The sequence below is a fragment of the Cryobacterium tagatosivorans genome, from assembly GCF_004402215.1.
Lineage (GTDB): Bacteria > Actinomycetota > Actinomycetes > Actinomycetales > Microbacteriaceae > Cryobacterium > Cryobacterium tagatosivorans.
Genome location: NZ_SOEZ01000079.1, coordinates 1 through 57,226 on the forward strand (window position 1 = coordinate 1; position 57,226 = coordinate 57,226).

Annotated in this window: 51 protein-coding genes and 1 riboswitch (1 of these 52 cut by a window edge); of the genes, 38 read left to right on the forward strand and 13 right to left on the reverse strand. The window is 70.2% G+C overall.

Annotation, left to right across the window (positions count from 1 at the left end; translation table 11 throughout):
* Positions 1-259 precede the first annotated feature (259 nt).
* Positions 260-979: an SGNH/GDSL hydrolase family protein gene (locus E3O23_RS16760; protein ID WP_241983527.1), complete on the forward strand. Its 720-nt coding sequence runs from the start codon at positions 260-262 to the stop codon at positions 977-979.
* 11 nt (positions 980-990) lie between these two features.
* Here E3O23_RS16760 and E3O23_RS16765 read toward each other — a convergent pair whose 3' ends face one another.
* Positions 991-1,800, reverse strand: a complete 810-nt coding sequence (locus E3O23_RS16765) for a metal-dependent hydrolase (protein ID WP_134493033.1) — start codon at positions 1,798-1,800, stop codon at positions 991-993.
* A 162-nt stretch (positions 1,801-1,962) separates the two neighbouring features.
* On the opposite strand from E3O23_RS16765, the gene E3O23_RS16770 reads away from it, so the two are divergent.
* The 6 genes from E3O23_RS16770 to E3O23_RS16795 all read left to right on the forward strand — a co-directional run bounded on the left by E3O23_RS16770 (position 1,963) and on the right by E3O23_RS16795 (position 8,460).
* Positions 1,963-3,099: an alcohol dehydrogenase catalytic domain-containing protein gene (locus E3O23_RS16770; protein ID WP_241983528.1), complete on the forward strand. Its 1,137-nt coding sequence runs from the start codon at positions 1,963-1,965 to the stop codon at positions 3,097-3,099.
* 120 nt (positions 3,100-3,219) lie between these two features.
* Positions 3,220-3,576: a YraN family protein gene (locus E3O23_RS16775; RefSeq protein WP_134493035.1), complete on the forward strand. Its 357-nt coding sequence runs from the start codon at positions 3,220-3,222 to the stop codon at positions 3,574-3,576.
* Positions 3,577-3,616: 40 nt separating this feature from the next.
* Positions 3,617-5,152, forward strand: coding sequence for a YifB family Mg chelatase-like AAA ATPase (locus E3O23_RS16780; protein ID WP_134493037.1), 1,536 nt, complete (start codon positions 3,617-3,619; stop codon positions 5,150-5,152).
* Complete coding sequence (dprA, locus tag E3O23_RS16785) at positions 5,149-6,510, forward strand: DNA-processing protein DprA (RefSeq protein WP_134493039.1); 1,362 nt, start codon at positions 5,149-5,151, stop codon at positions 6,508-6,510. The genes E3O23_RS16780 and dprA overlap by 4 nt, the downstream gene beginning before the upstream one ends.
* Before the next feature lie 36 nt (positions 6,511-6,546).
* Entirely contained in the window at positions 6,547-7,470 is a 924-nt protein-coding gene (locus E3O23_RS16790) for a metallophosphoesterase (protein ID WP_134493041.1), read from the forward strand.
* Positions 7,471-7,512: 42 nt separating this feature from the next.
* On the forward strand, positions 7,513-8,460 hold the full coding sequence (locus tag E3O23_RS16795) for a tyrosine recombinase XerC (protein ID WP_134493297.1): 948 nt from the start codon (positions 7,513-7,515) through the stop codon (positions 8,458-8,460).
* A gap of 93 nt (positions 8,461-8,553) precedes the next feature.
* Here the strand turns inward: E3O23_RS16795 and E3O23_RS16800 are convergent, their stop codons facing one another.
* Positions 8,554-9,096, reverse strand: a complete 543-nt coding sequence (locus E3O23_RS16800) for a M23 family metallopeptidase (protein WP_241983529.1) — start codon at positions 9,094-9,096, stop codon at positions 8,554-8,556.
* 321 nt (positions 9,097-9,417) lie between these two features.
* On the opposite strand from E3O23_RS16800, the gene rpsB reads away from it, so the two are divergent.
* From rpsB to E3O23_RS16845, 9 genes are all read left to right on the forward strand, one after another.
* Complete coding sequence (gene rpsB, locus E3O23_RS16805) at positions 9,418-10,353, forward strand: 30S ribosomal protein S2 (protein WP_134493043.1); 936 nt, start codon at positions 9,418-9,420, stop codon at positions 10,351-10,353.
* 11 nt (positions 10,354-10,364) lie between these two features.
* Positions 10,365-11,192 (forward strand): translation elongation factor Ts, encoded by an 828-nt coding sequence (gene tsf, locus E3O23_RS16810; protein WP_134493045.1) that lies wholly within the window; start codon positions 10,365-10,367, stop codon positions 11,190-11,192.
* A 132-nt stretch (positions 11,193-11,324) separates the two neighbouring features.
* Entirely contained in the window at positions 11,325-12,041 is a 717-nt protein-coding gene (gene pyrH / locus E3O23_RS16815; protein ID WP_134493047.1) for a UMP kinase, read from the forward strand.
* 32 nt (positions 12,042-12,073) lie between these two features.
* Positions 12,074-12,628: a ribosome recycling factor gene (frr, locus tag E3O23_RS16820; protein WP_134493049.1), complete on the forward strand. Its 555-nt coding sequence runs from the start codon at positions 12,074-12,076 to the stop codon at positions 12,626-12,628.
* Positions 12,629-12,641: 13 nt separating this feature from the next.
* Positions 12,642-13,622: a phosphatidate cytidylyltransferase gene (locus E3O23_RS16825; RefSeq protein WP_134493051.1), complete on the forward strand. Its 981-nt coding sequence runs from the start codon at positions 12,642-12,644 to the stop codon at positions 13,620-13,622.
* Positions 13,623-13,666: 44 nt separating this feature from the next.
* Positions 13,667-14,212, forward strand: coding sequence for a DivIVA domain-containing protein (locus E3O23_RS16830; RefSeq protein ID WP_134493053.1), 546 nt, complete (start codon positions 13,667-13,669; stop codon positions 14,210-14,212).
* Between the two features lie 112 nt (positions 14,213-14,324).
* Positions 14,325-14,927 carry an aggregation-promoting factor C-terminal-like domain-containing protein gene (locus E3O23_RS16835; protein WP_134493055.1) on the forward strand — a complete coding sequence of 201 codons (603 nt, stop codon included), beginning with the start codon at positions 14,325-14,327 and terminating at the stop codon, positions 14,925-14,927.
* A 43-nt stretch (positions 14,928-14,970) separates the two neighbouring features.
* The gene (locus E3O23_RS16840; protein WP_174776664.1) at positions 14,971-15,270 is read left to right on the forward strand and encodes a hypothetical protein; all 300 of its coding nucleotides are present in this window, start codon (positions 14,971-14,973) and stop codon (positions 15,268-15,270) included.
* A 22-nt stretch (positions 15,271-15,292) separates the two neighbouring features.
* A complete protein-coding gene (locus tag E3O23_RS16845) occupies positions 15,293-16,057 on the forward strand; it encodes an alpha/beta hydrolase (RefSeq protein ID WP_134493057.1) in 765 nt (254 codons plus the stop codon).
* Position 16,058: 1 nt separating this feature from the next.
* Here the strand turns inward: E3O23_RS16845 and E3O23_RS16850 are convergent, their stop codons facing one another.
* Both E3O23_RS16850 and E3O23_RS16855 read right to left on the reverse strand, forming a co-directional pair.
* On the reverse strand, positions 16,059-17,108 hold the full coding sequence (locus E3O23_RS16850) for an AI-2E family transporter (RefSeq protein ID WP_134493059.1): 1,050 nt from the start codon (positions 17,106-17,108) through the stop codon (positions 16,059-16,061).
* Between the two features lie 24 nt (positions 17,109-17,132).
* Positions 17,133-18,746 carry a DivIVA domain-containing protein gene (locus E3O23_RS16855; protein ID WP_134493061.1) on the reverse strand — a complete coding sequence of 538 codons (1,614 nt, stop codon included), beginning with the start codon at positions 18,744-18,746 and terminating at the stop codon, positions 17,133-17,135.
* A gap of 316 nt (positions 18,747-19,062) precedes the next feature.
* Here E3O23_RS16855 and E3O23_RS16860 point away from each other — a divergent pair, with 316 nt between their 5' ends.
* Positions 19,063-20,925 (forward strand): DUF8094 domain-containing protein, encoded by a 1,863-nt coding sequence (locus E3O23_RS16860; RefSeq protein ID WP_134493063.1) that lies wholly within the window; start codon positions 19,063-19,065, stop codon positions 20,923-20,925.
* Positions 20,922-21,887, forward strand: coding sequence for a tetratricopeptide repeat protein (locus tag E3O23_RS16865; RefSeq protein WP_134493065.1), 966 nt, complete (start codon positions 20,922-20,924; stop codon positions 21,885-21,887). Before E3O23_RS16860 ends, E3O23_RS16865 begins: the two co-directional genes overlap by 4 nt.
* Before the next feature lie 102 nt (positions 21,888-21,989).
* Here E3O23_RS16865 and glgB read toward each other — a convergent pair whose 3' ends face one another.
* Positions 21,990-24,233 (reverse strand): 1,4-alpha-glucan branching protein GlgB, encoded by a 2,244-nt coding sequence (gene glgB / locus E3O23_RS16870; RefSeq protein ID WP_134493067.1) that lies wholly within the window; start codon positions 24,231-24,233, stop codon positions 21,990-21,992.
* A 46-nt stretch (positions 24,234-24,279) separates the two neighbouring features.
* Entirely contained in the window at positions 24,280-26,385 is a 2,106-nt protein-coding gene (locus tag E3O23_RS16875) for a maltotransferase domain-containing protein (RefSeq protein ID WP_134493070.1), read from the reverse strand.
* Positions 26,386-26,416: 31 nt separating this feature from the next.
* Here E3O23_RS16875 and glgP point away from each other — a divergent pair, with 31 nt between their 5' ends.
* On the forward strand, positions 26,417-29,005 hold the full coding sequence (gene glgP, locus E3O23_RS16880) for an alpha-glucan family phosphorylase (RefSeq protein ID WP_134493072.1): 2,589 nt from the start codon (positions 26,417-26,419) through the stop codon (positions 29,003-29,005).
* 139 nt (positions 29,006-29,144) lie between these two features.
* Here glgP and ybaK read toward each other — a convergent pair whose 3' ends face one another.
* A complete protein-coding gene (gene ybaK, locus E3O23_RS16885; RefSeq protein ID WP_134493074.1) occupies positions 29,145-29,639 on the reverse strand; it encodes a Cys-tRNA(Pro) deacylase in 495 nt (164 codons plus the stop codon).
* Complete coding sequence (glgX, locus tag E3O23_RS16890; protein ID WP_134493076.1) at positions 29,636-31,693, reverse strand: glycogen debranching protein GlgX; 2,058 nt, start codon at positions 31,691-31,693, stop codon at positions 29,636-29,638. The genes ybaK and glgX overlap by 4 nt, the downstream gene beginning before the upstream one ends.
* Positions 31,694-31,833: 140 nt before the next feature.
* Between glgX and E3O23_RS16895 the strand changes: the two genes are divergently transcribed.
* The 8 genes from E3O23_RS16895 (at position 31,834) to E3O23_RS16930 (ending at position 42,519) form a co-directional block, all read left to right on the forward strand.
* A complete protein-coding gene (locus E3O23_RS16895; protein ID WP_134493078.1) occupies positions 31,834-33,051 on the forward strand; it encodes a cysteine desulfurase family protein in 1,218 nt (405 codons plus the stop codon).
* 116 nt (positions 33,052-33,167) lie between these two features.
* Positions 33,168-34,310: a tRNA 2-thiouridine(34) synthase MnmA gene (gene mnmA / locus E3O23_RS18320; RefSeq protein ID WP_134493080.1), complete on the forward strand. Its 1,143-nt coding sequence runs from the start codon at positions 33,168-33,170 to the stop codon at positions 34,308-34,310.
* Positions 34,303-36,546 (forward strand): NAD-dependent DNA ligase LigA, encoded by a 2,244-nt coding sequence (ligA, locus tag E3O23_RS16905; protein ID WP_134493082.1) that lies wholly within the window; start codon positions 34,303-34,305, stop codon positions 36,544-36,546. Before mnmA ends, ligA begins: the two co-directional genes overlap by 8 nt.
* Before the next feature lie 201 nt (positions 36,547-36,747).
* A complete protein-coding gene (locus E3O23_RS16910) occupies positions 36,748-38,043 on the forward strand; it encodes an alpha/beta hydrolase (RefSeq protein ID WP_166790567.1) in 1,296 nt (431 codons plus the stop codon).
* A 37-nt stretch (positions 38,044-38,080) separates the two neighbouring features.
* Positions 38,081-38,377, forward strand: a complete 297-nt coding sequence (gene gatC / locus E3O23_RS16915; protein ID WP_134493086.1) for an Asp-tRNA(Asn)/Glu-tRNA(Gln) amidotransferase subunit GatC — start codon at positions 38,081-38,083, stop codon at positions 38,375-38,377.
* Positions 38,378-38,379: 2 nt separating this feature from the next.
* Complete coding sequence (gene gatA, locus E3O23_RS16920) at positions 38,380-39,927, forward strand: Asp-tRNA(Asn)/Glu-tRNA(Gln) amidotransferase subunit GatA (protein ID WP_134493088.1); 1,548 nt, start codon at positions 38,380-38,382, stop codon at positions 39,925-39,927.
* Positions 39,927-41,432, forward strand: a complete 1,506-nt coding sequence (gene gatB / locus E3O23_RS16925; protein WP_134493090.1) for an Asp-tRNA(Asn)/Glu-tRNA(Gln) amidotransferase subunit GatB — start codon at positions 39,927-39,929, stop codon at positions 41,430-41,432. The genes gatA and gatB overlap by 1 nt, the downstream gene beginning before the upstream one ends.
* A 4-nt stretch (positions 41,433-41,436) precedes the next feature.
* The gene (locus E3O23_RS16930) at positions 41,437-42,519 is read left to right on the forward strand and encodes a VIT1/CCC1 transporter family protein (RefSeq protein ID WP_134493092.1); all 1,083 of its coding nucleotides are present in this window, start codon (positions 41,437-41,439) and stop codon (positions 42,517-42,519) included.
* Between the two features lie 13 nt (positions 42,520-42,532).
* Here the strand turns inward: E3O23_RS16930 and E3O23_RS16935 are convergent, their stop codons facing one another.
* Both E3O23_RS16935 and E3O23_RS16940 read right to left on the reverse strand, forming a co-directional pair.
* The gene (locus tag E3O23_RS16935; protein ID WP_134493094.1) at positions 42,533-43,324 is read right to left on the reverse strand and encodes a PDC sensor domain-containing protein; all 792 of its coding nucleotides are present in this window, start codon (positions 43,322-43,324) and stop codon (positions 42,533-42,535) included.
* A gap of 4 nt (positions 43,325-43,328) precedes the next feature.
* Complete coding sequence (locus E3O23_RS16940) at positions 43,329-44,081, reverse strand: FadR/GntR family transcriptional regulator (RefSeq protein ID WP_134493096.1); 753 nt, start codon at positions 44,079-44,081, stop codon at positions 43,329-43,331.
* Between the two features lie 101 nt (positions 44,082-44,182).
* Here E3O23_RS16940 and E3O23_RS16945 point away from each other — a divergent pair, with 101 nt between their 5' ends.
* Genes E3O23_RS16945 through E3O23_RS16970 form a run of 6 tightly spaced genes read left to right on the forward strand, consistent with a single transcriptional unit; the run spans position 44,183 to position 49,847 of the window.
* The gene (locus E3O23_RS16945) at positions 44,183-45,229 is read left to right on the forward strand and encodes an ABC transporter ATP-binding protein (protein ID WP_134493098.1); all 1,047 of its coding nucleotides are present in this window, start codon (positions 44,183-44,185) and stop codon (positions 45,227-45,229) included.
* Between the two features lie 16 nt (positions 45,230-45,245).
* Positions 45,246-46,451 (forward strand): ABC transporter substrate-binding protein, encoded by a 1,206-nt coding sequence (locus tag E3O23_RS16950; RefSeq protein ID WP_134493100.1) that lies wholly within the window; start codon positions 45,246-45,248, stop codon positions 46,449-46,451.
* Positions 46,452-46,493: 42 nt separating this feature from the next.
* Positions 46,494-47,420, forward strand: a complete 927-nt coding sequence (locus E3O23_RS16955; RefSeq protein WP_134493102.1) for an ABC transporter permease — start codon at positions 46,494-46,496, stop codon at positions 47,418-47,420.
* A gap of 8 nt (positions 47,421-47,428) precedes the next feature.
* A complete protein-coding gene (locus E3O23_RS16960) occupies positions 47,429-48,229 on the forward strand; it encodes an ABC transporter permease (RefSeq protein ID WP_134493104.1) in 801 nt (266 codons plus the stop codon).
* A 57-nt stretch (positions 48,230-48,286) separates the two neighbouring features.
* Positions 48,287-49,507, forward strand: a complete 1,221-nt coding sequence (locus tag E3O23_RS16965) for a DNA polymerase IV (RefSeq protein ID WP_134493106.1) — start codon at positions 48,287-48,289, stop codon at positions 49,505-49,507.
* Positions 49,508-49,517: 10 nt separating this feature from the next.
* On the forward strand, positions 49,518-49,847 hold the full coding sequence (locus E3O23_RS16970) for a hypothetical protein (RefSeq protein WP_134493108.1): 330 nt from the start codon (positions 49,518-49,520) through the stop codon (positions 49,845-49,847).
* Positions 49,848-49,882: 35 nt separating this feature from the next.
* On the opposite strand, the gene nhaA is transcribed toward E3O23_RS16970, so the two are convergent.
* Positions 49,883-51,256: a Na+/H+ antiporter NhaA gene (nhaA, locus tag E3O23_RS16975; RefSeq protein WP_134493110.1), complete on the reverse strand. Its 1,374-nt coding sequence runs from the start codon at positions 51,254-51,256 to the stop codon at positions 49,883-49,885.
* A gap of 315 nt (positions 51,257-51,571) precedes the next feature.
* Positions 51,572-51,681: riboswitch (TPP riboswitch) on the forward strand.
* Positions 51,682-51,717: 36 nt separating this feature from the next.
* On the opposite strand from nhaA, the gene E3O23_RS16980 reads away from it, so the two are divergent.
* Genes E3O23_RS16980 through E3O23_RS17000 form a run of 5 tightly spaced genes read left to right on the forward strand, consistent with a single transcriptional unit; the run spans position 51,718 to position 55,512 of the window.
* Positions 51,718-52,356 carry an ECF transporter S component gene (locus E3O23_RS16980; RefSeq protein ID WP_198415207.1) on the forward strand — a complete coding sequence of 213 codons (639 nt, stop codon included), beginning with the start codon at positions 51,718-51,720 and terminating at the stop codon, positions 52,354-52,356.
* A gap of 9 nt (positions 52,357-52,365) precedes the next feature.
* The gene (locus E3O23_RS16985; protein ID WP_134493112.1) at positions 52,366-53,868 is read left to right on the forward strand and encodes an ABC transporter ATP-binding protein; all 1,503 of its coding nucleotides are present in this window, start codon (positions 52,366-52,368) and stop codon (positions 53,866-53,868) included.
* Positions 53,865-54,650, forward strand: a complete 786-nt coding sequence (locus E3O23_RS16990; RefSeq protein WP_134493114.1) for an energy-coupling factor transporter transmembrane component T family protein — start codon at positions 53,865-53,867, stop codon at positions 54,648-54,650. Before E3O23_RS16985 ends, E3O23_RS16990 begins: the two co-directional genes overlap by 4 nt.
* Positions 54,637-55,242 carry a nucleoside/nucleotide kinase family protein gene (locus tag E3O23_RS16995; protein ID WP_241983530.1) on the forward strand — a complete coding sequence of 202 codons (606 nt, stop codon included), beginning with the start codon at positions 54,637-54,639 and terminating at the stop codon, positions 55,240-55,242. The genes E3O23_RS16990 and E3O23_RS16995 overlap by 14 nt, the downstream gene beginning before the upstream one ends.
* 9 nt (positions 55,243-55,251) lie before the next feature.
* Positions 55,252-55,512: a hypothetical protein gene (locus tag E3O23_RS17000; protein WP_134493116.1), complete on the forward strand. Its 261-nt coding sequence runs from the start codon at positions 55,252-55,254 to the stop codon at positions 55,510-55,512.
* Between the two features lie 115 nt (positions 55,513-55,627).
* Here E3O23_RS17000 and E3O23_RS17005 read toward each other — a convergent pair whose 3' ends face one another.
* Positions 55,628-56,923, reverse strand: coding sequence for a D-alanyl-D-alanine carboxypeptidase family protein (locus tag E3O23_RS17005; RefSeq protein WP_134493118.1), 1,296 nt, complete (start codon positions 56,921-56,923; stop codon positions 55,628-55,630).
* 24 nt (positions 56,924-56,947) lie between these two features.
* Positions 56,948-57,226: the 3' portion of a metallopeptidase family protein gene (locus tag E3O23_RS17010; RefSeq protein ID WP_134493120.1), read on the reverse strand. The gene runs 72 nt beyond the window's last position; 279 of the gene's 351 nt are visible here — the last part of the coding sequence; its start codon lies beyond the right edge, outside the window; it ends in the stop codon at positions 56,948-56,950.

Genomic DNA, 57,226 nt, shown 5'->3' on the forward strand with positions numbered 1-57,226 from the left:
CTGGGCAGTCACCCACGCCAGGGACGGCACCCTCACCTGGACCTCGCCCGCCGGCCAGAAATACACGACCGAACCGGCCACCCGGATCGACCCGCCACCCCCGTTCTGACGCCCGGCCCTGCCTTCCGCCGGAGGCCAAGCGAAACCGGCGCTCGCTCCGAACGACTCGCATGACGGGACTTCCATGACCAGGACTTCCATGACCAGGACTTCCATGACCAGGACACCCATGACCAGGACTCCCATGACCAGGACTCCCATGACCCCACGTCGAAGACTGACCACCTGGCTGCTCGCCGGACTGACCGCGCTGGCGGCCCTCACCATGGTGACCGGCTGCGCCGCCAACGACGGTGCCGCCACCGACGGTGGGGCTCCGGAACAATCTCCCGGGCAATCCGGCCACGGGTCCGCCGACGGCCCGACGGTGGCCTTCTACGGGGACTCGTACACGCTCGGCACCGGTGCTTCCGACCCCGCCAGGCGCTGGTCGACCATTGTGTCGGCCCAGCGAGGCTGGAACGAGGTCAACCCCAGCGTCAACGGCCTCGGGTTCGTCAACAATCGGGACGCCCTGCCCGGCCCCGACCTCGTCGACCAGGTGATCAGCGCCGAACCGGACATCGTGATGGTCACCATGGGCCTCAACGACAATTTCTCCATGCCCGACCGCGCAGACGACATCCGTTCCGCCATCACGGACGACCTGACGCGGCTGGCTTCGTCCCTCCCCGACGCCCGGGTGATCGTCGTGGAGCCGTTCTGGTACACCGACGAGCGACCCGCCTCGGTGGAGCGCATCATCGGTTGGGTGCGCGACGCCGCGGCGAAGGTCGGCGCCGATTACATCCCGGGCGCCTCGCATTGGATCGAGGGACACCCCGAGTGGATGGCCTACGACGGGCTGCACCCGAACGATGAGGGCTACGCCGCCATGGCCGAACGGATGGACGCCGAGCTGACGAAGCGGGGGCTCTGAGGCGCCGGTTCCTACAGGAAGTCCGCGAACTCCGTGTCGATGAACGCGCCCAGGTCCACACCGGCCATTGCGAGCACCGCGAACAGGATGCCGTAGATCACGTACACCGTGACCGGGACGAGCAGGAACCACTCGCGCAGCGACCCGGCGTTGCCGAGCACGGGCAGCGCCAGGTAGCCGCCCCTGGACCACAGGCTGTTCAGCAGGGGGACCTTCCGCCACCACCCGGGCGATTTCGGAACCCAGGGCCACAGCAGCGGCAGCCCTCCGGTGGTCAGGAAGTCACTGACGAGGTGCATGCCGTAGCCCAGTGTGAAACAGACGACGAACCAGGTTTGCTGCTCGGGGGCGTAGAGAGCGATGAAGGCCGCCACGCCCAGCCCGATAAGCCACGCCACCGGCCACGGCCCGTCGGAGAGTCCGAGGGCCTTCACGGCGAACGCCACTGAGGCGGCGGTCAGCACGGCCGGGCCGAAGCTGACGGGTTCGTGCCACCAGGCCGGTTGCCACAGGATTAGGCCGAAGCCCGTGGCCAGGACCCAGGCAGAGAGCAGGGCCAGCAGGCTGTGCAGGCCGTGCCGATGCCCGCCGGAGGCCCGGGAAATGCCGGAGGTGACGAGCTTGCCGAGAATCGGGACGGACTGGGCGATCGTCGCGGAGCCGTGGTCGGCATCCGCCAGCAGCGCCGCGCCGGCGCAGAGCAGGGCGCCGGCAATGGTGCCGACCGGGGTGACCGGGAAGAGGCCGAGGCCGTGCCCGGCGGTGGCCGTGACGGCGATCCAGGCGGCGGCGCCGCTCATGGCGTGGTGTCCACCCATCATGAGCGCGGTTCCTGTCTTGTTGCACGCCGAATTCGCGAGGGATTCCGGCCGGGGGAGTGTCGCCGGGGGCTCGCGTGTGCGGATGCCGACGGTTCCAACTGTAGGCGCCGCCGGTGACCTGGCCGAGGTTTGTCAGGCGCGCCGCCAAGTAGGTTGAGAACCATGACCCCAGCAGCAACGATGCTCAGCTCCGTTCTCCGCCACGCGGGATCCGCCCGTCCCTACGCGACCAGTCTCCCGCTGGCGCTGGAGGAGGTTGCCGTTCCCGAGCCGAGGGCGGGCGAAGTCCTGGTGAAGATCGAGCGCGCCAGCCTCTGCCACTCCGACCTCTCCGTGATCGACGGTTCCCGCGTGCGTCCGCTGCCGATGGCCCTGGGCCACGAGGCCGCCGGGACGATTGCCGCCGTCGGCAACGGTGTCGCCGACGTGCGCGTCGGGGACCGCGTCGTGCTCATCTTCGTGCCCGGCTGCGGAGACTGCCGCGCCTGCGACCACGGCCGGCCGGCGCTCTGCCACCGGGGCGCCGTTTCCAACGCCTCCGGGGATCTGCTGCACGGCGACGCCGTGCTGCGCACGGCCGCGGGGGACCGGCTGAACCACCACCTGGGCGTCTCCGCGTTCTCGGAATACGCGGTCGTGGCGCGCGAATCCGTGGTCGTGATCGACGACGACGTCCCCTTCGACGTCGCCGCGATGTTCGGCTGCGCGGCCCTGACCGGGATCGGCGCCGTGCTCAACACGGCCCGGCTGGGCGAAGGCGAATCGGTGATCGTGTTCGGGCTCGGGGCCGTGGGACTGATGGCCGTCATGGCCGCGGCCCAGGTGGCCGGCGCCACCGTGATCGCGATCGACCCGCTTCCGGAGAAGCGGGCGCTCGCCCTGCGCTGCGGCGCCCACGTTGCCGGTACGCCCGACCAGGCGGCTGCGCTGGTGGCCGAGCACGCGGGCGACGGCATCGACGTGGCGATCGAAGCCGTCGGCAGCTCTCGGGTCATGGAGGCCTGCCTCGGGCTGCTGACCAGGGGCGGTGCGCTCGTGTCCGTCGGGCTGCCGCACCCGGACCAGACGATCACCGTGCAGGCGCTGCAGTTCGCGGGCGTGGGCAAACGGCTCCTCGGCTCCTACATGGGCGATTCCGTCCCGGCCAGGGACATCCCGCTGTACCTGCGGATGTGGCAGGACGGCACGCTGCCCGTCGAACTCCTGCACACGGACACCCGTCCGCTGGTCGAGATCAACGAGGGACTCGACGCCCTGGCCGAGGGCCGGGTCGTTCGCCGGCTCTTCTCGATGGGGTAAGGCTCCGGCTGGACGGTTGCGGCTCCTCCACAGCGCCCGGGCATTGCCCGGCGCGCACCGAAGCCGCCGGTCGCGGCGGCGGGGCGGTCCGCCCAGCGACGCTGGTCACCGGAGGTGCTCGTGGCTCGCAAAGACGAATTGGGCAAACGCGGGGAGGACTGCGCCGCGGCGTTCCTGACGAACGCGGGCTACCGCGTGATCGCCCGCAACTGGCGGTGCCCGCAGGGTGAAATCGACCTGGTCGTCGAGGCCGGCGGCGAGGTGGTCTTCGTCGAGGTGAAGACGCGGTCGGGCGTCGGCTTCGGGCATCCGTTCGAGGCGATCACGGTGGCCAAGCTCGCCCGGTTGCGCCGACTGGCAGCGGCCTGGTGCGAGCAGGCGGACGCGTGGCCGGGCCGCATCCGGATCGACGCGATCTCGGTGATCGCCGAGCCCGGCAAGACGCCGGTGGTCGAACATCTCGCCGGGGTGTTCTGATGGGGCGAGTCCAGCCGGGGCGCCTGGCGAGGCGGGCCTGATGGGTCTCGCCAGAACCCACGCGATGGCCCTTCTCGGTCTCACCGGTGCCCTGGTCGAGGTGGAGGCGGACATCTCCGGCCAACTCCCCGGGATGTTCCTGATCGGGCTGCCGGATGCCGCGCTCTCGGAGGCGACGCATCGCGTGCGGACCGCGGCCGCCAACTCCGGCTGCCCCCTCACCCGCAACCGCCTGACGATCAACCTCTCCCCGGCCGCGCTGCCTAAGCACGGCTCGGGTTTCGACCTGGCCATCGCGGTCGCCTGCCTCGCCGCCGACGGACTGATCTCGGCCGACTCCGTGGCCGGAGTCGTGCACATCGGCGAGCTGGCCCTCGACGGCAGGCTGCGCCCGACGCCCGGGATACTGCCGGCCGTCGTTGCCGCCTCGAGGCTGGGCCACCACACCGTCATGGTCCCCGCGGGCAGCGCCGAGGAGGCCTCGCTCGTCCCGGGCATGCGGGTGATCGGCGTCGCGTCGCTGCGGGACGCGGCGATCTGGCACGGCTCCCGGCTGGAGCCGATCCTCGTGGACGTGATCGCGCCGCCGGCGGAGACGACCGAGCACGTCGACGAGCCCGACCTCGTCGACGTGCTCGGCAACGACGATGCGGTGCTCGCCCTGCAGATCGCCGCGGCCGGCGGGCACCACGTCTTCATGCTCGGGCCGCCGGGCTCCGGAAAGACCATGCTCGCGGCCCGGCTGCCCGGGCTGCTGCCGGACCTGGATGCCGCGGCCTCCCTCGAGGTCAGCTCGATGCGCTCGCTCAGCGGCCACGCGCTCGGGCGCGCACTGATCACGCGTCCACCGCTGGAGGCCCCGCACCACACCGCCACCGCGGCGGCCATGGTTGGCGGCGGCAGCGGACAGATCCGGCCGGGCGCGGCGGCGCGGGCATCGCACGGCGTGCTCTTCCTCGACGAGGCGCCCGAGTTCGCGTCCTCGGTGCTCGACGCGCTCCGCCAGCCGCTCGAATCGGGGGTCATCATCATCCATCGCGCGAACGCGACCGCCCGCTTCCCTGCCCGGTTCCAACTCGTCATGGCGGCCAACCCGTGCCCCTGCGGCCAGTACGGCGCCGCCGACCTGGACTGCACCTGCCCGCCGAGCGCCAGGCGGCGTTACCTCGCCCGCATCTCCGGACCGCTGCTCGACCGGATCGATATCCAGTTGCGAGTGACCCGCGTCACCGCGGCCCAGTTGCGCCTCGCGGCCGACGCGCCGCGATGCTCCAGCGAGACGGCGCGCGGGCGTGTGATCGCCGCGCGGGCGGCGGCGGCGGATCGCCTGTCCGGCACGCCGTGGTCGCTCAACTCGGAGGTCCCCGGACCCTGGCTGCGTGGCCCGCAGTCGCGGCTCGGCGGATCGATCACGGCCACCCTCGACCGGGCGCTCGAGCGCGGCGGGATCACCATGCGCGGCTACGACCGCGTCTTGCGCGTCGCCTGGACCATCGCGGACCTCGACGGCGTGCCGCGTCCGGGCGCCGACCATGTCGGGCAGGCGCTCTACCTGAGGAAAGGAATGACCACATGACACTTTTCGGGCTGGAGGAATCGGTGATCCTGGGTCTGGCGCGCAGCGTGCACCCTGCCGGCGACGAGTCGGCCGAGGACGAGGCGGCGGAGGCTGCGGAGGCCGAGCCGGGCGCAGCCGCCGGGGCGGGTCCGGAGTCCGCGGAGTCCGCGGCCGGCGCGGGCGGTGCGGACGCCGCTGCCGACCTGTTCGCCCGCGCCGCCTGGACCGGCATAGCGGAGCCCGGCGACGGGGTCGTGGGCCTGCTGGTGGCAAGCCTGGGCGCGAGTGCGGCGCTTACGGCGGTCCTCGAGACCTGGACGCCGGAACGGCTGGCGGCCACGATGAGGGAGGGCGGCGTCGTTGCCGAGGAGCTCGAGGGCGAGCTCGAGCAGGGCCTGCAGCGGTGGCGCCCGCGGCTGTCGTCGGCCGACGTCATCCGTTCCCTGCAGCAGGCGGCGCGGGTGTCGGCGAGGCTCCTCGTGCCCTCCGACCCGCTCTGGCCCGCCTCGCTCGACGATCTCGGCCAGCACGCCCCGCTCGCGCTCTGGTGGCGCGGCGTCCCGGCGGCCTTCCACGCGCTCCCTCGCGCGATCGCCCTGGTCGGTGCCAGGGCCGCGACCGGTTACGGCGAGCACGTGGCGATGGATGCCTCCGCCGGGCTCGTCGACCGCGGTTTCGCCATCGTGTCCGGCGCCGCCTACGGGATCGACGGCATGGCCCATCGCGCGGCCCTGGCCAGCGACGGCATCACCCTCGCGTTCCTGGCCGGGGGAGTCGACCGCCACTACCCGAGCGGCCACGACGCCCTGATCAGCCGAATCGCCGAGGTCGGGGCCGTGGTGTCCGAGTTGCCCTGCGGCGCCGCACCCACGAAATGGCGCTTCCTCCAGCGCAACAGGCTCATTGCGGCCGCCGGCGCGGCCACGGTCGTGGTCGAGGCCGGCTGGCGTTCCGGCTCGCTGAACACGGCGGGCCACGCCGCGGCCCTCGGCCGGCCCCTGGGCGCGGTCCCGGGCCCGGTCACGTCTCCCACCTCGGCCGGATGCCATCGGCTCATCCGCGAATTCGACGCCGTGTGCGTGACCACCGCGGCCGAGATGGACGAACTGGCCGGCGAAGGGCCCTGGGCCCTGGATCGCACCCTGGCCGAGGGCGCCGCTGGGGACGATCCCCGCACGAGCGAGGAGATCCGCGTCCTCGACGCGCTGAGCCCACGGTCCCCGCGGCCCGTGCCCGAGATCGCCCGCCGGGCCGGGATGTCCACGTCGGCCGTGCTCGGCGCCCTCGGCGCACTCGACCTGGATGGAGTGGTGAGCGAGCGCGAGACGGGCTGGGTGTACGCGAGCCGCCCGGGCAGCGCCGGTGGTTCGTCGTAGTGTGGTCGCATCACGCCGCACCATCAAGGGGATTCCATGCCAGACGAAGACTGGGGCCAGTACCCGCCGGCCTCGCACCTGCTGGTGCACCTCAGCGACACCCACTTCCTCGGCGCGGAGCGACCACTCTACGGAGCCGTCGACACCGACACGACCGTGCACCGCGCCCTGGAGCAGCTGGAACGATCCGGGCTGCGCCCCGACGCCATCGTGCTCACCGGCGACATCGCCGACCGAGGGGAGGCCGACGCCTACCGACGCGTGCGGGACCTCGTCGAGGCCGCCGCCGATCGCCTCGGCACACGGGCCATCTGGGTCATGGGCAACCACGACGAGCGGGCGGCCTTCCGCACCGAACTCCTGCGCGAACAGGGCTCCGAACAGGGCTCCGAACAGGGAGCCACCCGGCCGGTGGACGCGGTGTTCGACATCCGGGGCCTCCGGATCATCGTGCTCGACACGAGCGTGCCCGGCTACCACCACGGCGAGGTCACCGACGAGCAGCTCGCCTGGCTGGCCGGCGTCCTCGCCGAGCCGGCCCCGCACGGCAGCCTCCTCGCCCTGCACCACCCTCCGCTGCCCACCCCGACGGCGCTGATGAGCATCCTCGAGCTGCGGGAGCAGCCGCGCCTGGCCCAGGTGATCGCGGGCGGCGACATCCGGTCCATCCTCGGCGGCCACATGCACTCAGCCACGACCGGGATGTTCGCGGGCATCCCCGTCTCCGTGGCCGCCGCCACGTGCTACACGCTCGACCCGAGCGCGCCACGGCGCGAGCTGTCCGGGGTCGACGGGGGCCAGTCATTCAACCTGGTGCGGGTGTACGGCGACCAGGTCGTGCATTCCCACGTGCCGGTCGGCGGGTACGACGTGGTCACGCGCTTCGACGCCGCATTCCTCGATCGCTTCGCGCACCTCACGCCCGAGGAACGCACCGAGGCGTTCTCCCGGCATGCCTGAGAGTTGCCGGTGACAGCCGGGGCGGGAGGCGAGGCCGGAGCCGTGCGCCTCGATGCGGCCATCGACGACTTCGTGCTCTACCTCACCGCGGAGCGCGGGTTTTCGCCGCACACCATCCGCGCCTACCGCACCGACCTCTCCGGGCTGGCCTCCTTCGCAGAGTCGCGCGGGCACACCACGACGGATGCTCTCGGCCTCGACCTGCTCCGCGACTGGCTCTGGTCGGGCACCCAGGCCGGGCTCGCCCGATCGACCATCGCCCGGCATTCGGCCTCCGCGCGCAGCCTCACCGCCTGGCTGGCACGCACCGGCGCCCTCCCCGTCGACCGGGGCGTGCGGCTGCGTTCGCCGAAGCCCGGCCGCACCCTGCCGCGGGTCATCAATCGTACGCAGATGCAGGAACTGCTCGACTCCCTGGTCCTCCGCGCCGGACACGGCGAGCCGGCGGCCCTCCGCGACCTGGCGGTGATCGAGCTCCTCTACGCCTCCGGGCTCCGCGTGTCGGAACTCGTCGGCCTCGACGTCGGCGACGTCGACCTGGACCGGCTGACCGTCAGGGTCACCGGCAAGGGATCCAAGGAACGCGTGGTTCCCTTCGGCGTGCCGGCGCAGGGCGCGATCGTCGACTACCTCCGGCGGGCCCGTCCGGCGCTGGTCGCCGCCGGTTCCCCGGCAGACGACCCGGGGCACGAACCGGCACCGCCCTCCGCCCCCACGGCCCTGTTCCTCGGCACCAGGCGCACACGCCTCGGCGTGCGGGCCGTCTACCGACTCGTCGCGAGCCTCCTCGTCGAGTTCCCCGGCGCGGGGCCGGCCGGTCCGCACGCCCTCCGCCACACCGCGGCGACGCACCTGCTCGACGGCGGCGCCGACCTGCGCGCCGTGCAGGAACTGCTCGGTCACGCCAGCCTCGGCACCACGCAGATATACACCCATGTGTCCGCAGAGCGGCTCAAGCAGAGCTATCGCACCGCCCACCCGCGCGCCTGACCCCGGCCCAAACCCCGCGAAACCGCAGTTGTGCGCGTTCTGAGCCCGTTTTAGGGCGCACAACTGCGGTTTCGCGGGACCGGAGGGGAGGGATCAGGGGGAGAGGGGCAGGAGGACGGCGCGAGGAATCCCGCCGAGCAGGAGCATCGGCGACACGTACTGGCCGTGCAGGCGCACGCCCAAGTGCAGGCACGCGTCCGCGCAGTGGCCCCCGGATGCCAGTCGCCCCACCAGTTGCCCGGCAACGACCCGGTCGCCCTCGACAACGACGCCGAGCACCGGCTCGACAGAAGAGACCAGGTCGCCTGCGTGGCTAATCGACAGCACCGGACGACCGGCCACGACGCCGGAGAAGGACACCACGCCGTTCGCCGACGCAAACACCGGCGCGCCCGGTCGCGCCGACAGGTCGACGCCCCGGTGCCCGGCGGCGTAGGCGGATGCCGGGGCCTCGAACGGCCTCGTCACGGAATGCGGGGGAGGCAGCGGCCACAGCCAGACCGTCGCAGACGTGGGACCGCCGAGCGGCCAGGCCGGGACGAGGAGCGCGGCGGCAAGCACGCGGATGGCGAGCACGCGGATTGCAGGCATGCGATCGGCGAACTGCCGGGCGGTGAACACTCGGGAAGGGGACACACGCCCACCCTGCTTCCGCGCGGGACGGCCGGACGGTCCCGCGGGCGCATCCGTGCGCCGCCACCGCGGCGTCGTGGATGTGGAGGGCGAGCCCAGCCGGTGTGGCCGCGAACCGGCCCGGCCTGGTGCTAAACTCGTCCAAGCAGCGCTTCGTGCGCTGACTACGCGTGCCCATTCGGCCTCCACGACCATTCGGTCCCCGCTTCGCAGGAAGCAGGGGCGGTCGCGTGCCGGGCACCAGGAGTGGCGATCGACCGATTGCCGCGTGAAACCGATTGGCGTTTTGCTGCCCTGCAGCGCGCCGGACAAGGAGAACGGCTCATGGCCGTCGTAACCATCCGCCAGCTGCTCGACAGCGGCGTGCACTTCGGGCACCAGACCCGCCGTTGGAACCCGAAGATGAAGCGCTTCATCTTCACCGAGCGTTCCGGCATCTACATCATCGACCTTCAGCAGTCCCTCGGCTTCGTCGACAAGGCCTACGACTTCGTCAAGGAGACCGTCGCCCACGGCGGCACCATCCTCTTCGTCGGCACCAAGAAGCAGGCGCAGGAATCGATCTCGGAGCAGGCGCAGCGCGTCGGTCAGCCGTACGTCAACCAGCGCTGGCTCGGTGGCCTCCTCACCAACTTCCAGACCGTGTCGAAGCGTCTCGCTCGCATGAAGGAACTGGAAGAACTCGACTTCGAGGACACCGCCAAGAGCGGTTTCACGAAGAAGGAAATGCTCATCAAGAAGCGCGAGCTCGTCAAGCTTCACAAGAGCCTCGGCGGTATCCGCAACCTCACGAAGACGCCGTCGGCGCTGTGGGTTGTCGACACCAACAAGGAGCACCTCGCCATCGACGAGGCGCGCAAGCTCGGCATCCCCGTCATCGCGATCCTCGACACGAACTGCGACCCGGACGACGTCCAGTACCCGATCCCGGGCAACGACGACGCCATCCGTTCCGTCGGCCTGCTGACCCGCATCATCGCGGATGCCGCAGCCGAGGGCCTCATCCAGCGTCACCAGAAGCCCGAAGAGGGCGCAGAGGTTGAGCCCCTCGCCGCGTGGGAAGCCGAACTCCTGGCCGCCCCCGCCGACGCAACGGAGACCACCCCCGCGCAGTCCTCTGCCGAGACCGCGGAGGTTGCAGCCGAGAAGGTTGCCGCCGAGCAGGTCGCCGGTGAAGAAGCCGCAGCCGCCCCGGTTGCCGCTGAGGCAGCAACCGAAGAGGTTGCCGCCGCAGACGCACCCGCCGAAGAGACCAAGTAAGGACACCAGGTATGGCAAACGTCACACTCGAAGCAGTCAAGGCCCTGCGCGAACGCCTCGGCACCGGCATGGTCGACACCAAGAACGCCCTCGTTGAAGCCGATGGCGACATGGAGAAGGCCGTCGAAATCCTCCGGATGAAGGGGGCGAAAGGCAACGCGAAGCGCGCCGACCGCTCCACCTCCGAGGGACTCGTCGCCGCCAGGGAAATCGGCAACACCGCCACGATGATCGAGCTCGCTTGCGAGACCGACTTCGTCGCGAAGGGTGACAAGTTCGTCGCCCTGGCCGAGAAGGTCATCGACGCCGTCGCCGCAGCCGGCGCCACCACGGTCGAAGAAGGGCTGGCCGCACCGGCCAACGGCAAGACTGTCGCCGAGCTCATCAACGACGAGGCCGCCATCATCGGCGAGAAGTTCGAGCTGCGTCGCGTCGCATCCGTCACGGGTGAGAAGTTCGCGATCTACCTGCACAAGACCAGCAAGGACCTGCCCCCGCAGGTCGGCGTTGTGGTCGGCTACTCGGGTGACGACGCGGAGACTGCTCGCAGCATTGCGCAGCACATCTCGTTCGCCAACCCCGAGTACCTCTCCCGCGAAGACGTCCCCGCGGACCTCGTCGAGGCCGAGCGCCGGATCGTCACCGAGATCTCGAAGAGCGAGGGGAAGCCGGAAGCGGCACTCCCCAAGATCGTCGAGGGTCGCGTGACCGCGTACTTCAAGCAGGTCGCCCTGCTCGAACAGGACTACGCCAAGGACAACAAGTTGTCCGTCAGCAAGGTCCTCGCCGATGCCGGAGTGACCGTATCGGGCTTCGCCCGGTTCAAGGTCGGCGCGTAGCTTCACCCTGAAGGAGACCGGGTTGCATTCGCAATCCGGTCTCCTTTTCTGTGCCCGCACCCACAGGTGCCCGCATCCACAGGTGCACGCACTAGTTTAAGAACCACCACGCAACGGAAGGACTCGCACGGCATGTCAGAAACGGGTAAGAAGCGCAGGGTCCTCCTCAAACTCTCCGGGGAGGCGTTCGGGGCAGGAGCCCTCGGCGTGAACCCCGACGTCGTCAGTTCCCTCGCCCGCGAGATCGCGGCGGCAGCCAAGACCGTCGAGATCGCCATCGTCGTCGGCGGCGGCAACTTCTTCCGCGGCGCGGAACTCTCCCAGCGTGGCATGGACCGCGGCCGCGCGGACTACATGGGGATGCTCGGCACCGTCATGAACGCCCTCGCCCTGCAGGACTTCCTCGAGCAGGCCGGCGCGGAAACCCGCGTGCAGTCCGCCATCGCCATGACCCAGGTCGCCGAGCCGTACATCCCGCGCCGCGCCGAACGCCACCTGGAAAAGGGGCGGGTCGTCATCTTCGGCGCCGGGGCGGGCCTGCCGTACTTCTCCACGGACACTGTCGCCGCCCAGCGCGCCCTGGAAATCGACGCGCAGGTCGTCCTGGTCGCCAAAAACGGCGTGGACGGCGTGTACTCCGACGACCCGCGCACGAATCCCGACGCGACCAAGATCGCCCACATCACCTACCAGGATGCCCTGCAGCGCGGCCTCAAGGTCGTCGACTCCACCGCGTTCAGCCTGTGCATGGACAACGGCATGCCGATGCAGGTGTTCGGGATGAAGCCGGACGGCAACGTCACGGCCGCGATTCTGGGCGCCGATCTGGGAACCCTCGTCTCCAACTAAGCTTGATCCAGCCCACCGAAGAAGGAGTCACCGTGATTGCGGATGTTCTGTCCGATGCCACCCAGCGCATGACGAAGGCCGTCGAAGCCGCCAAAGACGACTTCGCCACCGTGCGGACGGGGCGTGCGAACCCCCAGATGTTCGCGAAGATCCTCGTCAGCTACTACGGCACGATGACGCCGCTCGAACAGCTGGCCTCGCTGCAGAACCCCGAGGCACGCACCCTGCTCATCACGCCGTACGACAAGGGCGCCCTCCGCGACATCGAGGTGGCCATCCGCGACACCCCGAACCTCGGAGCCAACGTCGGCAACGACGGGGTCATCATCCGGGCCACCCTGCCCGAGCTGACGGCGGACCGACGCAAGGAATACGTCAAGATCGTGCGCACCAAGGCCGAGGACGCGAAGATCTCCGTTCGGAACCTTCGTCGCAAGGCCAAGGACGAACTCGACGCGCTGAAGAGCGACGTGGGTGAAGACGAGGTCGCTCGTGCCGAGAAGGAACTCGAGTTGATCACCAAGAGCCACGTCGACGGCATCGACGACGCGCTCAAGCGCAAGGAATCCGAGCTCCTCGAGATCTAGGGGAGTCTTCGTCATGACCCAGGATGCTCCCGGACAGAAGCCGCACAAACGCGGTCGTGGCTCCAACCGCGCCGAATTCCGGGCGCAGGTCGAAGCGACGAAGGCCGACTTCGAACGCCAGGTGCAGGCCACCCGGGCGCAAATCGACGCCACGAATGTGCGGATCGAGGCGCGAACGGGCCGGAACCTCGTCCTCGCCGTGCTGATCGGGCTCGTCCTGGGCCTGACGATGCTGTTCAGCCTGATCTTCATCAAGGAACTGTTCATGGTCTTCGCGGGCGTGATCGTGGCGTTCACCGCGTTCGAACTCGCCCAGGCCCTGCGTCACGCCGGGCGCAACGTTCCCCGGATCCCCGTCGTCGTCGCCGCCGTCGGCGTCGTCCCCGCGGCGTTCTACTGGGGCGCCGAGGGCCAGTGGCTGGCCACCCTCGCCGGCATCCTCGTCATCGCCCTCTGGCGCGTCGCCCTCCTCGCCTGGCCGGAGCACCGGGCGAGCCTCCGCAGCGTGCTCGGAGACATCGGCGCCGGATTCCTGATCCAGGCGTATGTCGTGTTCCTGGCCAGCTTCGCGGTGCTGCTCGCCGCCCAGCCGGGCGGCCAGTGGTGGACCCTCGCCTTCCTCCTCCTGGTGATCACCGCCGACACGGGGGCCTACGCCAGCGGCCTGTCCTTCGGCAAGCATCCGATGGCCCCGACCATCAGCCCCAAGAAGACCTGGGAAGGCTTCGCCGGTGCCGCGGCCGTCTGCATGGTCGCCGGCGTGCTGCTATCGCTGTTCATGCTCGGCCAGCCCTGGTGGTTCGGCCTGATCTTCGGGTCGGTCATCCTCGTCGCCGCCACCTTCGGCGACCTGGCCGAATCACTCATCAAGCGTGACCTCGGCATCAAGGACATGAGCTCGTGGCTGCCCGGTCACGGCGGATTCCTTGACCGGCTCGACTCCATCCTCCCGTCGGCCGCGGCCGCCTACGCCCTGTTCCTCATCTTCGCCTGAGACCGGTTGCGACTGTGACGCGGAGCGTGCGAGAGAATGTACCGGTGAGCACCTTTCCACTGACCGACAAGAAAACGCTCGGCTACAGCATTGAGCAGGTCGACGGTTTCCTCGCCACGGCCAAGAGCGCGTACAGCGCGAAGGGGGACTCCGCGCAGCTCACGGCCGAGTCCATCCGCCACACGGCCTTCGCCATGCAGAAGGGCGGCTACTCTCCGTCCCACGTCGACGCCGCCCTGGAGCGCCTCGAGGATGCCTTCGCCGCGCGTGAGCGAGAGAACGCCGTCAAAGACAAGGGCCGCACGGCGATCACCGCTGAGGCAAGCCGGAAGACGCAGGAGATCGTCGACCGGCTCAGCCGCCCGGTGGGGCACCGCTTCGCGCGCACCAGTTTCCTCACCGTCGGCTACAGCCTGGCCGACGTCGACCGGTTTTCGAACCGGCTCGTCAGGCACTTCGAGGGCGGCAAGGCGCTCACCGTCGACGACGTGCGCACCGCCGTCTTCCGCCCCCAGCGGGGCGGCTACCGTGAGGCGCAGGTCGATCTCGTGCTCGACGGCGTGGTCGACCTGATGCTCGCAGGTCGGTGAATCGGCCCGTCATGCCGCCGTTCCGGCCGATCTGGGCTAGGCTCGACAAATCGTGGGTAGACATCTGAAAGCAATCGAACCTGTTGCGGCTCCTCTGCCGCCCAGGGCCAGGATGGTCAGACCCCGCTCGCGGAGCCGGTTCACGCTCGGTGTCTTCGCCTTCACGGCGGCCTCCGCCTTCGTCCTGGTGAGCGTCGTCGACCCGTACTCCGGCGCAACGGCGTCACCGTATTTCCAGCCGGTCGGGGACCGCTTCGCCGGCCACGCTCCGCAGTCCGTGCTCGTCGCGGGCAGCTACACGAACACCGTTTCCCGCGACAACTTCACCGTGGGCGAGAAGCCCAAACCCAAGGCCAAGCCCACGGCATCCGCCTCCGCCGGCTTCTCCGCGCCGTCCGCCGCCGTGCCGAACCCGGGCTCCGCCCAGGCGATCGCGCACGGCAAGGTCATTGCCCGCGGTTGGGGCGAAGACCAGTTCAACTGCCTCGTCGCCCTCTGGAACAAGGAGTCCGGCTGGCGCGTGAACGCCATGAACTCCTCCAGCGGCGCCTACGGCATTCCCCAGGCCCTGCCCGGGTCCAAGATGGGCTCGGCCGGCTCTGACTGGGCGACCAACGCCGGAACCCAGATCGAGTGGGGCCTCGGCTACATCACCGATCGCTACGGTGCACCTTGCGGCGCCTGGGGCAAGTCCCAGGCCGACGGCTGGTATTAGGCAGCAGGGACGGCCCGCGAAACCGTCCCCATAGACTGGTCTCATGCCTCGTAGTAACCGCCCCAGGGGCCACAAGCCCGGCGCAGACGGTGGCGATGACACCGACCTGTCGAGCCTGCTGTCGGGCTGGCGGCGCACGGAGGTCCGGCGCGACGGCCAGTGGCACGTCCAGCCGGTGCCGGCCGCCCAGGCTCTGAAGAACTACGTCTGCCCCGGCTGCGGCCTCCAGGTCGTGCCCGGAGTGGCGCACATCGTCGCCTGGCGCGGCGACGGGGTCCTCGGCGACGGAGCCGACATCGCCGCCCGGCGACACTGGCATTCACATTGCTGGAAGATCAAATGACCAGGCCGCCGAAGGATGACGCATGAGCACGAACGCAGCAAGCACCGGCGAAGACAGCACGAACACCGTCGAGATCCGAGGCGGGATCCAGCTGCCGGCCACCCGGGAGCACATCGAGCTGCACACGAGTGACGGCCTGACCCTCGTCGGCGAACTCGCCACGCCCGTCGACCGCCCGCCGGTGGCCACCCTCGTCACCCTGCATCCGCTCCCGACGCACGGTGGGTTCATGGATTCGCACATCCTGCGGAAGGCCGCCGGACGGCTGCCGGCCCTGGCCGGCCTGGCGGTGCTGCGCTTCAACACCCGCGGCACGACCTCGCCGAGGGGCACGAGCGGGGGCAGCTTCGGCAGCGGCGAGACCGAGCGCGAAGACGTGGCCGCCGCCATGGCGTTCGTGGCGGAGCGCGGCCTGCCCGATCCCTGGCTGGTCGGCTGGTCGTTCGGGACCGAGCTCGCGGTCAAGTACGGCCTCGAGCACCCGATCCGCGGGGCCATCCTGCTCTCGCCGCCGCTGCATCGCGCGACGGATGCCGAACTGGCGGCCTGGGCGGGGAACGAACGACAGCTGGTGGCCATCATCCCGGAGCACGACGACTACCTGCGGCCGGAGGAGGCCCGGGAACGCTTCGCGTCCGTTCCGACCACCCGCTTCATCGCCGTCGACGGTGGGAAGCACCTGTGGGTGGGGGAGACCCAGACCCGACGGATCCTGGACGAGATCGTCGCGGTTGTGAACCCGGACGCCCTGCCCCTGCCCACCGAATGGGCCGGCGCGCCGGGCTAGGTCAGAGCTCGTTCTGCCTCGGGATGACGACCTGCTTGATGATCATCAGGGCGGACGCCGCCACGGGGATCGCGATCAGCGCGCCCAGGAGGCCCAGCAGCGAGCCGCCGGCCAGCGCCGCGATCACGACGACGGCGCCCGGCACCGCCACGGCGCGGCTCATGATGTGCGGGCTGAGCACGTATGCCTCCACCTGCATGTAGATCAGGTAGTAAATGGCCGCGGCGATGACGGTCTCCGTCGAGCTGCCGATGCCCGGGATCAGGCAGGTCAGCACGATGATCACCGATCCGGTGATCGTCCCGACGAGCGGGATCAGCGAGAACAGGAACGCGATGAACGCGAGCAGGGCCGGGAACGGCGCCCCGATGATCGACAGGAAGATGAAGCTGAGCACGCCGTTGCAGGCGGCGAGGGCGGCCTGGCCGACGACGTAGCGGCCGACGGCGGTCGTGATCTGGTCGCTCAGGTCGGCGAAGCGTTCCCGCTTGGAGGCGGGCACGAGCTGGTACACACCGCGCTTCATGCTGTTGAGCGACGCGGTGAAGTAGAGGGTGAGGATGACGATGATCAGGGCGCCGAACAGGCCGCTGATGATCGCGAGGCCGGACTGGATGGCCGTCGTGGTGATGGTCGTGAGGTTCGTGCCGAGGAAATCGGTGGCCGACTTCACCACCGCGTCGACGTCGAGCCCGGGGAACTGCTTCTGGATGTCCGCCAGGAAGGTGGCGGTGTTGACCGCCTTGACCAGGTCGGGGATGGCCCGGGAGAGCGCGGACACCTGGTCGACGATGATCGGGACCACGGCGAAGACCAGCCCGGTGAGCACGCCGACGACACCCGCGACGACCGTGAGGATCGCCGCCCAGCGGGGGAACTTGCGCTTCTGCAGCCAGGACACCGCCGGGTCGAGGCCGAGCGCGATGAACAGCGCCGCACCGATGTAGACGATGATCGTCTGCAGCGACACCACCGACGTGATGATGAGCAGGCCCAGGCCGACGCCCAGCGTACCGATCAGGCCGACGCGAAACGCGTTCTGGATCTTCACGCGGATTCCCCCAAAATCTCGGACCTACTTGTCGGCGTTGTTGACTCTCTCCGCCTGAGTGAGCACGCTGCGGAGGCTCTCGAAGTAGCCGGCCACCGCGTCGCGCTCAATCCTAATCTGGGAGAGGCGGTCTTCCGCGTCGGAGACCAGCAGGCGTGTCCGCTTGGTCGTGTCCCTGGTGAGGGCCTTGGCCTTCGCCTCGGCGTCGCGAACGATGCGGTCCGCGTCGGCCTGAGCCTGCTTCCGCTGGGCCGCGGCTTCCTCGCGGGCGCCCGTGTCGAGCGTTTCGTTGATCGCACGCAGTTCGAGGGTGCGGGCTGTGGTGTCGGCGAGCTGGGTGTCGGCCTCGGCCTGGAACGTGTTCAGCAGCAGCACCGCCTCCTGGTGACGGGACAGGTGCTCCTGCTCCGCCTCGTCCCGCCTGGCCTTCAGCTCCAGTTCGAGGTCGGCCCTGGTCTGGTCGATCTCGCGCCGCAGCTTGGCTGCCTCGCGTTCGCCCTTCTTCCGCCCGGCCGTCAGCTTGTTCTCGAGGTCGATCCTGGCCTGCTCGGCTTCGGCGACGAAGTCCGCCGTGGCCTGCTCGTTCTCGCGGGCCAGGTCCGCCCTGGCCTGCTCCAGCTCCGACGCCAGGTCTGCCCTGGCCTTGTCGATCCTGCGCGCGGCCGCGGCTCGTTCGGCGTCCAGCTCGCGGCCCAGGTCCGTGTGCGCCTGCTCATGCTCGATCTGGCGGGCGGTCCGGTCCGCCTCCACCTCACGGGCGAGGTCGGTTCGGGTCTGCTCGACCTGCTCCGCCAGCGACGCCCGGGTCGTTTCGGCATCGTGGGCCAGCTCGATCCGCGACTGCTCGCCGTCGCGGGCGAGGTCGAGGCGTGCCTGTTCGGTCTCGGCGGCCAGGTCGATCCGGGCCTGCTCGGTCTCACGTGCCAGGTCGGCCCGCTCCTGGTCGAGCTCGTGCGCCACCTCAGCGCGGGTGAGTTCGGTCTCTGCGGTCAGCCCGGCGGCGACCTCGCGCGCCACGGTCGCCTCGCGCTGCGCGACAACGCGCACCTCGGCGGCCTCCCGCTCGGCCTCGGAGCGCAACGCGGCGGCTTCACGCTTGACCGTAGCCCGCACTTCAGCGGCCTCGGTGGCTACGGCCCCGCGGATCGCGGCGGCCGCCTGCACGGCGTCCTGGCTGAGCGACGCGGCTTCTGCCCGGGCGGCGGCGAGCAGAGCGTCGGCCTCGGCCTGCGCGTCGTCGAGCATGCGCCCGGCCCGCACCGTCGCATCGGAGAGCGTGCTCTCGGCGCGCTCGGTGGCTTCCCGGACCAGTTCCTCGACCTCGCCGGCAGCGGAGGAGCGCAGCTTCTCCGCGTCGATGTCGGCCTGGGCGATCACGCGGGTCGACTGTTCCTCGGCGACGCGCAGGGTGTTCTCGAGCTTCGTGCCCAGCCCGGAGAACGTGGGGCTGCCCACTTCTTCGATCTCGGCGCTCAGGTCATCGATCCGGGCGGTGAGCCGCTTGATTTCCTTGCCGGCCTCCGCGCCCTGGGTGTTGGCCTGGATGAGGTCGCGACGCAGGCCCTGGATGGCCTTGTCGACCTCGTCCTTGTCGTACCCGCGAAAAACCTGGGTGAATTCAGCGTCGTCTACCGCCACGGCTATCTCCTCCTTGTCGGGCTCGCATGCAGGCCCGATCGGTCGAATGCGGGGGGAGCCTCTCTGATTTTAGTGCATGCCGGGCGCTCCGGGCCCCTCCCATCTTCAGGGGCCCGCATCCCGGCCCCATCCCGACCCCGAATCCCGTCACCCCTCCCGTGCCAGGAGGGGCCAGCGAGGCTTCCGGAGACTATTAGGCGCCTCTCAGGGGCATCAAGTATCGTAGAACGACTGTGTCTGTTGCCATCCGGACGCGAAAAGCGTCGTGCACACCCAGCGCGGCACTCGCCGGTCGGCAACATTAGGAAGGTTCTACGTGCGTTTCGTTCTTGCCATCGTGGCATTCGTTCTCGCGGCCGTGATGATCATGCTCGGCATCGCGCAGCGAACGGTTTTTCTGGAACCGGCATCCACCAGCCTCAGCGTGACCGTCGAGGGCGGCGACCGGTATGCGGTCATCACCTCGAAGGCGCTCCGGGCCAACCCGGGCAACCAGACGATCACGGTCTCCGGACCGGGCACCGTTTTCCTGGCCTACGGCCGGTCCGCGGATGTCGACGCCTGGCTCTCCGAGGAGGCGCACGCGGAAATCGGGTTCGCACGCACGACCGGCAAGCTGACCAGCACGAGCGCCGGCGAAGCGGACCCGGCGGCGAGCCCCACCGCCACCCCGACCGCAGTCCCCACCCCGTCGGCCACCGCGGCGCCCGACGCCCCGGCCGCGGATGCCGAGCCCGCCGTCGCCGGCGCGAACCCGGCCGGGTCCGACCTCTGGCTCGAGGAGTTCACCGCCGACCGCGACCTCAAGACCCGGATCAACGTTCCGGCCGGAATCTCGGTGATCGTCGCCAGCGACGGCACCCAGCCGGCCCCCACGAAGATCACCCTGGACTGGCCCGCCGACAATGCGACGCCGCTGGCCGGACCGCTGATCGCCGGGGGAGCGGTCCTGCTCCTGATCGGACTCATCCTGTACCTGCTCGCGCTGATGCACATGCGCCGCTCCCGGGGCCCGCGCCGCAACCTGCCGAAGGGCCCGCGGATGCCGCGCCTTCCCCGCGCCCCGCGGCCGAAGTCGATCAAGGCCAATGAGATCACCGGCCCCCGACGCTCGATCACCCGGTCATTCCTCGCGGTCGTGCCCGTTGTCCTCGTGTCGAGCCTCGCGCTCAGCGGCTGCTCGGCCGATTTCTGGCCGAGCACGTCCTCGAAGCCGAGCGCCGCGGCCAGCCCCACCGCGGGTGCCTCCGATGCGCCGAAACAAGCCGAGGATGTCCCCCCGCCCGCAGTCACCGTGCCCCAGCTCGAGCGCATCGTGCGCAAGATCGCCGTGCTCACCAGGGACGCGGACGTCGCCCTGGACGCCGAGGCCCTCGCGACCAGGTTCACCGGCCCGGCGCTCGAACAACGGCTGGCGAACTACACGATCCGGACCAAGATCAAGAAGTTCGCGGCGCTGCCGGCGCTGCCGGCGTCGCCGCTCACGCTGACCCTGCCGCAGCAGTCATCGGCCTGGCCGCGCGTGGTGATGACCGTGATCCTGGACAAGGACAACCCGACCGTCGCGCCGACGGCCATCGTGCTCCGGCAGGAGAACCCCCGCGCCAACTACCTCGTCGAATACGCCGTCCAGCTCGAGGCCGCAGCGCAGGTGCCCGGCGTGGCTCCGGCCGTGATCGGCGCGCCCCTCATCGCCCCCGACTCCAAGCTGCTTCTGATGCCGCCGGAGCAGATCGCGGCAGCCTACGCCGACGTCCTGCTGAAGGGCGAGGCGAGCGAGTTCTTCGACCTCTTCGAGGCCAAGGGAGACACGTTCCGCACCCAGGTCGGCCTGGAGAAGAAGACCGAGAAGAAGGCCAAGCTGCCCAAGACGGCCTCGATCGCGTTCGGCACCGCGGTCGGCACCGGCAAGACCATCGCCCTGGCGACCAACGACTCCGGGAGCATCGTCGCCGTGAGCATCAAGGAGACGGAGACCGTCAAGCCCGTCGATGCCGGCGCGACCGTCAGCCCCGAGGGTGCGAGCAAGGCCCTGTCCGGCGTCTCGGCGACGGCCAAGGGCATCCAGAGCATCTACGGCGATCAGCTCCTCTTCCATGTGCCTGCCGCCGGTTCTACCGACAAAATCGTTCTCCTTGGCTTCGCCCAGGGACTGATCTCATCAGCGGAGCTCAAATGACCAACGTCCCACCATCCGGCGTCAACCTGCGCGGGGCCGTCGACCTGTCCTCGCTCGTGAACCGCCCGGCCGCTCCGGCCCCCGGCGCACCGGCCGTGCCCGCCGCCGGCGGTCCGGTGCCCGTGCCCAGTCTCGTCCTCGAGGGCACCGACGCGAATTTCGGTGAGGTGCTCGAGCTGTCGATGACCGTCCCCGTCATCGTCGACCTGTGGGCCGAGTGGTGCGAGCCCTGCAAGCAGCTCACCCCCGTGCTCGAGAAGCTCATCGCGGAGTACGACGGCAGGTTCGTCCTGGCCAAGGTCGACGTTGATTCGAACCCGCAGCTGTCCCAGGCCTTCGCGGCGCAGTCGATCCCCACGGTCGCAGCCGTGATCGGCGGCCAGCCCGTGCAGCTCTTCAGCGGAGCGATCCCCGAGGCGCAAGTGCGCGAGGTGTTCGTGCGGGTTCTCGAACTCGCCGCCCAGCACGGCGTGACCGGGACCGCCAGCGCCCCGGAGGGAGCCGGGGTCCAGGACACGGCCGCCGAGACCGTCCCGGCCGAACCGGAACTCCCGCCGCACCACCGCGAGGCCTACGAGGCCATTGAACGCGGCGACTACGACCTGGCCATCACCGAATACGGCACGGCCCTGGCCAAGGACCCCCGCGACCAGATGGCCGTCGCCGGGCTCGCCCAGGTTCGCCTGCTGGCGCGGCTCCAGGGAAGGTCGATCGCCGAGATCCGGTCCGCCGCCGCGGCCGCGCCCGACGATCTCGACGCCCAGCTCCTCGTCGCCGACCTCGACCTGTCGGGCGGACACGTCGAAGACGCCTTCGACCGCCTGCTGACGCTTTTCCCCGCCCAGGACGCGGCCGGCAAGAACACCATCCGCGAGCGCATCCTCGAGCTCTTCCAGGTCGTCGGCCTCGAGGACCCCCGGGTGCCGCCGACTCGCTCCCGGCTCACCGCGCTGCTCTACTAAGCCCCCCGCGAGGTCGCCGCCGAACTGCGGAGAAAGTACCTTCGATCTGATATTGAGGGTACTTTTTCCGCAACTGGGCCCGAAGCGACCGCCCGCGATAAATTACGGACGGCGGAGCTTCAGCCAGAGTCCGGCCAGCGGGGGCAGCGTCAGCGTCGCGGATGCCGGCCGGCCGGCCCACGGTTCGTCGGTCGCAGTGACGCCGCCGAGATTGCCGACTCCGGAGCCGCCGAAGTCGGCGGCATCCGTGTTGAGGATCTCTTCCCACTCACCGGCGAAGGGCAGGCCGATGCGGTGGTCGTTATGCGGATGCCCGGCGAAGTTGAAGATGCAGGCCACGGGGTTGCCGTCGTTGTCCCAGCGCAGGAACGAGACCACGTTCTGGGTCGCCCCGCCGCCGTCGAGCATCTCGAGGCCGCCGGCGTCGTTGTCACGAGCCCAGAGGCTGGAGGTGGCCCGGTACACCCGGTTGAGCTGGCCGACGAGGTTGAACAGGCCGCGATGGGCGGGCTGGTCGAGCATCCACCAGTCCAGGCCCCTGGCCTCGCTCCACTCCGAGCGCTGGCCGAATTCCTGCCCCATGAACAGGAGCTGCTTGCCGGGGTGAGCCCACATGAACGACAGGTAGGCGCGCACATTGGCGAGCTGCTGCCAGGAATCTCCGGGCATCTTCGAGACCAACGAGCCCTTGCCGTGCACGACCTCGTCGTGGCTGATCGGCAGCAGGAAGTTCTCGCTGAAGGCGTAGACGAAGGAGAAGGTGATCTCGTTGTGGTGGTACGAACGGTACATCGGGTCGACGTGCATGTACTCGAGCGTGTCGTGCATCCAGCCCATGTTCCATTTGAAGCCGAAGCCGAGCCCGCCGGTCGAGGTGGGCGCCGTGACGCCGCCCCAGTTCGTTGACTCCTCTGCGATCATGACCGTGCCGGGGTTGCGCTTGTACGCGGTCGCCGTCACCTCCTGCAACAGGCTGATCGCCTCCAGGTTCTCGTTTCCGCCGTGGATGTTCGGCAGCCAGGCCCCGTCCTCCCTGGAGTAGTCGAGGTAGAGCATCGAGGCGACGGCGTCGACCCGCAGGCCGTCGATGTGGAACTCCTCCAGCCAGTACAGCGCATTGGCGACGAGGAAGTTGCGCACCTGCTTCTGGCCGAAGTCGAAGACGTAGGTGCCCCAGTCCATCTGCTCGCCGCGCCGGGGGTCGGGGTGTTCGTAGAGCGCCTGCCCGTCGAACCGCGCCAACGCGAAGTCGTCCTTGGGGAAGTGGCCGGGCACCCAGTCCATGATCACGCCGATGCCGGCCTGGTGCAGCCGGTCGATCAGGTAGCGCAGGTCGTCCGGGTGGCCGAACCGGCTCGTCGGCGCGTAATAGCCGGTGACCTGGTAGCCCCAGGAGCCACCGAACGGATGCTCCGACAGCGGCATGAACTCGACGTGCGTGTAGGCCAGCTCGTGCAGGTACCCGATGAGCTCGTCCGCCAGGTCCCGGTAGCCGAGCCCCGGTCGCCAGGAACCCACGTGCATCTCGTAGATGCTCATCGGCTGGTCGTGCGGGTCGGTGGCCGACCGCGTTCGCAGCCACTCGTCATCCGCCCACTGGTAGTCGGACGTGCCGATCACGGACGCCGTCTTCGGCGGAACCTCCGTGTAGCGGGCCATCGGGTCGGCCTTCCGCACCCAGTCGCCCGACTGCGCGAGCATCTCGAACTTGTAGTTGGCGCCGGGGTCGAGGCCGGGGATGAACAGCTCCCACACCCCGGTACTGCCCATGTTGCGCATGGCGTGGGTCGCGCCGCTCCAGCCGTTGAAGTCGCCGATGACCCGCGCGGCCTGCGCGTGCGGCGCCCAGACGGAGAAGGATGTCCCACTCGTGCTGCCGAGGACGCCCGCGTGCTCGCGGTGGTGGGCGCCGAGCACGTCCCAGAGCCGCTCGTGGCGACCCTCGCCGATCAGGTGCAGGTCGAGTTCGCCGAGCGTGGGCAGGTAGCGGTAAGGGTCGTCGGCGATCCAGTTGGGCGCGCCCTCGTAGAGGGTCTCCAGGGTGTAGTCCTGCAGGCCGAGGGTGCTGACGCCCTGCCAGATGCCCTGGTCGAGGTGCGTGAGCTCGATGTGGGCGCCGCTGGCGAGGACCGCGAAGACCTCGGTCGCGAGCGGCCGGAGGGCACGGATGACGACGAGCGGGTCCTGCACGCCGGCCGCGTTGACGAGGTGCTGGCCGAGGACCTCGTGCGGGTTGTAGTAGCGCCCTTCGGCGACCGCCCGGAGAACGTGGGCCGGGACGGCTGGGACGCTCGCGTGCGAGCCGTTCGCCGGTCCGTCGACCGGTCCGTCTGCCGCGTGCCTCATCCGTGCCGTCCGTTCGTTCGTGGTGACTGGTTCATGAGCGTAGCCTTCATGCGCGCGGACCCGTCACGTGCAGGATGTGCACCGGTTCGGTGAACGCGTCGAGCCGCACGTAGTTGTCGGCGGACCAGGTCCACTCGGCGCCGGAGACGAGGTCGCGCACCGTGAAGCCCTCGCCGCGTTTGAGGCCGAACTGGGTGACATCGAGGTGCACCAGGGTCTCGCGGACCGAGTGCGGGTCGACGTTGGCGACGATGATGAGGGTGTCCGGCCGGCCGGTGCCGGTGAAGGCCGCGTCCAGGTGCTTGCTGAAGACGAGCACCGACTCGTCGTCGCTCTTGTGGATGTGCAGGTTGCGCAGCTGCCGCAGCGCGGGGTGCTCGGCACGGATGCCCGTGAGCCTGGTCAGGAAGGGCGCGAGCGACTTGCCGGCCTCCTCGGCCTGCGCGAAGTTGCGCGGACGGAACTCGTACTTCTCGTTGTCGATGTTCTCCTCGGCGCCGGGCCTGGCAACGCTCTCGTACAGCTCGAAGCCCGAGTAGACCCCCCAGGTCGGTGCGGCGGTCGCGGCCAGCGCCGCCCTGATCTTGAAGGCGGCCGGTCCGCCGAACTGCAGGAACTCCGACAGGATGTCGGGGGTGTTCACGAACAGGTTCGGCCGGAGGAAGTCGGCAGTGTCGTGTGCGAGGCCGCCGAAGAACTCCTCGAGTTCCAGCTTCGTGTTGCGCCAGGTGAAGTAGGTGTACGACTGCTGGAAACCCGCCTTGGCCAGTCCCTGGAGCAGTGCCGGACGGGTGAAGGCCTCGGCCAGGAAGACGACCTCCGGGTACTCGGCGTTGATCTCGTTGATCACCCACTCCCAGAAGTCGAGCGGTTTGGTGTGCGGGTTGTCGACGCGGAAGATGCTCACCCCGAGGCCGATCCAGTAGCGCAGGATTCGCAGCGACTCGGCGCGGATGCCCGCCGGATCGTTGTCGAAGTTGATCGGGTAGATGTCCTGGTACTTCTTGGGCGGATTCTCGGCGTAGGCGATTGTGCCGTCCGGCAGGGTGGTGAACCACTCCGGGTGTGCCGCCACCCAGGGGTGGTCGGGGGAGGCCTGCAGGGCGAAGTCGAGCGCGATCTCGATTCCCGCCTTGCTCGCCTGCCCCAGGAAGTACCGGAAGTCCGCGACGGTGCCGAGGTCGGGGTGGATCGCGTCGTGGCCGCCGTCGGCGGACCCGATCGCCCACGGCGAGCCGGGGTCGTTCGGCCCGGCATCAAGCGTGTTGTTCGGGCCCTTGCGATAGGCCCGGCCGATCGGGTGGATCGGCGGCAGGTAGACCACGTCGAAGCCCATCGCCGCGACCTGGGGCAGCCGCCTGGCCGCGGTCCGGAAGGTGCCGCTCTTCCAGGAGCCGTCCGGGAGCCGTTTGGCGCCCTCGGAGCGAGGGAAGAACTCGTACCAGGAGCCCACGCCGGCCCGAGCCCGCTCGACGACCACGGTGCGGGGCTCTGACACGCTCTCGAGGCTGCTGATCGGACGAAGCGCGATCGCCGCGTTGAGTTTGTCGTCGCTGATCACGGCCAGGCGGGTGTCGACCGGCAGCCCCCGGTCGGCCAGCGTCTTCGCCGCGGCCAGGACCAGTCGGCGTTCGGCGATCGGCCGCGCCTTGTCGAGGCCGGCCGCGTCCAGCAGCCGGGCGCCGATCGTGAACATCAGCTCGACGTCGATGCCCGCCGGGATCTTGATCGCGGCGTTGTGCTCCCACGACGCCCAGTCGTCGGCGTAGGCGCGCACGCGGTACACCCAGCGTCCCTGGTCGCCCAGCTGCACGAGGGTTTCCCACCGATCCGTTCCCGGCGCCTTCAGGCTCATCGGGTGGCGGGTCTCCGTGCCGTCAGGGGCGGTGAGCAGCAGGGTGACGCCGATCAGGTCGTGGCCTTCGCGGAAGGCGGTCGCGCGGAACGGTACAACCTCGCCGGCGAACGCCTTCGCGGGCCAGAGATCGTCGTTCAGCTGCGGCGACAGGTCGAGGATCGGAATCCGGCCGATCTTCGGGGGCGCCCCGGCCAGCCTGGTCGAAGCGTGCGGGTCGGGGAGTGTCTTTGCTGTCTTAGCCACCAGTCGACCGTAGCGCGAATTGATTCGGCGGCGCTGCACTGATTTCCCCATTCGACACATTGCGCACCATAGGGTTGACCTCGTGAAGGCGATCCGCAAATTTACCATCCGTGCCGTCCTGCCCGAGCCGCTCGCCGCGCTCGACGAGCTGGCCGGGAACCTGCGCTGGTCGTGGCATGAACCGACCCGGCGGCTGTTCGAACACATCGCGCCGGAGCTGTGGCGCGGCAGCGGCAACGACCCCGTCGCGCTCCTCGGCGCCGTCGATCCCGCCCGGCTGGCCGCGCTCGCCGCGGACGCCGGTTACGTCACCCGGGTCAACGCCCTCCGTGACGACCTGCGCCGGTATCTCGAACAGCCCCGCTGGTACCAGCGCCTCGAGGGTGACAAGCCCGCCGCCATCGCCTACTTCTCACCGGAGTTCGGTATCGCGGCCGCACTTCCGCAGTACTCCGGCGGCCTCGGCATCCTGGCCGGCGACCACCTGAAGAGCGCCTCCGACCTGGGCCTGCCGCTGGTGGGCGTCGGCCTGTTCTACCGGGCGGGGTATTTCAGCCAGGCCATCTCCGCCGACGGCTGGCAGATGGAACGGTACCCGCTGCTCGACCCCGACGGCCTGCCGCTGTCGGTCCTGCGCCGCCCGGACGGCTCCGACGTGCAGGTCTCGCTGGCGTTGCCCGACGGCCGCACGCTCAACGCCCGGGTCTGGCAGGCGAGGGTCGGCCGCATCCGCCTGCTCATGCTCGACACCGACATCCCCGAGAACCCCGACGACCTGCGCCTGGTCACCGACCGCCTCTACGGCGGCGGCGGCGAGCACCGCCTGCTGCAGGAACTCCTGCTCGGCATCGGCGGGGCCCGCGCCGTGAAGCTGTGGAGCGCCCTCAGCGGCAACCCGGAGCCCGAGGTGTTCCACACCAACGAGGGCCATGCCGGGTTCCTCGGCCTGGAGCGCATTTCCAGCCTCATCGGCGAGGGCCTGAGCTTCAACGAGGCGTTGCAGGTGGCGCGGGCCGGCACCGTCTTCACGACCCACACGCCCGTCGCGGCCGGCATCGACCGGTTCGAGCGGGACCTGATCCGTCGGTACTTCGAAACGGATCTCCTGCCCGGCGTCGCGGTCGACGACCTGCTCGCCCTCGGCGCAGAGAACTACGAGGGCGGTTCCCCCGACGTCTTCAACATGGCCATCATGGGCCTTCGGCTCGGCCAGCACGCTAACGGGGTCTCGAAGCTGCACGGCGAGGTCAGCCGCCGCATGTTCAAGGGCCTCTGGCCCGGCTTCGACGCGGCCGACGTGCCCATCGACTCGATCACCAACGGTGTGCACGCCCCGACCTGGACCGACCCGGAGCTGCTCGAGCTCGCGCAGGACCGCCTGGGCGCAAGCGACACCTCGACCGCCGACTGGGCCTCCGCGGCCGTCACCGACCACGACCTGTGGTCCGTGCGGGGCCGGATGCGCCTGCAGTTCGTCGAGGACGCGAGAAGGCGCCTGCTGGCGGCCTGGCGCGAACAGAACCCGGGCGGCATCCCCCCGGCCTGGATCGGCCAGGTGTTCGACCCGAACGTGCTCACGATCGGCTTCGCCCGCCGGGTGCCGACCTACAAGCGCCTGACCCTCATGCTGCACGACCCCGAACGGCTGCGCGCCCTCCTGCTGCACCCCGAGCACCCGATCCAGATCGTCATCGCCGGCAAGTCGCATCCCGCCGACGACGAGGGCAAACGCCTGATCCAGCAGATCGTGAAGTTCGCCGCCGACCCGGAGTTGCGCACGCGCATCGCCTTCCTGCCCGACTACAATATCGCGATGGCCCAGCTGATGTACCCGGGAACCGACGTCTGGCTGAACAACCCGCTGCGGCCGCTGGAGGCCTGCGGCACCTCGGGGATGAAGGCCGCCCTGAACGGCGGGCTGAACCTGTCGATCCTCGACGGCTGGTGGCCGGAGTACTTCGACGGCGTCAACGGCTGGGCGATCCCGTCCGCGGACGCCGCCGGCGACCCGGCGGAACGCGACCGGCTCGAGGCGAACGCGCTCTATGACCTGATCGAACACCAGGTCGCCCCGCCGTTCTACGAGCGCAACGGCGACGGCGTCCCGGAACGCTGGGTCCGGGCCATCCGTCACACCCTGGCGACCCTGTCGCCCGAGCTGAGCGCCGACCGGATGGTGCGCGAATACGTGGAGCGCCTGTATCGGCCGGCCGCCCGCTACGAGGCGTTGCTCTCGGGCAACGACTACCGTGCCGCCCGGGAACTCGCCGCCTGGAAGAGCAGGATCATCGCGGCCTGGCCGGGAGTGGCCGTCGCCCACGTCGAGTCGGGCGGGGTGGTCTCCGTGCCGCAGGTCGGCGATGACCTGCACCTGCGCGCCCACGTCCAGCTGAACGGCCTCGCCGCCGGGGACGTCACCGTCGAGGTGGTCTACGGCAAGAGCCTGGTCGGCGACGACCTCAGCGACGTGGAGATCCAGGCACTCGAGCCGGACGGCGCGCCCGACCCGGACGACGTCACGGGTTCGTCCACGGGCGGCGTCCCGACCCTGTTCACCGGCACGGTCGAGCTCGACCGGGCCGGCGCGTTCGGGTACACGGTGCGGGTCGTGCCGATGAACGACCTGCTGATCAGCTCGGCCGAGATGGGCCTGGTCGCCATCGCGGGCTAGCCGCACCAGCGCCCCGGCGCTCGCCCCTCTGCGCCAGCCCTGCCAGTTGACTTGCGGACAAAGTACCTTACGTTGGCGCGAGGAAGGTACTTTGTCCGCGACTCAACCTGCGCCAGGCGCGGGCGCGCGGGCTCGATTCTCAGGCGCAGGCGATCGGCGCGAAGCTCGCGGATGCCGCCAGCGCGAGGTCGCGCGGGGCCAGCTCGATGTCGAAGCCACGGCGCCCGCCCGAGACGAAGATCGTGTCGTGGAGCAGGGCGCTCTCGTCGATCACCGTGGCCAGGGCGACCTTCTGGCCGACCGGGCTGATCCCGCCGAGGACGTAGCCCGTCTTCCGTTCGGCGCGTGCCGGGTCGGCCATGGCCGCCTTCTTCGCACCGACGGCCTGGGCCAGCGCCTTGAGGTCGAGCTGCCCGGCGACCGGGACGACCCCGACCACGAGAGCGCCGTCGGCGTCGGCGAGCAGGGTCTTGAACACCCGCGCCGCGTCCAGGCCCAGTTCGCGCGCGGCCTCAAGCCCGTAGCTCGCCGCTGCCGGATCGTGGGAATACGGATGCGGCGTGAACGCGATCCCGGCGCGCGCGAGCGCGAGGGTCGCCGGGGTGCCGGGCGCGGCATCCGGCTTGCGGCTCATCGAGGCGCCTGGCTGGTCCGGAGGAGCTGGATCGAGGCGCCGGTCACGAGCAGCGGCGTGCCGGGGTCGTGCGTGATGACGGCGTCCCGCAAATCGTCGTGGCTGGAGTCCCAGAGCAGCGTGTACGAGGTCACGTCCTCGTGCACCGGCAGGGTCACCTCGGTGTCCCGCTCCAGGCCGTGCACGATGAGCAGGATGCGGTTGTAGTCCTCGTGCTCCGGTGTGCTCGCCGCCAGGTACTGGAGGGTCCGTTCCCTGGGCGAATTCCAGTCGTCCTCTGACATGGACCGGCCGAGGGCGTTGTACCAGTTCATCCGGCTGGCGCCGGGGGTGGTTTCGCCCGGGCGGCCGAAGCGCACCGGCCGCAGCGCGGGATTCTCCCGGCGCAGCTGCAGCAGCCGCCGGCTGACCCGGTGCAGGTCCTGCTGCCAGTCGTCGAAGTCCCAGTTCAGCCAGGTGAGCTCGCTGTCCTGGCAGTAGGCGTTGTTGTTGCCGCGCTGGCTGCGACCGAACTCGTCGCCCGCCGTGATCATCGGCACCCCGGCCGAGAGCAGCAGGGTTCCCATCAGGTTGCGCATGGCCTTGCGGCGGGCGGCCAGGATCGACACGTCACGCGTCGGCCCCTCCGTGCCGTGGTTGAACGAGAGGTTGCTGTCGGTGCCGTCGCGGTTGGATTCGCCGTTGCCCACGTTGTGCTTGACGTTGTAGGCGGTGAGGTCGGCCATCGTGAAGCCGTCGTGCGCGGTGATGAAGTTGAGCGAGGCGAGCGGGCCGCGCTCCTGGGAGAAGGTGTTCGACGAGCCGGCCAGCCGGGTCGCGAAGCGGCCGATTCCGCTGCCCGCTGGAAGCATTCGCCGAGCGCCGCCGATGTCGGTCAGCCAGAACGAGCGCATCCGGTCGCGGTAGCGGTCGTTCCACTCCGTCCATCCGTCGGGGAAGTTGCCGGTCTGCCAGCCGCCCTGGCCGACGTCCCACGGCTCGGCGAGCAGTTTCGTGCCGGCGAGCTCCGGATCATCGCGGATCGCCGTGATCAGCGGGTGGTCCTGCTGGAAGTGCACGTCGCCGTTCCGCGCGAGCGTCGCCGCCAGGTCGAAGCGGAAGCCGTCGATCTGCACGTCGTTGGCCCAGTAGCGCAGCGAGTCGAGCACGAGGCGGCTGGGAACGTCGTGGCCGAAGTTGACCGTGTTGCCGCAGCCGGTGACGTCGATGTAGTTGCCGTCGTCACCCTGGCGGTAGTACACAGCGTTGTCGATTCCCCGGAGACTGGTGACCGGGCCGGCCGGGCCCTCTTCGGCCGTGTGGTTGTAGACCACGTCCAGGATGACCTCGAGCCCGGCCTCGTGCAGCAGCTTGACCATGCCCTTGAACTCGCGGAGCACCGCCTCCGGTCCGGCGGCCTGGGCCGCCTTCGTGGCGTAGTCGGCGTGCGGGGAGAAGAAGTTAAGGGTGTTGTAGCCCCAGTAGTTGATCAGGCCCTGCTTGAGCAGCCGCTGCTCGGAGACGAACGCGTGCACCGGCAGCAGTTCGACCGACGTGACGCCGAGGTTCTTAAGATAGGAGATCGTGGACGCGTGGGCCAGGCCGGCGTAGGTCCCGCGCAGCTCGGCCGGGACCGCCCGGTTGAGCTTGCTGATCCCGCGGACGTGCGCCTCGTAGACGACGGTGTGGTCGAGCGGGACCCGCGGTTTCGTCGCGCCGGCCCAGTCGAAGCTCCCGTCGACAACGGATGACTGCCACTGGTCGGCCCCGACCCGGACGAGCCCCCGGGAATACGGTTCGACCAGCGTCTTCTCCGGGTGGAAGGAGTTCCGGGGTCCCGCCGGCCCCGACACCCGGATGCCGTAGCGCCGGCCGGCGGCGAGGGTGCGCGACCTGCCCGCCCAGACATTGTGGGCATCCTTCGTCATCGGCACGGTCTTGATGATCCAGTTGGGATCCTTCTCATCGAAGATGCACAGGTCGATGGCATCGGCGTTTTCCGACCACACGCGCAGTTCGCCGACGCCGCCCGAAACCCGGACGCCGAGGTTGCGCAGGGGATCGCCGGGAGTCATGAGTTCTAGAGTAATGAGTGAACGGGCCTGCTCCGACCACAGGGGGCCGGGTCACCGTTCCGCGCCCACAGGCCACGCGCGGGCCGGCCACAGGGCGCGACCAGCACAAGCGCACGACAGGGAAAAGGGAAGGAAGCGTCATGACCGTCCAGCGCGACAAGGTCCACCAGGGCCAGGTCTATCTCGACCATGCGGCGACGACGCCCATGCTCTCGGCCGCCATCGAGGCGTACGCCGACGCGATGAGGGTCGTGGGCAACCCCGCGTCGATCCACAGCCATGGCCAGAATGCCAAACGGATGCTCGAGGAGGCCCGCGAGCACGTCGCCCGGAGTGTGGGCTGCGACCCGATCGAGGTCGTCTTCACCGGGGGAGGCACCGAGGCGATCAACCTCGCCATCAAGGGTCTCTTCTGGGCCCGGGCTCCGCGCACCAGGATCCTCGCCCCGGGCGGCGAGCACCACGCCACCCTGGACACCGTCGAATGGCTCGAGCGGCACGAGGGCGCCGTCGTCGAGTGGCTCCCGCTGGATGCGCTCGGCCGGGTGGACCTCGCCGCCGTCGACCGGGCGATTTCGGCCAACCCGGCGGATATCGCACTGATCACGATGCTCGCGGCCAACAACGAGGTCGGCACGCTCCAGCCGGTCGCGCAGGTCGCCGCGCTCGCCGCGGCCCACGGCATCCCCGTGCACGTCGACGCGGTGTCCGCCTACGGCCACGTCCCGATCGACTTCGGCGCGCTCGGCCGGGCCGGGGTGTCGGCGCTCAGCGTGTCCGCGCACAAGATCGGCGGGCCGGTGGGCATCGGCGCCCTCGTGCTGTCCCGGCGGGCAACGGTCGTGCCGCTGATCCACGGCGGCGGGCAGCAGCGGCAGGTGCGCAGCGGCACCCAGGACGTGGCCGCCGCGGTGTCGTTCGCCGTCGCGGCATCCGCGATCGTGGCCGACCTGCCCGGCGAGGGCGCACGGCTCGCAGCCCTCCGCGACCGGGTGATCGCCGGCGTACGAGCGGCCGTGCCGGAGGCGGTGCTGAACGGCGACCCCGACCCGGCCGGCCGGCTCCCCGGCAACGCGCACTTCACCTTCCCCGGCTGCGAGGGCGACTCCCTCCTGTTCCTGCTGGACGCCGCCGGGGTGTCCGTCTCGACCGGGTCCGCCTGCCAGGCCGGGATCCCCGAGCCGTCGCACGTGCTCCGGGCGATGGGCCGCAGCGAGCCGGAGGCCAGGGGAGCGCTGCGCATCACCCTCGGCCGCACCTCCACGGATGCCGACGTCGACGCGTTCCTCCGCGCGCTTCCCGCAGCCTGGGCGCAGGCCGCCCGCGCGGGCCTGGCCGACCGCGAGCCCGCCCGCTGACGCCGCGCAGTCCCCCGCGAAACTGCAGTTGTGCGTGCCTCAGCGCCTCCGAAGCGCGCACAACTGCGGTTTCGCGGGACGGGGGAGCCGCCAGCGGCGTCGTTTAGACTGGTCGGATGAAGGTTTTGGCAGCAATGAGCGGTGGGGTGGACTCCGCCGTCGCCGCAGCCCGCGCGGTCGAAGCGGGGCACGAGGTGGTGGGCGTGCACCTGGCGCTCAGCCGCATGCCGGGCACCCTCCGCACGGGAAGCCGCGGCTGCTGCACGATCGAGGATTCGATGGACGCCCAGCGGGCCGCGAACATCATCGGCATTCCCTACTATGTCTGGGACTTCTCCGAACGGTTCAAGCTCGACGTGGTCGACGACTTCATCGCCGAGTACGCCGCCGGCCGCACCCCGAACCCCTGCATGCGCTGCAACGAGCGGATCAAGTTCGCCGCCCTGCTGGAGAAGGCCGTCGCGCTCGGCTTCGACGCCGTCTGCACCGGCCACTACGCCTCGATCCTGACGGATGCCGACGGCAACCGGGAGCTGCACCGGGCGAGCGCCTGGGCGAAGGACCAGTCCTACGTGCTGGGCGTGCTCACCACCGAGCAGCTGGCCCACTCGATGTTCCCGCTCGGCTCGACGCCGTCCAAGGCCGAGGTCCGCGCCGAGGCCGCCGAGCGCGGCTTCTCGGTCGCCAACAAGCCCGACTCCTACGACATCTGCTTCATCCCCGACGGCGACACCCGCGGCTGGCTGGCCGAACGGGTCGCCCCGGCGACCGGCGACATCCTCGACCGGGACGGCGCCAAGCTCGGCGAGCACGACGGGGCCGTCGCGTTCACCGTCGGGCAGCGCAAGGGCCTGCAGATCGGCACGCCCGCCGCCGACGGCAAGCCGCGCTTCGTGCTCGAGGTGCGGCCGATCACGAACACGGTCGTCGTCGGGCCCAAGGAAGCCCTGGCCATCCGCGAGATCGCCGGGTCGACGTTCACCTGGTGCGGCGTCCCCCCCGCGCGGCCGGAGGTCGCCTTCGAGTGCGACGTGCAGATCCGTGCGCACGCCGACCCGGTGCCGGCGACGGCGCAGGTGGTCGGCGACGGCGCATCCGCCGAGCTGGTCATCATCCCGAACGAGCCGCTCACCGGCGTCGCCCCCGGGCAGACCGCCGTCGTCTACGTCGGCACCCGCGTCCTCGGCCAGTGCACGATCGACAGCACGGTCAGCGCGGTGCCCGTGGCGGCCACCAGTACCGCCGCGGCAGATGCCTGACCCCGCCGGTCCGGCGGCGGCGCTGCACGCCGCGGACGCCGAGGCCGCCGCGCTGAAGACGCGCATCTCCTCGGCCAGGGACGCCTACTACGAGCGCAACGAAGTCATCATCTCCGACGCGGAGTACGACGGGCTGATCCACCGGCTCGAGGAACTCGAGCGGCTCTTCCCGGAGCTGCAGAGCCAGGACAGCCCCACCCAGACGGTCGGCGGCCGGGCCGAAACCACGCTGTTCGACCCGGTGCAGCACGCCGAGCGGATGCTCAGCCTCGACAACGTGTTCTCGACCGGAGAATTCGCGCTGTGGGCCGCCCGGGTCGAACGGGACGCCGGCCGCCCCGTGCACTACCTGTGCGAGCTCAAGATCGACGGCCTCGCCATCAACCTCCGTTACGAGAACGGAGTCCTGGTCACCGCGGCCACCCGCGGCGACGGCGTGGTCGGCGAGGACGTCACCGAGAACATTTTGCTGGTCCCCGGCATCCCGAAGCGGCTCGCCGGAACGGGGCACCCGACCCTCGTCGAGGTGCGCGGCGAGGTGTTCTTCCCGGTCGAATCCTTCCGCGAACTGAACGCCGAGCAGTCCAGGGCCGGGGAGCGGGTCTTCGCCAACCCCCGCAACGCCGCCAGCGGATCCCTGCGCCAGAAGGCGGAGACCAAGACCGCCCCCCAGCTGCGGCTGATGACGGCCAGGCTCGGCCGGCTCCGGATGCTCGTGCACGGCATCGGCGCGTGGGAACGGCCGCCCGTCGCCGCGCAATCCGAGGTGTACGAACTACTGCGAACGTGGGGGCTGCCCACGAGCACCCACTACCGGGTCACGTCGACCGCCGCCGAGGCCGCGGGCTTCATCGAGTACTACGGCGAACACCGGGGGAGCGTCGAACACGAAATCGACGGCGTCGTGGTCAAGGTCGACGAACTCGAGCTGCACCACGAACTGGGCGCCACCAGCCGGGCCCCGCGCTGGGCGATCGCCTACAAGTACCCGCCAGAGCAGGTCAACACGAGACTGCTCGACATCGTCGTCAGCGTCGGCCGCACCGGCCGGGCCACCCCGTTCGCGGTGATGGAGAAGGTGCGCGTCGCCGGCTCCGAGGTGCGCCAGGCCACCCTGCACAACCAGGACGTCGTCAAGGCCAAGGGCGTGCTGATCGGCGACACGGTCGTGTTGCGAAAGGCGGGCGACGTCATCCCCGAGGTGCTCGGCCCGGTCGTCGAGCTGCGGGACGGCAGCGAACGCGAGTTCGTCATGCCCGCCAACTGTCCCGAATGCGGAACCCCGCTCGCCCCGGCGAAGGAAGGCGACATCGACCTGCGGTGCCCGAACGCGCGCAGCTGCCCGGCCCAGGTTCGCGGCAGGGTCGAGCACATCGGCTCGCGCGGGGCCCTCGACATCGAAGTTCTCGGCGAGGTCGCCGCCGCCGCGCTGACCCAGCCCACGGTGCCAGCCGACCCGCCGCTGCCCACCGAGGCCGGCCTCTTCGACCTGGCCCTGGCCGACCTGCTGCCGATCGAGGTCGTCGTCCGCGACGCGGAAACCGGGCTGCCGGTCGAAGAGGAGGACGGAACCGTGCGCCTGCGCACGCCGTTCCGCAGAAACCCGTCCGCGGCGGAGAAGAAGAGCGGCCTCACCGGGCCGCAGCCCTCATCGAACGCGCTCAAGCTTCTGCGCGAAATCGAGATCGCGAAGACCAAACCCCTGTGGCGCATCCTCGTTTCGCTCAACATCCGCCACGTCGGCCCGGTCGCGGCCAGGGCCCTGGCGAACCACTTCGGGTCGCTCGATTCGATCCGGGCCGCTTCGCGCGAAGAACTCGCCCAGGTCGACGGGGTCGGCGGCATCATCGCCGACGCCGTCATCGACTGGTTCGAGGTGGACTGGCACCGCGACATCGTCGAAGCGTGGACCCGCGCCGGCGTGCAATTCCAGACCCCGGACCACCCTGGACCGGGGGCCGCCGCCGCGGCCGGTGGCGTGCTCGCCGGCCTCACCGTCGTGGCCACCGGATCCCTCGAGGGGTTCACCAGGGAGGAAGCCGAAGAGGCGATCATCGCGGCCGGCGGCAAGTCGGCGTCGAGCGTGTCGAAGAAGACGGACTTCGTCGCGGCGGGACCGGGAGCCGGCTCGAAGCTCGCCAGGGCGGAGCAGCTGGGCGTCCCCATCCTCGACGCCGACGGCTTCCGAATCCTGCTCTCGGAGGGGCCCGCTGGGCTGATTTCGACCCCGGAATAGCCTCGGCCGACAGACGAATGAGTATCCCCCACAATCGGGGGTGGACCGGCTCCCTACCGCTGTTTTCCTGTCACTAGGCTGTGATCCTGAGACCCGAATGAGGCCCGAAAAGGCCTCCCGACGGTCATGCGGGAGGGGACGTACCCGGCATTGCTGTTTGACGTCGCAGCGGTTTTGACAGCCTCGCTCACACTCGGCAGGGTGAGCGAGCTCAGCGGCGTGCCCGAATTCCAGACGACGTCGATCGCCGAGCGCCTGCCCAGCCGGGTCTCGGATGTCCCCGCGGGCGGCGAGGCAGCCCCGCTGTGGCTCAACCTTTCGGCGAGCCCGGGGACATCCGTCGACGTCGCCTCGCTGCAGACCCTGAGCGGGGCCGGGCTCCTGGTCGGGATGTCCCGCCTTTCCCTGGGCGACCTGTCCACCTTCGCCGCCGCCCATCCGGCGCAGATCGACGCCCTGCTGTCGTCGCCGCCGGCGTCCACCGCGGTCACCGAATGGTGGAGCGGCCTCGGCGCCGAGAGCCGGACGACCCTGGCCAGGGCCGTGCCCCGGCTCGTGGGCAACCTCGACGGCGTGCCGGCGCGGCAGCGCGCCACGGCCAACCTGCGCTACCTCGGCCGGACGCTGTCCGACGTCCGGGCGGACCTGGCCGACGCGACCGGGCCGGAGCGCACCCGCCTCGAGGGCGAACTGGCCGTGCTCCGCCAGGTCAAGGAGGCGCTGCGGCCGAGCGAGGGCGGGCCGCTGAGGTCGCTGATCCTGCTGGACACGCTGGCCGGCGGCCGGGCGGCTATCGCGCTGGGCGACCCGGACACCGCCGACTACCTGAGCTACCTGGTCCCGGGCATGAACTACGGCGTGCGCGAGCAGCTGGTCAACTGGGCCACGACCGCCGACGACCTCTACCGGGAGCAGGCGAAGGTGCTCGCGCGGAGGACGGCGCACGGCGAGCCCCGACCCACCGTCGCGACGATCGCCTGGATCGGCTACGAGACGCCCGACCTCTTCTCCGTCGGGGGACTGGACCGGGCCGAAGCCGGCGCCGACTTCCTCGAGGACTCCTGGCTGGGCGTGCGCTCGGCCCGCGGCGCGGAGCAACCCTTCCTCTCGGTCTTCGGCCACTCCTACGGCACGACGGTGTCGCTCACCGCCCTCGCCCGCGGGTCGGTCGGCGTCGACGCGTTCGTCATGGTCGGGTCGCCGGGCAGCGGCATCCAGTCGGTGGCCGAGCTGTCCGTGGCCCATGGCAACGTCTTCGTCGGCGAGGCCGACTGGGATCCCGCCGTCAACAGCGCCTTCTTCGGCAGCGACCCCGGTGCCGCGGCCTACGGCGCGCACACCCTCGGCGTGGACGGCGCCAGGGACCGCGTGACCGGAAAATGGCTGAACGGATCGCTCGGCCACAACGCGTACTTCACCCCGGGAAGCGAGTCCCTGCACAACATGGCCCTGATCGGTACGGACAACGCGAAACTGGCCACCAACGGCTCCGAATAGAATTGAGGCATCCACCTCGACGACCGTACGGAGTTTCATGTCTGGAATCACGGCCGAGCAGGTTGCCCATTTGGCCAGCCTCGCCCGGATCGACCTCAGCCCGGAAGAGATCGCCAGTCTCACAATCGACCTGGGTCAGATCGTGGAGTCGGTGAAGAAGGTCCAGGAAGTGGCCACCCCCGACGTCCCCGCGACGAGCCACCCGATGCCCCTGACCAACGTCTTCCGCGACGACGTCGTCGTCCCGTCGCTGACGGTCGAACAGGCGCTCTCCGGAGCCCCCGACCGCGACGGCGACAAGTTCCGGGTGCCCCCGATCCTGGAAGAGGACTGACCATGACCGATCTCATCAAGCTCTCCGCCGCCGACCTGGGCGGTCTCCTCGCCGACGGCTCGGTCAGTTCGGTCGAGGTGACCCGCGCGCACCTCGACCACATCGCTGCCGTCGACACCGACCTGCACGCGTTCCTGCACGTGGCAGCGGATGCCGCCCTCGCCACGGCCGACCGGGTCGACGCCCGTCGCGCCGCCGGTGAACGGCTCGGCCTGCTCGCCGGCGTGCCGATCGCCATCAAGGACGTGCTCGCCACCCGCGACATGCCCTCAACGGCCGGCTCGAAGATCCTCGAGGGCTGGATCCCGCCCTACGACGCCACCGTCGTCAAACGGCTGCGCGACGCGCACCTGATCCCGCTCGGCAAGACCAACATGGACGAGTTCGCGATGGGCTCCTCCACCGAGCACTCCGCGTACGGCCCGACCCGCAACCCCTGGGACCAGGAACGGATCCCCGGCGGGTCCGGCGGCGGCTCGGCCGCCGCGGTCGCCGCCTTCGAGGCCCCGATCGCCCTCGGCAGCGACACCGGCGGATCGATCCGCCAGCCCGCGGCCGTCACCGGTTCCGTCGGGGTCAAGCCCACCTACGGCGGCGTCTCCCGCTACGGCGCGATCGCCCTCGCGTCCTCCCTCGACCAGGTCGGGCCGGTCTCACGCACGGTCTATGACGCGGCGCTCCTGCACGACGTCATCGGCGGCCACGACCCGCTCGACTCGACCTCCCTGACCGACCCGTGGCCGTCGATGGCCGCCGCAGCGCGGGCCGGCCTCGCCGACGGAGCCCTCAAGGGCATCCGCATCGGCGTCGTCAAGGAACTGCATGGAGACGGCTTCCAGGCCGGCGTCAAGCAGCGCTTCACCGAAACCCTCGCCCTGCTCGCCGCGGCGGGCGCGGAGATCACCGAGGTGAGCGCGCCGAACTTCGAGTACTCGGTCGCCGCGTACTACCTGATCCTCCCCGCCGAGGCCTCCAGCAACCTGGCCAGGTTCGACTCGGTGCGCTTCGGGCTCCGGGAGAACCCCACCGACGGACCGGTCACGATCGAACGCGTCATGGCCGCCACCCGCGACGCCGGCTTCGGCCCCGAGGTCAAGCGCCGGATCATCCTGGGCACCTACGCGCTCAGCACCGGCTACTACGACGCCTACTACGGCAGCGCGCAGAAGGTGCGCACCCTGATCCAGCGCGACTTCGACGCGGCCTTCGAGAAGGTCGACCTGCTCGTGTCGCCCAGCGCCCCGACGACCGCGTTCAAGTTCGGCGAGAAGCTGGCCGACCCGATGGCCATGTACCTCAACGACATCACCACCATCCCGGCCAACCTCGCCGGGATCCCCGGGATGAGCCTGCCGATGGGCCTCGCGCCCGAGGACGGCCTGCCGGTCGGACTCCAGGTCATGGCGCCGGCAAAGCAGGACGCCCGGCTCTATACCTTCGGTGCCGCGGTCGAGCAGCTGCTCGAAACGCACTGGGGCCACACGCTGCTCAGCCGCGCACCCGCGCTGGCGCCGCTGGAAATGTTCGCGAGCGAAGAAGGGGTCCTCTGATGAAGAAGGCTGAATTGATGGACTTCGACAAGGCCCTCGAACTCTACGAGCCGGTCCTCGGCTTCGAGGTGCACGTCGAACTCAACACGAAGACGAAGATGTTCTGCGGCTGCGCCAACGAATTCGGTCAGGGCGCGAACACGAACACCTGCCCCACCTGCCTCGGCCTGCCCGGCGGGCTTCCGCAGGTGAACCGGAAGGCGATCGAGTCGAGCATTCGCCTCGGCCTGGCCCTCGGCTGCGACATCGCCGAGACGTCCCGGTTCGCCCGGAAGAACTACTTCTACCCGGACACCGCGAAGAACTTCCAGACCTCGCAGTACGACGAGCCGATCGCCTTCAACGGCTCGCTCACCATCGAACTCGAGAGCGGCCGCCAGGTCACCGTCGAGATCGAGCGCGCCCACATGGAGGACGACGCCGGCAAGCTCACCCACAAGGGCGGCGCGACCGGCCGCATCCAGGGCGCCGACTACTCGCTCGTCGACTACAACCGCGGCGGCGTGCCGCTGGTCGAGATCGTCACGCAGATGATCGAGGGCGGCGAGGCCGACTCGCCGGAGATCGGCAAGACCTACGTCGCCGCGATCCGCGAGATCGTCAAGGCCCTGGGCGTGTCCAACGCCCGGATGGAGGAAGGCAACGTGCGCTGCGACGCGAACGTGTCCCTGCGCCCGCGCGGCTCGAACATCCTGGGCACGCGCACCGAGACCAAGAACGTCAACTCGCTGCGCTCGGTCGAGCGGGCCGTGCGTTACGAGATCCAGCGCCAGGCCGCGCTGCTCTCCGCCGGCGGAACCATCACCCAGGAGACCCGCCACTGGCACGAGGACACCGGCCGGACCTCCGCCGGGCGCCCCAAGTCCGACGCCGACGACTACCGCTACTTCCCCGAGCCCGACCTCGTGCCCGTCGCGCCGTCGCGGGAATGGGTCGAAGAGCTCCGGGCGACCCTGCCGGAGCCGCCGGCCGCGCGCCGCAAGCGCCTGCAGGCCGCCTGGGGCCTGGCGAACCTGGAATTCCAGGATGTCGTCAACTCCGACCTGCTCGACGCCGTCGAGGCGACCGTCGCCGCCGGCGCCACCCCGCAGGCCGCACGCAAGTGGTGGACCGGCGAGGTCGCCCGCCTGGCGAACGTCGCCGGCGTGGCCGCCGACTCGCTCGTCCGGCCGCACCAGCTGGCCGCGCTGATCGAACTCGTCGAGGCCGGCACGCTGACCGACCGCCTCGCCCGCCAGGTGCTCGAAGGCGTCATCGCCGGCGAGGGCACCCCGCTCGAGGTCGTCGAGAGCCGCGGCCTCGCCGTTGTCTCCGACGACGGACCGCTGATCGCGGCGATCGACGAGGCCCTGGCCTCGCAGCCCGACGTCCTGGCGAAGATCCGCGACGGCAAGGTGCAGGCCGCCGGGGCCGTCATCGGTGCCGTGATGAAGGCGATGAGAGGCCAGGCCGACGCGGCCCGCGTGCGCGAACTCGTGCTCGAACGCGCCGGAACGGCGGAGTAGGGGCGTGCCTGCCGGGCGAGCGGCGCGCGAGGCCGACATCCGTCGCTGGCGGCGGTACCTGGCCGACGAACAGGCCGAGGCCGCGGTGTACCGTGACCTCGCCGGGCGCCGGTCCGGCGAAGAACGGGAGATCCTGCTCGCCCTGGCCGAGGCCGAGGGGCGGCACGAGGCGCACTGGCGGAACCTCCTCGGTGACGACGTCGGCGCGCCGCGCAAGGGCGCCGTGCGCACCCGGCTGCTCGGCTTCCTCGCCCGCCGGTTCGGTTCGGTTTTCGTGCTCGCGCTGGCGCAGCGGGCCGAATCCGGCTCGCCCTACGGGACCGACGCGGACGCGACCGACGCCATGGCCGCCGACGAGCGCATCCATGAGGAAGTCGTGCGCGGCCTCGCCGCCCGGGGGCGCCAGCGCCTCTCCGGGTCGTTCCGCGCGGCGGTCTTCGGCGTCAACGACGGTCTGGTCAGCAACCTCGCGCTCGTGCTGGGCATCGGCGCCGCGGGGATGCCGGCCGCCACCATCCTGTTCACCGGCGTCGCCGGTCTGCTGGCCGGCGCGCTCTCGATGGCGGCCGGCGAATTCGTGTCGGTGCGGTCGCAGCGTGAGCTGCTCGAGGCCTCCAGCCCGAACCCGTCGAACAAAAGCGACCTCGGCCACCTCGACATCTCCGCGAACGAACTGACCCTGGTCTACCGGGCACAGGGGATGAGCCCGGAGAAGGCCGAGATCCACGCCCGCGAGGTGCTGCGCACGCTGACGATCGCCACCGGGCCGGTGGACCTGGGCGCCCCGCCGAGTGAACCCGTCGACGAGCACGAAGCCGTCGGAACGGCCGTCGGCGCGGCCCTCTCCAGCTTCTGTTTCTTCGCCTCCGGTGCGCTCCTGCCGGTGCTTCCCTACCTGTTCGGGCTGAGCGGAGCCGCGGCGATGGTGGTCGCGACCGTGCTCGTGGGCCTGGCCCTGCTGGCCACAGGGGCCATCGTGGGACTGCTTTCGGGCGGTCCGCCGCTGCGCCGGGCGCTCCGCCAGCTGTCGATCGGCCTGGGCGCCGCCGCGGTCACCTACGCGCTCGGGCTGCTCGTCGGAGGGTAGCCGGAACGACGGGCTACCGCCGCGCGGGCCGCACGACCAGTGCGAGGCCGGTGCCGGGGCACCAGACGACCTCGTGCCCGTCGTCCAGCCGCACGGCCGCGGCCGTGTCGTCACCGCCGCGCAGCGTTTCGGCGAGGCCGGCCAGGCGCAGGAGCGCGCCGGTCGCCAGGTGCACGTCGGTCGAGAGCACGACCCGTCCGGACGCGTTGACGAGCGTCACCGGGGCGCCGACGGCGGCCAGCCGGGGGAGGAGGGCGCGCTCCACGTCCTCGACGTACAGGTCGGCGCCCACCACGCCGACCACCGTCTCGTCGAAGCAGACCGGCAGGGTGAGCGTGAGCGTGTAGTCGTCGGTGCAGAGGTAGTCCACGTACGGACCCGTGATGTGGCGGGTGCCCGTGCCCACGGGCACCCGCCACCACTCCAGGGCCGTGTAGTCGCGGAAGTTCTCGTCGGTACTGTCCTCGACGGCGTCGAGCCGGCGCACGCTGGGGGCGGCGGATCCCACGCCGAACGTGTTGCGGTCGCCGAGCCACCAGGCCAGGTGCCACTCGGCGTCCCGGAGAAAACCGGGGGCGGAGACGAAACCGGCGCCGATGACGGACCCGTGCGGCCTGGCGAACTCGCGGAGGACCAGGCCCTCCACGACCGAGTCGAGCTCCGCGCGGTTGACCTCCCCACCGCGTGATCGGACGAAGTCCTGGACCACGCCGCGCCAGTCCTCGAGGCGCAGGAACACGGAGCTGACGTGCTCGCTCACCGCCGCAATGCTGTCGGCGATGGAGGTGCGGGTCAGGGCATCCACAGTGTCACTCCGTCTTCTCAAGGGCGGCCTTGGCTTCGATCAGCCACTCGATCGCCTCGGTGATCTGGCGCACGGAGAGCCGTCTGGCCCGTTCGCCGTCCTGGGCCTCGATCGCAGCAACCATACCGCGTTGCGCCTCCCGGCACCGGTCGCGGTAGTCGGGGTTGCGCAGGCACAGCCAGAGCAGCGGGCCGAACTCGGCCTGAAGCCGGAGTTCCTCGCGAACGAGCCGTGCCGACTGGCTCAGGGCGGAGACCTCCAGCCGAAACGTTCCCTGCGCCCGCCGCGCAGCGCCCTCGTCGGTTGGGTCGGCCGACTCGACAATGCGGCGGAGATTGTCGACGTCGGTATCGGTGGCGCGATCCGCGGCGAGTTCCGCCGTCATCGCCCCGATCGCGGCGTAGTGCGCGCCCAGGTCGCGGAGCTGCACCCGCGAGAGACCGAGGAGGCGCTCGTCCTGCAGGCGACCGTGCCCGGCGCCGGCGTAGGTCACGAAACTCCCGCCGCCCCGCCCGCGCTTGGTCTCGACCAGGCCCTTGTGGCGCAACGTGTCCAGCGCCTCTCGCGCGGTGACCGTGGCGACGCCGAACTTGCGCGCCAGGAGGGACTCGGTCGGCAGGCGTTCACCATCGGCCAGGATACCGAGCACGATCGCGTCGGTCAGCCGCTGCGCCACCAGCTCGGCCCGGCCGGCGCCCTCGAGCGGGCCGAAGACGGCCGCGTGGGCGACCGTGCGGGGACGAATGGACTGGGGCATATTGGATACTTTCCTGCGTTGTGACACGACCGTAACATCCGCGGGTGCCGAAAAGACATCTAACTCCATATGATTTACCTCAGAGCGAGCTAGGAGGCCACGTGAGCGCGGAAAACCCCGCCATCCGGTTGACCGGATTGACCAAGGTCTTCGGTACGGTCACCGCCGTCGACCATGTGGACCTCGACATTGCCGAGGGGGAGTTCTTCTCGATGCTGGGGCCGTCCGGCTCGGGCAAGACGACCGTGCTGCGCCTCATCGCGGGCTTCGAGCAGCCGACCGCCGGCACGATCTCGCTGTTCGGGCAGGACGTGACCGAGCGTGCCCCCTTCGACCGCGACGTCAACACCGTCTTCCAGGATTACGCCCTCTTCCCGCACATGACCGTGCTCGAGAACGTCGCGTACGGGCTGCGGGTGCGGGGAGTCTCCAGGCGGGACCGCCTGGCGCGGGCGCGGGACGCGCTCGAAACCGTTCGCCTGGGCGGTTTCGGCGACCGCAAACCCAGCCAGCTCTCCGGCGGGCAGCGGCAGCGCGTGGCCCTCGCCCGGGCCACGGTCGTTCGGCCCAAGGCGCTCCTCCTCGACGAGCCGCTCGGCGCGCTCGACCTCAAGCTGCGGGAACAGATGCAGGTCGAGCTCAAGGAACTCCAGCGGGAGCTCGGCATCACCTTCATCTTCGTCACCCACGACCAGGAGGAAGCCCTCACCCTCAGCGACCGGATCGCGGTGTTCAACGAGGGGAAGATCGAGCAGCTCGGCACCCCGGCGGAGATCTACGACCGCCCGGTGTCGCCCTTCGTCGCCGCGTTCGTGGGCACCTCCAACGTCTTCGACGACGAGGTGTCCCGTCGCCTGGTCGGCCACGGCGGCCTGCACTCCCTGCGGCCGGAGAAGATCTCGATCGGCCCGGAGCTCTCGCCGCCCGCGACGGATCGCACGGCCCTGGGCACGCTGGCCGAGGTCATCTACGTCGGCAGCAGCACACGACTGATCGTGGACCTCGACGTGGGCAAACGCATCACGGTCCTCGAGCAGAACGACGCCCACCGGGTGGGCGAAGACCAGCGCGGCTCCCGCGTCAGTGTCGGGTTCCAGGACGTCGACGTCGTCGACCTCGAATCCGCAACCGCAACCGCACAACAGTAGAAGGATGGAGAATGCAATGAACCGCTACACAGAAAACCGCCGGGGGCGCCGGTCCCAGGCGCTGCTCACGGGCCTGGCACTTGCCTCGGTTGCTCTACTCACTGCTTGCGGAACCACGCAGGGATCGGGCGGCGGCAGCAGCGAAGGCCCCAAGGCGGCCACCGAACTCGGGAAGACCGAGGGCGCCGTGTCGATCCTGGCCTGGCCGGGCTACGTCGAAGACGGCAGCAACGACCCGGCGGTCGACTGGGTGAGCGCCTTCGAAGACGAGACCGGCTGCACGGTGACCAGCAAGACCTACGGCACCAGCGACGAGGCGTTCAACCTGATGAAGACCGGGGAGTACGACGTCGTCGCAGCCTCGGGCGACGCGTCCCTGCGCCTGGTCGCCGCCGGCGACGTCGCGCCGGTCAACACGGACCTGATCCCGAACTACGAGGGAATCTACGACTTCCTCAAGATGCAGTCCTGGAACAGCGTCGACGGCGTCTCCTACGGCATCCCGCACGGCTACGGCGCCAACCTCCTCATGTACAACACGGAGGCTGTGAAGCCCGCGCCGACGTCCTGGGACGTCGTGTTCGACAAGTCCTCCGCCTACAAGGGCAAGGTGACCGCCTACGACTCGCCGATCTACATCGCGGACGCCGCGGTCTACCTGATGGCCCACCAGCCCGACCTGGGCATCAAGAACCCGTACGCCCTCGATGAGACCCAGCTGAAAGCAGCCGTCGACCTGCTCAAGGAGCAGCGCGTCAACATCGGCGAGTACTGGTCCGACTACCTCAAGGAGATCCAGGCGTTCGAGACCGGCGACACCGTCGTCGGGACGACCTGGCAGGTCATCCGCAACTCCCTCGCCGCGGGCACCAAGGCCGAGGTGATCGTGCCAGAGGAGGGCGTGACCGGCTGGTCGGACACCTGGATGATCGCGTCGGAGGCGAAGAACCCGAACTGCGCGTACAAGTGGCTCGACTACATCGCCAGCCCGGAGGCGAACGCACAGGCCACCGAGTACTTCGGCGAGGCGCCGTCGAACCAGGCAGCCTGCGACTTCCGCTCCGAAGGATCCTGCGAGTCGTTCCACGCCGGTGACGCCGACTACGCGTCGAAGATCTGGTACTGGTCCACCCCGATCGCCGAGTGCCTCGACGGTCGCACCGATGTCGAGTGCACCGACTACTCGGCCTGGACCACCGCCTGGCAGGAAATCAAGGGCTAGCCAGGCCCGACCAGGCCCAGCCGGACGGAAGGACGAAGGACAATGACGGTCGACGCGAGCGCGCCACCCGGCAACCGGATGACGGTTCCGCCGCCCAGGGACACCCTGGGCCGGCGGGGCTCCGTCTTCCTGAGCCTGCATCCGCGCCTGCGGCTGACCCTGCTGCTCTCCGCCCCCCTGTTCTGGCTGGGCCTGGTCTACATCGCCGCCCTGGCGGCGCTGCTGATCACCGCCCTCTGGACGGTCGACACGTTCACCGGGCAGATCTCCCAGACCTGGACCCTCGACAACATCATCACCGTGCTGACCGGGTCGCTCTACCAGACGGTCACGGTCCGGACGGTCGGCGTCGCGTTGCTCGTCACGATCGTCGACATCGTGATCGCCCTGCCGATCGCGTTCTACATGGCCAAGGTGGCGAGCCCCCGGGCCCAGCGCATCCTCGTCATCGCCGTGCTGATGCCCCTGTGGGCGAGCTACCTCGTCAAGGCGTACGCCTGGCGGTCGGTGCTGTCCCAGGACGGCATCCTGCAATGGCTGCTCGCCCCCTTCGGCGGGGAGACGCCCGGGTACGGACTGCCGGCGACGATCATCACCCTGTCGTACCTGTGGCTGCCGTACGTGATCCTGCCGATCTACGCCGGCCTGGAACGCGTGCCCGATTCGCTGCTCGAGGCCTCGGGCGACCTCGGCGGCAAGACCGGTGCGACCCTGCGGCTGGTCGTCCTCCCGATGATCTGGCCCGCCATCATCGCCGGCTCGATCTTCAGCTTCGCGCTGTCGCTGGGCGACTACATCACCGTGAACATCGTCGGCGGGGCCAACCAGCTGCTGGGCAACCTCGTCTACACGAACGTCGGCGCCGCCAACAACCTGCCGCTGGCCGCGGCGATCGCCCTGATCCCGATCGTCATCATCTTCGGCTACCTCGCCGTGGTGCGCCGCACGGGCGCCCTGGAAAACCTGTAGGAGACCCGATGAGACTGAGTCGAGCGGCGCGGGGCATCCTGGCCATCATGACGGGGCTCGTGCTCGCGGCCATCTACCTGCCCCTGTTCGTGGTCTTCGTGAACTCGTTCAGCACGAGCACGAGCCTCAGCTGGCCGCCGCCCGGTTTCACCCTCGAGTGGTGGTCGCGGGCCTTCCGCAGCGAGGGCGCGCTGGACGCGCTGGTGACCAGCGTGCAGGTCGCCAGCGTCGCCACGCTCATCTCCCTCGTGCTCGGAACGCTCATCTCCCTGGCCCTGCAGCGGTACACCTTCTTCGGCCGGGAAGCGGTGAGCCTGCTGGTGATCCTGCCGATCGCCCTGCCGGGCATCATCACCGGTATCGCGCTGAACAACGCGTTCCGCACCATCCTGGGGATCCAGCTGTCGATCCTCACGGTGATCGTCGCCCACGCCACCTTCTGCATCGTCACGGTCTTCAACAACGTGATCGCCCGGCTGCGGCGGCAGGGCACCAACTTCGAGGAGGCCTCCGCCGACCTGGGCGCCGGGCTCTGGACCACGTTCCGGCTGGTGACCTTCCCCCAGCTGCGCTCCGCGCTCTTCGCCGGCGGCCTGCTGGCCTTCGCGCTCAGCTTCGACGAGATCATCGTGACGACCTTCACGGCGGGCGCCGGGGTGAAGACCCTGCCGCTCTGGATCCTGGACAACCTGTTCCGGCCGAACCAGGCGCCGATCGTCAACGTGATCGCCGTGGTGCTCGTGCTCGTCTCGATCATCCCGATCTACATCGCCCAGCGCATCGCCGGGGCGGAGAAGATCGTTCGCTGAGACCGGTCGTCGCCTCGGGGCGTGTGGCTCGCTCCCCGGTGGGTTAGGGTCATCCTGATGAGCAGGCAAGACGGCAGCAACCGCGAGGTCACGACCACCCCGGTCGACGATTCCACCGCGACCATTCTCCACGTCGACCTGGACGCGTTCTTCGCCTCGGTCGAACTTCTCGACCACCCCGAACTCGTCGACAAACCGGTCGTCGTCGGCCACCGCTCCGGCCGCTCCGTCGTGACCGCGGCCAACTATGTCGCCCGGCGGTACGGCGTGAACTCGGCCATGCCGATGGCGCTCGCGCTGCGCCGCTGCCCCGACGCCGTCGTGCTGGAGCCGCACATGGGCCGCTACCAGGACTTCTCCCGCCAGGTCATGGCCATCTTCAACGACGTGACCCCGCTGGTGGAACCGCTCGGGATCGACGAGGCGTTCCTCGACGTGGCCGGGGCCCGGCGCATCCACGGCTCGCCCGCCGTGATCGGCGCGCTCATCCGGCTGCGGGTGCAGGCCGAGACCGGGCTCACCTGCTCGGTCGGCGCCGCGTCCACCAAGTTCGTTGCGAAGCTCGCCTCCGGCCGGGCCAAGCCCAACGGCCTGCTTCTCATCCCCGCCGATGACACGATCGCCTTCCTGCATCCGCTGCCGGTCGGCGCGCTGTGGGGCGTCGGGGCGACGACCGAACAGACCCTGGCCCGGCTGGGGCTGAAGCGGATCGGCGATATCGCGAACACCCCGCTGGCCGTGCTGCAGGCCGGGATCGGGGAGGCCGCCGGCCGCAAACTGCATGACCTCGCCTGGGGCAGGGATCCGCGCCGGGTCAGCCTCGACCGCGAGGAGAAGAGCGTCGGCCATGAGGTCACCTTCGAACACGACGTGACGGATGTCGCCCGCCTGCGCAGCGAAATCCTCAGGCAGGCGGACGCGGTGGCCGCCCGGCTGCGCGGCGCCGGCCTCGTAGGCCGCACCGTCGTCCTGAAGGTGCGCTACGCCGACTTCAGCACGGTCACCCGCTCCCGCACCCTGGCCGAACCCACCAACGTCGGCCGGCGCATCTACGAGGAGGCCGCCCTGGTCTTCGACGCCCTTGCGGCTTCCGGCATCCGGGTTCGGCTCATCGGCGTGCGGATGGAGCAGCTGGGCACAGGGGACGGCGCCGGGCTCGGGCTGTGGGATCCCGATGACGACTGGCGCGAGGCGGAACTCGCCGTCGACACGGTGACGGCGCGATTCGGCCGCGGCGCGGTGAAACCGGCCTCGCACCTCAAACCCGACAGGGGGTAACCTGAGCGGCATGACCAACCTTGTGCTCAAGCTTGCAGAGAATGCCCGGTCCGTCGGCGTGAGATCGGCCTACGGCGACCCGATCCAGGTGGAGGGCGTCACGCTCGTCCCGGTCGCGCTCGTCCAGTACGGTTTCGGCGGCGGCGACGCGGGGGAGTCCGAAGGCGGGGCGGCCGGCGGGGGCGGCGGCGGGATGTCCGTCCCGATCGGCGCGTACGTCAAGTCCGGCAACACCGTGCGCTTCGACCCGAACATCGTGTCGTTGCTCGTGGTGGCGATCCCGTTCATCTGGGTCGCCGGCCACGCGCTGTCCCGGGTGATCCGCGCCCTGAAGAAGTAGCGCCCTCAAGGAGTAGCTGGGCGCGCGGCACCCGCTCAGGCCGGGAACACGTCCGGCACCCCGTCGTGGTCGGCGTCGGTCTTCTCCTTCTCCTCGACCCGGCGGTAGTGGCGGTTCCGCGCCCGCAGCAGCACCGTGGCCAGCAGCGCCGCCAGCAGCGAGCCCGAGAGGATGGCCACCTTCGCGTGGTCATCCTCCACGCTCCCGTGGCCGAACGCGAGTTCGCTGATCAGCAGGGACACGGTGAACCCGACCCCGGCCAGCACGGCCACGCCGACGATGTCCACCCAGGCGAGATCGGGATCGAGCGACGCCCTGGTCGTCTTCGTCACCAGCCAGGTGGCCAGCAGCACCCCGACCGGTTTGCCGACCACGAGGGCCACGACGATCCCGATCGCCACCGGATCGGTCAGCGCATCCACCAGGCCCTGGCCGCCGCCGATGGCCACACCCGCGGAGAAGAACGCGAAGATCGGCACCGCCACCCCCGCCGACAGCGGCCGGAAACGGTGCTCGAACGACTCGGCGAGGCCCGGGCCGTCGCCCACGCGACCGTCACGGTCGCGGTGGAGCACGGGTACCGTGAAGCCCAGCAGCACGCCGGCGACGGTGGCATGGATGCCGGAGCCGTGCACGAGCGCCCACGCCATGACGCCCAGCGGCAGGAGGATCAGCCACGCCGCGAACGCCCGGGTCACGAAGAAGTTCGCGTATCGGTGCGCCAGGAACGCGTAGAGGGCCAGGGGCAGCACGGCGAGCAGCAGCGGGATGACCTGGATGTCGGTGGAGTAGAACAGCGCGATGATCACGATGGCCAGGAGGTCATCCACGACGGCCAGGGTCAGCAGGAAGATGCGCAGGGCGCTGGGCAGGTGGGAACCGATGACCGCCAGCACAGCGACGGCGAAGGCGATGTCGGTGGCCGTCGGGATCGCCCAGCCGCGCACGGCCCCCGCGCCGCCGCCGAAGTTGACGGCCGCGAAGATGAGTGCGGGGATGATGACGCCGCCGAGCGCGGCGGCAACGGGCACGATGGCGCGGCTGAAGACGCGGAGTTCGCCGGCGACGAATTCGCGCTTGAGTTCCAGCCCGGCGAGGAAAAAGAAGATGGCCAGGAGGCCGTCGGCAGCCCAGGCGCCCAGGCTGAGCTTGAGGTGCCACGGCTCGTAGCCGACCTCGAAGTCGCGGACGGCGAAGTAGAAGTCGGCGGCCGGAGTGTTCGCGAGGACGAGCGCGACGACGGTGGCGGCCAGCAGCAGCGCACCGCCCACGGTCTCCTTGCGCAGGATGGACGCGACGCGCAGGTACTCCGGGTAACTGCTGCGGCTGAGGATCCACGCCCGGGCCGGGGACGGGGGAGTGGCCGATGGTGGAGTCGAAGCCGGATCGGTCGACGCTGGTTCAGTCACTCGGGACGTCCTCTGGTTCCGGCGCAGGTCCCGAAACCAGGTTCCGGGCGCGCTCTATCAAATGCCGACCAGACTTCCCGGCTCACCGGTACCCAGCGTACACGTGGCTATGACCGCCGGCGCGGCCGCCGGGGCCACCGCCACGGTCCGCGCACGGGCAGTCCCCGCTGCATCCGTCGTCGGCGGAGGATGAACGATCGCATCAGCACGAGAAGGACCACGGCGAGGACCAGGGGAACGGCGAGAGTCATCCGGCGCGACCGGGTTCGCCGACGCCGGGGGACTCCATCCTGCGAGTCTAGGCGGGTCTATAATCGAAACGAACACGGGAGTCCGGTTGACCGGGCTGAGAGGAAGCTACTGAGGCTTCGACCGTCGAACCTGATCTGGATCATGCCAGCGCAGGGAGGCAAACAATCTCGTACCCGTGCCCTGTATTCACCTACGGAAGGGCACGACCAGTGCACGCAACAAACACCATCGTCACGTCCAAGCCGCCGAAGACGGCCCGGAAGCCGAGGAACCTGCGGTGGCGGGTCGTCGACATCGTCGTCGCCAGCGTCATCGGTGTCGCCAGCGGACTCATCTTCTTCGCCTGGAACACCGCCTACGTCCCCCTCAGCGCCCCGCTCGAGCCCCTCCTCCCGGGCCTGCAGGCCCTCCTCGGCGGCGGATGGCTCTTCGCCGGGGTGCTCGGCGGCCTGATCATTCGCAAGCCCGGCGCCGCGCTCTACACCGAGTTGCTCGCGGCGGTCGTGTCGACGCTCATCGGCAACCAGTGGGGACCGCTGACGCTCGTCTCCGGGCTGGCGCAGGGTCTCGGCGCGGAAATCGTCTTCGCGGCGTTCCTCTATGCCAACTACCGCGCCTACGTCGCCGTCCTGGCGGGCGCCGGGGCGGGCCTTGCCCTCGCGATCAACGACCTCGTGCTCTGGTACCCCGGTTCGGCCGCCGCCTTCGCGACGATCTACACCGTCTCCGCCGTCGTCTCCGGCGCCCTGATCGCCGGGCTGCTCTCCTGGCTGGCCATGCGAGGCCTCGCGAAGACGGGAGCGCTCGGCCGGTTCGCCGCCGGTCGCGAGATCCGCGCCGACGTCTGACACCGCCCGATGACGTCGCCGGCAGCATCGCACCTCCGCGTTGCGGGGGCGTCGATCGACGCCTCCGGCTGGGGCTGGCGTCATGCCGGGCGGCGCGCGTGGGCGGTGCGGGACCTCGACCTCCGGATCGAACCGGGCGAGCGAGTGCTGCTGCTCGGTACGTCGGGGGCGGGCAAGTCCACCCTCGTGCACGCCCTGGCCGGGGTGCTCGGCGCGGCAGACGAGGGCGAAGAACAGGGCCGGCTCCTGGTCAACGGGACGACGCCGGCGGACGCCCGCGGGCAGGTGGGACTGCTCATGCAGGACCCGGATTCCCAGGTGATCCTCGCGCGGGTCGGTGACGACGTCGCGTTCGGCTGCGAGAACCTCGGGGTGCCGAGGGACGAGACCTGGCGCCGGGTTCGCGAGTCGCTGGCGATGGTCGGCCTCGACCTGCCCCTGGGCCACCCCACGTCGGCGCTGTCCGGCGGGCAGAAACAGCGCCTCGCCCTGGCCGGCGTCCTGGCCATGCGGCCGGGGCTGTTGCTCCTCGACGAGCCCACGGCCAACCTCGACCCGGCCGGCGTCCTCGAGGTTCGGGAGTCGGTGGCGCGGGTCCTGGAGCACACGGAGGCCACCTTCGTCGTGATCGAGCATCGGGTGGGGGTGTGGCAGCAGCTGGTCAACCGCGTCATCGTGCTCGATCCGGCCGGGGGAGTGCTGGCCGACGGCCGGCCGGCCGATGTCCTGTCGGCGGAGGGGGAGCGGTTGTCGACCTCCGGGGTCTGGGTTCCGGGCATCCGGCACCAGCTCCCCTCGCGGCACCGGAGTGCATCCGGTCGGCTGCTTGGTACGGAGGAGCTCGCGATCGCGCGCAGCCGGGAACTCGTCGTCGCCCGTGACATCGAAGTCGAGGTCCTGGCGGGGGCCGCGCTGGCGATCACCGGTCCCAACGGGGTGGGGAAGTCCACCCTGGCCCTGACCCTGGCCGGCCTGCTGAAGCCGGCCGCCGGGCGCGTTCTCGCGGACCCGCGGCTGGCGGCCGGAGCCGGCGGCGAACCGATCCGCTGGAAGTCGCGCCAGCTGCTCACCCGCATCGGCACGGTCTTCCAGGACCCCGAGCACCAGTTCGTCGCCGGCACGGTCCGGGCGGAGCTGGCCGTGGGCCCGCGCGCCCTCGGCCTGCCGGAGCCGGTGATCACGGCCCGGGTGGACACCCTGCTGCAGCGGTTGCGGATCGACCACCTCGCGCAGGCGAACCCCTTCACCCTGTCCGGCGGCGAGAAGCGTCGGCTGTCGGTCGGCACGGTCCTGGCGACCCAGCCTGGGGTGCTCGTGCTCGACGAGCCGACGTTCGGCCAGGACTTCCGAACCTGGCGGGAGATCGTGGCCCTGCTCGCCGAGCTCATCGACGAGGGCACCGCCGTCGTCGCGGTGTCGCACGACGCGGAGTTCGTGGCGGCCCTGGCCGACCGCGAGTACCGCCTGGCGGCCGGCCTGGACCACCGGTCAGGCAGCCTGGTGACCCGATGACCCAGACCGCGACGGCCACCCCCGGGAACCGGGGGATCCTCCGGGTGAACCCGGTGGCGAAACTGGCCGCGGCGCTCCTCCTCGCGGGGGTCCTCGTCCTGACCATCGACTGGGTGTCGGCCCTCGTCGCCTTGGCCTGCGAGCTGGTCCTGTTCTTCTGGGCCGGGCTGTCCCCGCGGACCTTCTTCCTGCGCACCCTCCCGGTGTGGCTCGCCGCCCCGGCCGCCGCCCTCACCACCCTGCTCTACGGGCAGTCGGCGGGCGCCGAGTACTGGCAATTCGGCCTGATCCACATCACCGACGGGTCGATCGACCTGGCCGTCGCCACCCTGCTCCGCGTGCTGGCGATCGGGCTCCCGTCCGTGGTGCTCTTCGTCACCGTCGACCCGACCGACCTCGCCGACGGACTGGGCCAGGTCGTCAGGCTGCCGGCTCGATTCGTGCTGGGCGGACTGGCGGGCCTGCGCCTGATCGGCCTGCTGCTCGAGGACTGGCGCGCCCTCGAGCGCGCCCGGCGCGCCAGGGGCATCGCCGATCGCGGGGTCATCCGGCGCCTGGCCGGCCAGGCCTTCGCGCTCCTCGTGCTCTCCATCCGGCGCGGCAGCAAGCTGGCCACGGCGATGGAGGCGCGGGGATTCGGCGCGCCGATCGCCCGCAGCTGGGCCCGGCCGTCGACCTTCGGCGCTCGTGAGGTGGCGCTGATCGGGCTGGGGCTGTTCGTCGGCGCCCTGGCCGTCACCGTGTCAGTCGCGACCGGAAGCTGGAACTTTGTCCTCGGCTGAGGCGCCCGTCGAGGCCGTGCTCCGCGCGGTCGCCGGAGCCGGGCCGGCGCCCGTCGTGCTCATCGATGGTCCGAGCGGGGCGGGCAAGAGCACCCTGGCCGACCGGCTGGTGTCATCGTGGCCCGGGTCGCGCGCGCCGACCCTCGTGCGCCTGGACGACATCTACCCCGGGTGGCAGGGGCTGGATGCCGCCGTCCGGCAGGTCACCGGGTGTCTGCTGGCCCCGCGGAAGGCCGGACTGCCCGCCGCCTGGCAGCGCTACGACTGGGACCGGGGAGAGCCCGCGGAGTGGCACCCGGTGGATCCCGCCGGCCCGCTGATCGTGGAGGGCTGCGGGGCGCTGGCCGCCGCGCACGCCCCGCTCAGCGACATCCGGATCTGGCTCGACGCCGATGAGGCGATTCGGAAGGCCAGGGCGCTGGCGCGGGACGGCGAGGTGTTCCGCACGCATTGGGACGAGTGGCAGGCCGAATGGGACGACTACCGGGCCCGGGAGAACCCCGAACGCTGGGCGACGCTGCGGCTGGGCGCCGGGCATGCCGCACTCAACTCCGCCGCGCCGGTCCAGCGGGAATCGCCCCCGCCGGACTAAGTTGGTGCCATGACCAGTCCTGATGCAGAAAACGTTGTCTACACCGCCGAGTTCATCGACGGCCCCCTCGAGGGGCAGACCGACACTCGGGTCCTCCTGCACGGGAAGCACGATGAGCGGATCAGCATGATGGCCGCCGTCGGTGGCATGGAATCGCTGTTCTGGTACGACGAGGTCGACAGCCGCGACGTGCAGGGGCGGACGCACGTTCGCTATCGCTTCGACGCCGGCGACAGCGACCCCTTCGAGTCGACCGAGGAAACCGACTAACCCGACTAACCCCCTCCACCTATCGCCGAACTGTGAAGCGGCACGTTCCCGCGTCCCGCGAAGGTGCCGAACTCACGGTTCGGCGATGGGTATCCCCGAGTCGGGCCCGGGCCGCTCAGTCCCGTGAAGCGATCAGCGCCGCGATCACAGGCACCGGATGGAGCAGGCGCCAGCCGAGTCCGGGGTCGCTGATCGCCCGGTCGAGCACGAGCGGCGACGACACGCTGGGGCCGGCCACGTCGGTGGAGACGCGTCCGACGACCTTGCCGGTGCGCCCGGTCGAGAACGAGTCGAGCTTCACCGTCGCGCCCTCTGACGACGCCGCCTGCCAGGCGACCCGGGTCTTCGCGACCCGCACCACACCGGATGCCGTGTCACCCCAGGGCGATTTGAACCGCACGTAGGCGTCGCCCTGGGCCAGGAGGGGGAGTTCGCCCACGCCGGCCTGCGCGCTCGTCATCAGGGCGGTCAGGTCGGTCGTCAGCGTGTCGTAGTCCGGCTCGCCCAGGAAGGCCCCGGCGAAGGTGAAGGTGGAATCTCCCGCGTCGACCTGGGCGGTGAACAGGAAGCAGACGCCGGCGGCATCCGTGTAGCTGCGCGAGATGCCCGTGATGCCCAGGTCGGGCAGGTACGCCGTGGTGTTGTCCACGCCGCGCCGGCCGGCGAGGGACGACGCCGGGGCGGCGATGATCTCCGTGATGACCGGATCGCCCGAGGCGATCGCGGCCAGGCGGGCCAGGTCGGTGGCGGTGCCGGCGGTGGCCGAGTCCAGGCCCGTGGCGTCGGCCATGTGCGTGCTGTCGAGACCGTTCTTCGCCAGCCACGCGTTCGCGGCGTCCAGGTACGCGGGCACCGAGCCGTACGCCCAGCGGGCGAGGGTGTCGGCGTGGTTGTTGCTCGAGCCCAGGATCAAGGACTCCAGGAGTTCCCGCTCGGTCCAGCTCTCACCGGGGAAAACGACGACGGTCCGGGCGAAGGTCGCGCTGTAGTCGATGTAGTCCTGGTAGTCCGCGGCGGAGATGGTCACCTCCGGCCCGGTCTCCCCTGCGGCGAGGGGCTTGGCGTCGAGGACAACGAGCGCGGTGACGATCTTGGCCACCGAAGCCATCGGGAGCGCGTCGGGCGTGCCGGAGGCCCCGATCGGATCAACGGCCGTGGAGTCGACGGCAGTGGCGTCGATCGCCGCGGGTTCGGCGCCGGGGGCCGACGTGCCGACGGCCAGGACCGCGCTCGCGCCAGCGGCCGGAAGCACGGGTGGCGTGGGCGCCGAGGCCGCCGCGGGCGTCGACAGGGTCGCGCTGACCGAGGGAAGGGGCCCCAGGAGGGTTGCCGGCCCGTAGACGCCGACGGCCAGGATCACCAGCGTGCCGGTTGTGACACCGATGAAGCGGCCGGGCCGGAATCTGCTCATGGGCTCAGGCTAACCCGGGGGTCGTCAACCCCAGCCGAGCTCGTGCAGCCTGTCGTCATCTATCCCGAAGAAGTGCGCGATCTCGTGCACGAGGGTCACGTGCACCTGGTCGCGGAGTTCGTCGAGGTCGGCGCACAGGTCGAGCAGCGGTTCGCGGTAGATGACGATCCGGTCGGGCATCTCGCCGAAGCCGTACTGCCCTCGTTCGGTCAGCGACACTCCGTCGTACAGCCCCAGCGTGTCGAGAGTGCCGTTTTCGGGCCGGTCTTCGACGACGAAAACTACGTTTTCCAGCCCGTCGAG

Excerpts from the sequence above, each read along its gene's own strand:
- ybaK (WP_134493074.1), bottom strand. The coding sequence starts at position 29,639 with ATGAGCCGCAAGCCGGATGCCGCGCCCGGCACCCCGGCGACCCTCGCG.
- E3O23_RS16965 (WP_134493106.1), top strand. The coding sequence starts at position 48,287 with ATGAGCAGGCAAGACGGCAGCAACCGCGAGGTCACGACCACCCCGGTC.
- ligA (WP_134493082.1), top strand. The coding sequence starts at position 34,303 with ATGCCTGACCCCGCCGGTCCGGCGGCGGCGCTGCACGCCGCGGACGCC.
- gatB (WP_134493090.1), top strand. The coding sequence starts at position 39,927 with ATGAAGAAGGCTGAATTGATGGACTTCGACAAGGCCCTCGAACTCTAC.
- tsf (WP_134493045.1), top strand. The coding sequence starts at position 10,365 with ATGGCAAACGTCACACTCGAAGCAGTCAAGGCCCTGCGCGAACGCCTC.
- E3O23_RS16950 (WP_134493100.1), top strand. The coding sequence starts at position 45,246 with ATGAACCGCTACACAGAAAACCGCCGGGGGCGCCGGTCCCAGGCGCTG.
- glgB (WP_134493067.1), bottom strand. The coding sequence starts at position 24,233 with ATGAGGCACGCGGCAGACGGACCGGTCGACGGACCGGCGAACGGCTCG.
- E3O23_RS16790 (WP_134493041.1), top strand. The coding sequence starts at position 6,547 with ATGCCAGACGAAGACTGGGGCCAGTACCCGCCGGCCTCGCACCTGCTG.
- glgX (WP_134493076.1), bottom strand. The coding sequence starts at position 31,693 with ATGACTCCCGGCGATCCCCTGCGCAACCTCGGCGTCCGGGTTTCGGGC.
- E3O23_RS16895 (WP_134493078.1), top strand. The coding sequence starts at position 31,834 with ATGACCGTCCAGCGCGACAAGGTCCACCAGGGCCAGGTCTATCTCGAC.
- E3O23_RS16955 (WP_134493102.1), top strand. The coding sequence starts at position 46,494 with ATGACGGTCGACGCGAGCGCGCCACCCGGCAACCGGATGACGGTTCCG.
- E3O23_RS16875 (WP_134493070.1), bottom strand. The coding sequence starts at position 26,385 with ATGGGGAAATCAGTGCAGCGCCGCCGAATCAATTCGCGCTACGGTCGA.
- pyrH (WP_134493047.1), top strand. The coding sequence starts at position 11,325 with ATGTCAGAAACGGGTAAGAAGCGCAGGGTCCTCCTCAAACTCTCCGGG.
- dprA (WP_134493039.1), top strand. The coding sequence starts at position 5,149 with ATGACACTTTTCGGGCTGGAGGAATCGGTGATCCTGGGTCTGGCGCGC.
- E3O23_RS16845 (WP_134493057.1), top strand. The coding sequence starts at position 15,293 with ATGAGCACGAACGCAGCAAGCACCGGCGAAGACAGCACGAACACCGTC.
- rpsB (WP_134493043.1), top strand. The coding sequence starts at position 9,418 with ATGGCCGTCGTAACCATCCGCCAGCTGCTCGACAGCGGCGTGCACTTC.
- E3O23_RS17005 (WP_134493118.1), bottom strand. The coding sequence starts at position 56,923 with ATGAGCAGATTCCGGCCCGGCCGCTTCATCGGTGTCACAACCGGCACG.
- E3O23_RS16825 (WP_134493051.1), top strand. The coding sequence starts at position 12,642 with ATGACCCAGGATGCTCCCGGACAGAAGCCGCACAAACGCGGTCGTGGC.
- gatC (WP_134493086.1), top strand. The coding sequence starts at position 38,081 with ATGTCTGGAATCACGGCCGAGCAGGTTGCCCATTTGGCCAGCCTCGCC.
- E3O23_RS16990 (WP_134493114.1), top strand. The coding sequence starts at position 53,865 with ATGACCCAGACCGCGACGGCCACCCCCGGGAACCGGGGGATCCTCCGG.
- E3O23_RS16780 (WP_134493037.1), top strand. The coding sequence starts at position 3,617 with ATGGGTCTCGCCAGAACCCACGCGATGGCCCTTCTCGGTCTCACCGGT.
- E3O23_RS17000 (WP_134493116.1), top strand. The coding sequence starts at position 55,252 with ATGACCAGTCCTGATGCAGAAAACGTTGTCTACACCGCCGAGTTCATC.
- E3O23_RS16760 (WP_241983527.1), top strand. The coding sequence starts at position 260 with ATGACCCCACGTCGAAGACTGACCACCTGGCTGCTCGCCGGACTGACC.
- E3O23_RS16985 (WP_134493112.1), top strand. The coding sequence starts at position 52,366 with ATGACGTCGCCGGCAGCATCGCACCTCCGCGTTGCGGGGGCGTCGATC.
- gatA (WP_134493088.1), top strand. The coding sequence starts at position 38,380 with ATGACCGATCTCATCAAGCTCTCCGCCGCCGACCTGGGCGGTCTCCTC.
- mnmA (WP_134493080.1), top strand. The coding sequence starts at position 33,168 with ATGAAGGTTTTGGCAGCAATGAGCGGTGGGGTGGACTCCGCCGTCGCC.
- E3O23_RS16840 (WP_174776664.1), top strand. The coding sequence starts at position 14,971 with ATGCCTCGTAGTAACCGCCCCAGGGGCCACAAGCCCGGCGCAGACGGT.
- E3O23_RS16970 (WP_134493108.1), top strand. The coding sequence starts at position 49,518 with ATGACCAACCTTGTGCTCAAGCTTGCAGAGAATGCCCGGTCCGTCGGC.
- E3O23_RS16835 (WP_134493055.1), top strand. The coding sequence starts at position 14,325 with ATGGTCAGACCCCGCTCGCGGAGCCGGTTCACGCTCGGTGTCTTCGCC.
- E3O23_RS16960 (WP_134493104.1), top strand. The coding sequence starts at position 47,429 with ATGAGACTGAGTCGAGCGGCGCGGGGCATCCTGGCCATCATGACGGGG.
- E3O23_RS16940 (WP_134493096.1), bottom strand. The coding sequence starts at position 44,081 with ATGCCCCAGTCCATTCGTCCCCGCACGGTCGCCCACGCGGCCGTCTTC.
- E3O23_RS16770 (WP_241983528.1), top strand. The coding sequence starts at position 1,963 with ATGACCCCAGCAGCAACGATGCTCAGCTCCGTTCTCCGCCACGCGGGA.
- E3O23_RS16865 (WP_134493065.1), top strand. The coding sequence starts at position 20,922 with ATGACCAACGTCCCACCATCCGGCGTCAACCTGCGCGGGGCCGTCGAC.
- E3O23_RS16765 (WP_134493033.1), bottom strand. The coding sequence starts at position 1,800 with ATGATGGGTGGACACCACGCCATGAGCGGCGCCGCCGCCTGGATCGCC.